This window comes from Staphylococcus sp. AS1337 (assembly GCF_051408735.1).
GTDB lineage: Bacteria > Bacillota > Bacilli > Staphylococcales > Staphylococcaceae > Staphylococcus > Staphylococcus xylosus_B.
Map to the genome: position 1 here is coordinate 115,343 of NZ_JBOIHZ010000003.1, position 57,671 is coordinate 173,013.

The following is a 57,671-nucleotide window of genomic DNA, read 5'->3' on the forward strand; positions in this document are numbered from 1 at the left end:
TACAAAGTGCAAGTGGAAGCCACTAGCAGCTATGCCATGAAATAATTGTGGGGAATAAAAGCCGACAATTGTACCTTCTATTTGTTCATGCGTGAATTCTGGCTGGCGCTTAGCAGATTCAATAAGTTTAGTATATGGTTTCTCTTGTTTTGGCATCATACGCACATGTACCATTTCAAATTTACCAGTTATTTTTACAGCGATAAAAATATTGTCGCTTAAAGCCTTTTGTTGTACTTTATTCAATAATGTTTCAGAATCAGTTATATTACGAACATCAAATTGAGCATCTGATTTGAATGGCGTAACCGTTGCAAAAGGTGTTAGCTCATCGCCCTTCAACTCCTCGAATTCTCCATATTCATTTGCGTGAAAAGCTCGATTATCTAATATAATCACTTCACCATCAGAACCTGTGAGTGTTCCTATACCTAAATCACCATGTTCTAAAATTTCATTAATTGTTGCAGTACCTTCCAATAAACCCGCCATTAACGTTCCTAAAGTACCATGTTGATATAACATTATTTTTACACTCCTAAAACTACTTTTCTCTATCAAAATCATTATTATATTACCCGCAACATAAAATTATACACTTATTAATATGATTAAAACAGTATCTTGCTTAGCTTTCCCAAGATAAAGAAAATGGGATAGAGATCAAAATTCAATTTTGATCTCTATCCCACTCTCTTATTAATTCAATACATTTCAAATAATTATTTATGTTGTTTGATCTTGAGAAACGCTAATATCTGGTTTTTCAACTAAATATTGACTTACTTCAGCAAAGAATGCTTTAAAGTGATCAGAATTGTTATGTGCTTCAACAGCTGCTTCATCTTTGTAACGTTCGATAAAGGCAAAAGTATTAGGTTCGTCTGTTTGTTCAAAATGTTTATAAAATAATGAACCTTCCTCAGTGCTAGCACCTTCAAGTAATGGTTTTACTAATTCTAAATAACCTTCTCTTTTAGCTGGGTCAATTTTCATTATTGCATTAATAGTAATCATATTTTTCTCCTCCTCATAAGTATAATTATTATACTAGGGGATAATCAAAAAGCACAAATAATTAAACTTTATAAATTTTCTTTTTCTATAATTAAAGGTTGATCGGGTTTTACAAAGAACCACATAATAATCGCAAACACTACTGGGATAATTACTAATTCTAATGTCATTGTCCAACCCACAATGTCAACCATCATACCTGCCAATAATGGACTTAATAATGCACCAATATTCCCCCACAGATTCATCCATCCGGATACAGAACCAGAGAAATTACGTCCTAAATCCGTCGCTGCTGCCCAACTCATTCCTGTGGCAATGCCAATACCTCCGAGACATAATGATAGCCAAAATACATTAACTACTAGATTGTCTGTTTGTAATGACATAAATAGTGAGATACAGAATACTAAGAAACCAATAATAGCAATTGATGCACGTGCCACAAAACGAGATTTACCACTTTGTAACAGTTTATCTGAAACTGCTCCTCCACAAAGTATAAGTAAGAACATTGCTATCCAAGGAGCTCCTGCTGCCCAAGCCATATCAGGATCAGTAAGTTTCACTTTATACTGTTCCGTAAGATATGTAGGTAACCAAATTAAAAATAACGAAACTACAAACTGTACTACAAAATATTGTGCTGCTATCGCATAAAAACTAAAGCGCGTGAAAAAGATATTCCATGGTGCATTCGATTTTTCTGTCTTTATAACATCTCTATTTTCAATAATATAATTTTTCTCTGCTTCATTTACCATCTTGTGTTGTTCTGGTAAATCTTTTGCAATTACCATCCATAATATAGCGATAACAAAACCTACCGCCCCAAATATATAAAATACCGCTTGCCAACCAAACATATTTACAATTGCTATCGTTACTACTGGAGCAATTACAGGCCCAAAGTATGAACCAGCAAGCAACGCACTAGACGCACGCCCTTTTTCACCTTTTGCAAACCAGTTTGTATTAAATACAGCATTAGAAGGATACATTGGCGCTTCTCCTACACCGAATAAGAAACGTACGGCGTAAAGCATACCATGATTTTTTACAATACCTGTTAAAACCGTAAAAGCGCTCCACCAAACAAGTGCAATAGTTAATAATTTTTTTGACCCAAATTTTTCAGCCAAAAATCCAGATGGCACTTGCATTAATGCATAGCCTAATGAGAAGAATGATGCTAATAAACCGAATTGTGTTTTATTTAAGTTTAAGTCTTCCATCATCGGTCCTGCAATTATAGATATATTGGAACGGTCCATATAAGCAATTACTCCGATAATAAAAAATGCTATTGCAAAATACCATCTAATATTTGTTCTTTTTTCTTTCATTTCTCTCCAACTTTCTCCCTTTAGTAACCAGTCATCATATGACCTATTGTTTTAAACGATATTACCACAATATGAAATCGCTTACAATAACTTTTTTACTTTTTACATGATTATATGAAACCAATCACAATATCATACTTGAGCCCTATGTATGTTCCGTAGACAATTTAGTATTTTAGATTATACTTGAAGATGTACAAAAAAATTAACAAAGTTTGATTTTAAAGGAGCCAATCATAGAGCTATGGAACAAATACTTACCGACTTTATTAGCACATGGGGCTATGCTGCCATTGCAATATTAATATTATTTGAAAATATATTACCTTTCATACCTTCTGAAATTATTTTAACTTTTGCAGGACTAATGTCTGTTAAATCAGGATTATCTATACTCATTCTTTTTACAATTTCAACGATTGCATCATTGATAGGTTTACTTGTCCTCTATTATATAAGTAGACTTGTTTCTGAAACGCGTTTATATCGTTTCGTTGATAAATATGGCAAATGGATTAAATTAAAAGGCAAAGATGTTGAACGTGCAAACGATTGGTTTAAAAAATATGGTGCCATTGCAGTGTTCATCTGTCGCTTTATACCAGTTTTACGTGTACTGATTACTATCCCAGCAGGAATCAATCGTATGAATGTTCTAGTTTTTACAATTCTTTCATTAATTGGTACAACCATTTGGAATTTCGCTTTAATTTATTTAGGTAAATTATTGAGTGGTAGTTGGGATGTATTAATGAATGGTTTACATACCTATTCGTATATTATGTATGTCGTTATTATTTTAGCGGTGATTTTTGTCTTTTATAGACTTTTCAAAAAAGACCGTGTCCAATAAGAATGCGTTTGCTTAGCCTAATAAATTAACAGGCCAATTTAACTCACTTGAAATTCAATAAAATAAAATTTACGCTCTTGTCGCAATAATAAAATCATTGTGATAAGAGCGTTTTTATACTTATATCTTCTATTTCCATAACGTTATCAATGTTTGACGTAAAAAAGGCTAACTTCCCCCTTTGAAGTTAGCCTTTCACGATCTATATAAAATTTCTCCCTTATTAAATAACACTATAATGTTGCGCTGAACAAGTGAATATCAGCCATAATTTAAACCCCTTTTTAAATTATGATTCACTCTTGTTCATCTTTATTTTTAACAATTCGACGTACATCAGCTAAATCAGTCGCTACATCAATTTGTGGTTCTTTAGTCAATTTACTGACTATGAATGTAACAATCAAACTTGTTAAAAAGCCAGGTATGATTTCATATAAATTAAAGAAATCGTTTATATCTCCTAGTGGTTTAACAAATGCAATCCATAGTATAACTACGATTGCACCCGACAACATACCGCTGATAGCGCCGGTACGACTTAAACCCTTCCAATATAACGACAAGAGCACTAGTGGTCCAAAGGCTGCACCAAAACCTGCCCAAGCATTACCTACAAGATTTAATATCGTATCATTAGGCGACCATGCAATACATATAGATATAATTGCAACTACTATAACTGATATACGCCCAACCAATACAAATTCTTTTTGATGTTCTTTAGCGGCTTCTTCACCACGAAACAACTTATAAAAGTCTTCTGTTAATGAGCTTGATGTCACTAACAATTGCGAAGAAATCGTGCTCATAATAGCAGCTAAAATGGCCGCAAGTAAAAACCCGCCAACAAGTGGATGGAACAATATTTGCCCCATTAAAATAAATAACGTTTCAGGATCTTTTAATTCAACCCCACTGCTATTAACAAAAGTGATACCTACCAGTCCAACACCCACTGCACCAAGTAAGCTAATCGCCATCCAACCTATACCAAAACGTCTTGCTGTCGGTAACTGTTTGATAGATTTAATAGACATAAAACGAACAATTATATGTGGTTGACCAAAATAACCTAACCCCCAAGCAAAGAAAGAAATAATACCTATAAACGTTGTTCCTTTAAATAAATCTAAATTTGTAGGTTTTAATTCTGCCGCTTGTGATATAGTATCTAGACCACTTAATTGCAGCATCGCTACTATCGGAACCATCACCATAGCAATAATCATAACAACCCCTTGGAAAAAATCTGTTAATGATACTGCTAAGTAACCTCCGAAGAACGTATATGCAATAACTATAATTGCCACTAATAACATACCAAAGTGATAATTCAATCCAAAGGCACTTTCAAACAAAACTCCTCCTGAAACCATTCCAGAGTGAGTGTAAAGAGTAAAGAATACAACGATAATCCCACCTGCAATTATTTTAATCAGATTTGATTTATCATCCACTCTATTTTTAAAGAAATCTGGTAGTGTAATTGCATCTCCAGCCTTTTCCGTATAAACACGAAGACGAGGTGCTACAACTACATAGTTTATGTATGCGCCAATTGTTAAGCCTATGGCTAACCATGCTGCAGATAATCCAGTTGAATACACTTCTCCTGGTAATCCCATAATCATCCAACCACTCATGTCAGACGCCCCTGCAGACAATGCCGTTACATATGGACCAATATTTCTTCCACCTAACATATATTCACTTACGTTGCTCGTAGATTGTTTAAATCCATAGTACCCTATGCCTAATAAAACAATAAAATAAACACTCAGCATAATATATGTTTGCCAATTTGGATCTACTTGACTCGATAACGATGTCCCCAATGTAAACATGAAACAAACTCCTCCCCTTATAATTTTGTTACATGCATATATTATACAAAAATAATTATTAAATTAAACAATAAATCGCAAATTTTTTGTTAATATATATATATATAGACCTAATAACAAGCTTTAAACACTGGTATAAAAAGGTTTTAGCGCCTACAAATTATAATTGTACAATTACACTTTTATGACAAAAATACCTCTATTAGCATTCATATAAATGTATGTTTATCACAACATTTATATAAATATCAAAAATACTATATTTGAGTAACATAAACAACTTTCACTTCAAATCCGCCTTTTAAATCTTCATATTAAAAATTTTTTTGACACTAAGTTATACACTCAATCCATATCTTCGAATTTAATTAAAATTCATAATATAATAAGTAGTAGACAAAAGATTGTATTTTAATGCTACAATAAGAAACATATAATGGAAGCGTTTTACTAATTTGTATTTTATACTTTAGAAATTTATTCAACTGGAGTGACATAAATAATGCATAATTCAACAGACAAGAGTGTAAAAGAAAGATTTTTAGATTTACTTTCTGAACAATTTGATACTAAAGAAGCGCTCGCAACTGAAATCATCAATTTAGAATCTATTTTGGAACTTCCAAAAGGGACAGAGCACTTTGTTAGTGATTTGCACGGAGAATTCCATGCCTTTCAACATGTTTTACGCAATGGTTCAGGGAATGTTCGTTCAAAGATTAATGACATTTTCCAAGATACGCTAACGCGTAAAGAAATTAATGAGTTTTCTGCTTTAGTTTATTATCCTGAAGAAAAATTACAACTCATAAAAAATAGTTTTAGTTCAAAATCAGAATTAAATGAATGGTATATCACGACCATTAACCGTCTAATTAAACTAATTACTTATGCATCATCAAAATATACACGTACAAAACTACGTAAATCTTTACCTGAAAATTATGTTTTTATTGTGGAAGAATTATTATATAAAAGTAATAAATATAATAATAAACACTCATACTATGAAACATTAATCAAACAAATTATAGAATTAGAACAATCAGATGATTTAATTATTGGACTATCTTTTACAGTACAACATCTAGTGGTGAATCACTTACATGTTGTAGGAGATATCTATGATCGTGGACCTGAACCAGATAAAATTATGGAAACACTCATAGATTATCCTTCTGTAGATATTCAATGGGGTAATCATGACGTACTATGGATTGGAGCATATGCTGGGTCTAAGGTTTGTCTTGCAAACTTACTTAGAATTTGTGCACGTTACGACAATTTGGATATTATTGAAGATGCATATGGCATCAATTTACGACCGTTATTAACACTTGCCGACAAATATTATGATGGTTCAAATCCAGCTTTCCGTCCTAAAAATGCTGAAGGTTTATCCGAGCTAGAGTTAGAACAAATCACTAAACTCCATCAAGCCATAGCTATTATTCAATTTAAATTAGAAGCACCAATTATCAAACGTCGCCCTACATTTGAAATGGAAGAACGTTTAGTATTAGAAAAAATTAACTATGAAAAAAATGAAGCAACACTTTACGGAAAAACATACCCATTAGAACACACTTGTTTTCAAACAGTTGATCCTAATGCCCCCAATAAATTAACTGATGAAGAAGCAGATGTAATCGATAAATTATTGTTATCAGTTCAACAATCCGAAAAACTAAAACGTCACATGACTTTCCTTATGCAAAAAGGAAAACTTTACTTACCTTACAATGGAAACTTACTTATCCATGGTTGTATTCCCGTCGATGAACAAGGCGAAATGGAATCAATGGTTATTGATGGAGTGAAATGTTATGGCAGAGATTTATTAGACCATTTCGAAGAATATGTACGAATAGCTTTTGACCATAAAGATATCGAAGATGATTTAGCTACAGATTTAGTTTGGTATTTATGGACTGGTAAATATTCTTCACTATTTGGCAAACGTGCAATGACTACATTTGAACGCTATTTCATCAAAGATAAAACAGCTCATAAAGAAACTAAAAATCCTTATTATTATTTACGTGAAGATGTAGATATGTGTAAAAAAATGCTAAAAGATTTCGGTTTAGATCCCGAACAAGGTCATATTATCAATGGTCATACACCAGTGAAAGAAATTGATGGGGAAGACCCCATAAAAGCTGATGGTAAGATGATTGTCATTGATGGCGGATTCTCAAAAGCTTATCAATCAACGACAGGTATTGCAGGATATACTCTGCTTTATAATTCATTTGGTATGCAGCTCGTGGCCCATCAACACTTTAACTCTAAAAAGCACGTATTGCTTAACGGCGCTGATGAACTCTCAATTCGCCGTGTCGTAGATAAAGAATTACAACGTAAAAAAATTCGTGATACAAATACTGGTCATGAAATTCAAGCGCAGATTGATATCTTAAAAGAATTAATGCATGATCGTTTTGTAAACTAGTGACACCCGCAAAGACAAATCTATAAAATAATCCGAGGCATAAAGCTATGTCTCGGATTTTCTATGAATATAAGAAGCATCTATGAAAACAAAAAACTATCGACAAAGATGAATCCTTTGTCGATAGTTTAGGCTGAGAACACATTCTCACTCTTTTTAACTTCTTATATATTTTGATGTAAGTAAGCGTCTTTTAAATAACCTATTACTCCTTCCTCAGCGTCAGAGATAAACTGATTACTACGCTTAAATGTTACTACACTATTATTATCTATATGATAGAGTACCATATCATTTTTAGTTAATTGATTTTGTTTTTTTGCTGGTATTTCTAAAATATTGTGTTCACATATAAAACGATTAAACCAACGGGACGTGAAATTCCAATCAAAAAGAATATGATTTCTAATCGGACCATCTACGTTACTACGATCATGTTCATCGCTAAACGATACTGGCATCATATCTACATGCTTCAAACCAAATTCTGGAACTAACTCATTAAAAGCTAAGCTATTAAATATAAAGGATTGTGTCATCAATATACATTTATTATATCGTGTCATATCTGCATATATTCGGTCATTGCTTGATAATAAGTTTCCATCAAAAACTTCAAAACCTAATTCTTTTGAACGTTGTGTTGTATTACTATATAAATTAAATGTCATAACCGGTATGTTATGGCTTCTTAATTTTGCTCCAAGATGAAAAGAAAATTCACTTTCCCCTACTATAATAATGCCAGGAGGTTCAGTACTAGAAATTCGCATAATCTTACTTAATGGTAAAAAGCTAAAGCCATATATGACAACGGTAATAAATACTAAGCCAAAAGTAACTGGCGTTATATATTCTGCCATCGGTGTCCCTTTTTCAATGAATAAACCACCGAAAAATTGCGCTACCGTTAATACAACTATACCTCTAGGTGCCATCATTGATACCATCGCTCTCTCTCGTTTAGATATCTCAGTGTTTACTGTAGATAAGAGGATAGAAATTGGTCTTACTAAGATAATCATAATGGCACAAAAAATAAATAGTTTCCAAGACATGACACTTTTTAATACTTCTAACGTTAATGAAGAAGTGATTAATATAAATACAGTGGAAATCATTATCGATGATGTATTTTCAATAAAATGATCTGATTCCTTAAAGATTAAATCGTGTCTCTTCATACGCGCCATCATTAGACCAAATATCGTAACTGCTAATAGGCCTGATTCCGGTAAAATCTCATCACATATTGAAAAAATTAATAAGATAAAGATTAATTGTATCGGCGGCATCAAATTTTGTGGAATAAGATCTTTTTTAATTAACCACATAAATAAGTACGAAGCACCAAACCCAATAGCAATTGCAATGAATAAACTTATAATAAATCTAGCTATTAACTGCAAATCAAATCCTTGTTCTATAATTTGAAAAATATAAAATGCACCTAAAGCAAGCATTGGTCCGATAGGGTCAAGTATAATACTTTCCCATCTTAGTATTGAATCAACACGCTTTTTAACTTTCGCTTGTTTTAATAATGGTTGAATCACAGTCGGCCCTGTGATTAAAAATAAGCCACCTAACACTAACGAAATAGATAGTGAAAAACCAATAATATAATGTAGTGTGACTGTCCCAAGTATCCAAGCAATAATTGCACCTATCGTGATAATTCGTATAACCGCTTTTGAAATCCCTTTAATTTCACGAAAATCTAAATTACTACTTCCCTCAAATAGGATAATTGCCACCGCTAATGAAACTAAGGGACTAAATACTTCTTCCCCCAAACTTTCTTGCGGATTAATCAAGCCAAATACTGGTCCTACAAGTAATCCAACTATGGCCATAACTACGATAGATGGCCATTTAATTCTATTCGCAAACCATTGACTAAAAATACCCAATGCCAAAAATATAACAATGAGTAATGTTAACGGTAAATTTAATAATGACACATGACTCACACTCTCCCGATTTTTATATTTATTACCCGGTATTTTTATGTAAATTAGCTACTAAATTAAAGCATAAAATAAAGCAATAAGAAGACATATTATCAAAAATTTTATATTAACGCACTAAAAATGTTTTCTTTTATTTATTGCTTAAGTCTTCTCTCAAAAGTTCACTCTATATACACAATTGTATTCAGTATATAAACTTTAGTGTTTAATTTTACCTTATTTTCATATAAAATGATTCACTGTGATACTTTTCTACAAAATTTTACAATCTAAAACAATGAAAGGATTTCAACTTCTATGACAAACTTGAAGGAAATTATTATTGTCGCTTTTGCATTTGTAGGTGTTGTTGTGGGTGCTGGATTTGCAACTGGACAAGAAATTTTTCAGTTTTTTACAAGTAATGGCAATTTTAGTGTTTATGGTGTGTTGATTACAGGATTCATCATTACAATTGGCGGTGTTTTTGTACTACAAACTGGTTATCGCTTACGCTCTCATAATCATACTGAACCAATTAAACACTATTTACCGCGTCCTATCGCAACAGTATTTGATATTATTTTGACTTTATTTTTATTTGCACTAGCTATGATAATGACCGCTGGTGGCGCATCAACAATTCACGAAAGTACAGGGATGCCTTATTTATTTAGTTCATTAATTTTAGTTCTTGTTATCTTACTAACACTATTCTTAAAATTTGATCGTCTTATTACCGTTTTAGGTATGGTTACACCATTTTTAGTAATTATTGTTACAATCATTGCTGTTTATTACTTTTCTACAGGTCAGTTAAACTTCAATGCTGCACATCATTATGCAAATAGTGATGGTCGCTCAGATCAATGGTGGTGGTTTGATGCAATTAATTACGGCAGTCTACAAATTGCCGCTGCTTTTAGCTTTTTAACAGTTATGGGGGGCCGTCTAAAATTTGAGAAATCAACAGTTTGGGGTGGTATATTAGGTGGTATTACTATTACTTTCTTACTCTTGATGCTCAACTTAGGTATGATCACTGAATTCACACAAATTACTGGTGTTGCATTACCTTCATTGTTATTAGCAAAACAGATTTCTCCAATTATTGGAATTTTTATGTCGGTTGTAATGGTATTGGTTATTTATAATACCGTCGTTGGGCTTATGTACGCTTTCGCATCTAGATTCACTACTCCTTATACTAAAGCCTATTATCGACTTATCATTGTGATGACAATTGTTACATTTGCTACAACATTTATTGGTTTTATCGAATTAATAGGCAAAGTATTTCCAGTTATGGGTGTATTTGGTTTCATTCTATTAATACCAATCTTGACAAAAGGAATATTGCGAAAATAGACACATTTAATTTTGCATAGTCACTTTTTGCTTAATACCATGCTATAAAACCTTATTAATATTTTTCAAAAAGATCCATCTATTTAAACACCAACTTTACAATATGTATTGTCATAATTATAATTATTATGACAAATTTATAATAAATTAATAGGATAGGAAAATATATGGGCACTATAAATTATATTTTTTATTTCTAAATTACTATTTTTTTATCACAATCATACATAAAGGAAGATGATTCTAATGCACGAAGGCATTAACTACAAAAAATTTATTTTTCCTATCGTTGCAGGTATCATTATCTGGCTATTCACACCACTTAGACCAGATGGTTTAGATCCTGCTGCTTGGCACATGTTTGCTATATTTGTAGCAACAATCATTGGTTGTATTACACAACCACTACCGATAGGTGCAATTGCTATGATAGGTTTCACATTAGCTGTGTTAACTAACACAGTTAAAATCGATACTGCTGTAGCTGGGTTTGGCAATAGTAGTATTTGGTTAATTGCAATGGCCTTTTTCATTTCTAGAGGCTTTGTGAAAACTGGTTTGGGACGACGTATTGCATTGCAATTCGTTAAATTGTTCGGTAAAAAAACGCTTGGTTTAGGTTATTCACTTATCGGTGTAGATTTAATCCTTGCACCTGCCACGCCAAGTAATACTGCTAGAGCAGGTGGTATTATGTTTCCTATTATCAATGCACTATCCCGTTCATTTGGTTCAAAACCAGAAGACGGTACGCAACGTAAAATGGGTGCTTTTCTTATCTTCACAGAATTTCATGGTAACTTAATTACTGCAGCTATGTTTTTAACTGCTATGGCTGGTAACCCACTTGCACAATCACTTGCAAAACATCAAGGTGTCGACATCACTTGGATGCACTGGTTCTTGGCAGCGTTAGTCCCAGGTATTATTTCGTTAATACTAGTACCACTTATAATTTACAAAATGTACCCACCAGAAATTAAAGAAACACCAAATGCCAAGTCATGGGCACAAAATGAACTTACTGATATGGGCATCATGGCTAAAAGTGAAAAATTCATGATTGCAATCTTTATTATTGCACTTGGTCTTTGGGTTCTAGGCAGTACGTTAAATATTAATGCCACTTTAACTGCCTTTATCGCATTATCGCTATTACTCATTACAGGTGTTCTCACTTGGAATGATGTCCTTAAAGAGACTGGTGCCTGGAATACATTAGTTTGGTTTTCAATCCTAGTGATGATGGCGAATCAACTCAATGAACTCGGCTTTATTCCTTGGTTAAGTGAATCGATATCAGGTAGTTTAGGCGGATTAAGTTGGCCAATCGTTTTAATTATTTTGATACTCTTTTATTTCTATTCACATTATTTATTTGCGAGTTCAACAGCGCACGTTAGTGCCATGTACTCAGCTTTACTCGGTGTAGCTATCGCTACGGGAGCACCACCATTATATAGTGCATTGATGTTAGGTTTCTTCGGGAATTTAATGGCTTCTACAACACACTATAGTAGCGGTCCAGCTCCCATCCTATATTCAGCTGGATATGTTTCACAAAATCGTTGGTGGACTATGAATGCAATACTTGCCTTCTTCTATTTTATAGTATGGTTAGGTGTTGGATCATTGTGGATGAAACTCATCGGCCTTATGTAATATATAACCCCAAGCTATGTTAAATACATTAAACATAGCTTGGGGATTTTTAATTAATTTATTTACTTATCCATAAATCTGTGGTCATTATGTCAGCATATCTTGTTAAAATTTTATTGAGTAAAAATTGATGTTTTTCTTCATCTTGGTCGGTTATAGCATCTGATAATATAGTCAGTTTATAATCCTTATCTGCCGCTTCAGTGGCCGTAGATAGTATAACACCACTAGTACTTACACCAGTTAAGACAAGATGTTCTACTTGTAACCCACGCAATAATACTTCTAAATTACTGCCTGTAAATGCACTTAACCTATGTTTTGTAACGAGTGGTTCATGTGCTTGGCGTCCTAATGCGTCAAGAATTTGTGTCTCTTCATCTACTTTATTCATCCGTATGCCGTTAGCTTTCATTTGTGCAAACATTTTATTATTAGGTGATACCTCTAAAAAGTCGCCTGTAAACGCAACGCGAATAAAAATAACCGGTATATTTTGCTGACGAGCAAAATTGATTGCTTGTTTATTAAAATGTATAACACTTTCTTTCTGTTTTAATCCATTCACTATTCCGTTTTGCATATCCATGACAATAAGCGCTTTGTTATTTCCCATTTATCAATTCCACCTTTTTTATTCTATTGGGTGTTCAACAAACATTATAAATGATTCTATAATTACTTACTCAAATTGAACTCATACAAAATAAGCCACCGAACATCATACTTCACTAATGTATGATATCGATGGCTTATTGTTTTATTGATCTAATAATGATTGTCCTGCTGCTACACCTGCTTGTGTTAATTCATGACTATTGACCCAAACTTGCTCTACTTGAGCACCACGACTTTCGAAGATATTAATTACATTTTCACTAGCTTCTACAGGAACAATTGGATCATATTGTCCCATTGAAAGCAATACATTCATGTTACTTAAATCTTTGTTATCAACAAGATCTACTGGATATAATGGCGCATACAATAAAGCTTTTTCAAAAGATGTGTCGGGGTGTAAAATCATACTGATTGCAATGTTTGAGCCGTTTGAAAACCCAACAGGTATTGCTTTTGATAAGTCAAAACTATAGCGTTGTGCCGCTTCTTTTAAAAATGAGATTAATCTATTAGTGCGATATTCTAAATCTTCTAAATCGTATTTTCCTTCTCCAAGTCTTTTGAAGAAACGATTCATACCATTTTCAGAAATTTCACCTCTGATACTGAGAACATTGTATTTAGGGTTAAGTGCTTGAGCTAAAGGTAATAAATCATTTTCGTCCCCACCAGTACCGTGTAATAAAATAAACGTTGGTGCGTTTGTTTCACCTTCTCTAAAAATATGTTCCATAAATTTTCATCTCCTTTTTCATTATTAATGTTAAACGCGTATCTGTGGTAATAAACGTAATAACTCTTCTCTTCTATCTTCATACTGTGACGGCAATACTAACTTTTGACCTAACTGCTCAAAAGGTTCGTCTATCGTAAACCCAGGACCTTCTGTTGCAAATTCAAAGATAATACCACCATGTTCTTTCATGTAAATTGCATTAAAATAGCTACGATCTTTAACTTCTGTTACGTGATAACCTTTATTACTCATATACGCTTGCCAATCAAGATGTGCTTGATTTGTAGGAACTGACCATGCAATGTGATGTACAACACCAACTCCCCAACGAACGTTTGTGTCAGCAATTTGTTTTTTCACTATAACATGATGACGCCACTCACCTTGTGTTTCAATATGAATATATGCTTCATCTTCGCCCGTTTTAACCAGACCCATATCAGTTGTTAAAGTTTTTACTGTCTCTTGTGGATTTGAAGATAATAGTGTGACACCATGAAAACCAATAATGGCTTGTTGGTCTCTTTGCACTTTATCATCTTCTACTAATGCTAGCGGCAAACCGTGTATATCTTCAAACTCTAACGTTTTAGATTCAAATAATTGCGTAGTCATCGTTTTTATTTGATTCATTTCTAAATGTTGTGTCCAAGCCTCTATAGATCCTTTTGGTACTCTGAAAGCAATACGTTCTACTTGGCCGTTCCCAATATGTCCTTTATGAGTATTTGGCCAGTTGAAGAAAGTAATGATTGTGCCATTATCTACTGAATCATTCGCAAAATATAAATGATAAGTCGAAGGATCATCATAATTTACTGTTTTCTTGATTAGTTTCAAGTTTAATATATCTCTATAAAATTTTATATTTTCTTCGGGATTACCTACAATTGCTGAAATATGATGGATATGTTGAATTACTTCCATATCGTTTCCTCCTAACTTTCTAATTGTTTAATTATTACATTTCAATATTGCTTGATTGTTATTAATTATGACTTAAATAGTTATCTTCTAGTGTCAAATGGACGTATTTCTGATTCAATATACTCACGTTGCGATTCTAAAAATGGTGGTAGCGCTAAACTTTCACCTAATGTTTCATAAGGCTCATCATCCATAAATCCAGGGCCATCTGTTGATACTTCTATTAAAATATGACCAATGCGTGCATATAGTGCCTCGAAGTAAAATCTATCGACTAAACCTGAATTACCTATACCCGCTGCTTTATATTTTTCTAACCACTGTTCAATTGCTTCATGATCTTTCAATCTAAATGATACGTGGTGTACTTCACCATAACCTTGTCTCGCTTCAGGACCTTCAGTATCTTTTCTTAAAATAACTTGGCCGCCGTTACCACCTTCGCCAACTTCTAAAATTGCTACATCTTCTTCTACAATAACTGCTTTCATACCATAAATTTCTTCTAAAACTTTTTTGAAGTCATCAAAATAACTTACAGTAATTTCAATTGGTCCTAAACCATAAATCGCTTTATCACTTGGTACTGGAGCATTTTTCCATGGTTTACCAGGTGCAACGCCTTCATTATCCTCATCAGATACAAGTTGATAACTTTGTCCGTCTTCTTCTTCAAATGGCAATACTTTTGTGCCAAATAATTCTTGTATACCTTCATGTTGCACTCCGAAATCATTAAAACGTTGTTCATAGTATTCAAGAGCCGCGTCATTAGGTACTCTGAATGATGGACGTGTAATTGAGTTTGTGCCAGGTGCCCCCTTAGGTACATTAGGAAAATCAAAGAATGTCATATCTGTACCTGGAGAACCTTCATCATCCGCAAAAAATGTGTGATAAGTGTATATGTCGTCTTGGTTAACTGTTTTCTTAACAAGTCTCATGCCTAAGACTTCAGTGAAAAATTTATAGTTTCTTTCAGCGTCATCTGTCATAGCTGTTACGTGGTGGATTCCCAATAATTGATTATTTGTCATAGTAAAACTCCTCTTTATAATTTTATCTCGATTTCGAAGTAATTTAATTTAAAATTTTAAGTGCTACTACTATTCTATAGGTTGAGCACTTAGTTTTTTTAAAGCTTGTTGCAATACAGTTATTTCGTCATTAGTTAAAACTGAAAATGTTGATTCTAATGTTGAAGCATGATCAGGAAAAATTTCATCCATTATTGCATAGCCTTTTTCAGTTAACGATGCGTTCGTCACACGTTTATCTTGTTCATCCCGTTGTCTACTGACGCATCCCTTTTCTTCAAGTTTATCCACAACATAGGTAATACTACTGCTTGCAATAAGTACTCTATTACCAATACGCTGTATCGGTTGGTCGCCTTTGTTATAAAGTAATTCCATAACTGCAAATTCAGTTACGTTTAAGCCATGCCTTTGGACATCCTTTCTAACAATCTTCATTAAATGATCTACCGTTCTATTTAAACCAACAAACGAATTTAAAGATTCTTTCGTACGATCCATAGGATTCACCAGCTTCCTGAATTTTATTTCGAATTCGAGATAAATTATAACCCCTCTTCTTTAACTAGTCAACATTTAAGTATAAAAATTATACTGATACATTCTGAACAACCTCTAGTAAGCTGTTCTGGCTCTAATTTTATAGTTAACTACAACAATTTACTATTAGAAAAAATAAAGTATGTCGTTTTCAGAAGGATTATTAGTGGTATGCATAGAGTGTGGAGGTGTCAAACATTGAATCAATTATTTATAAACAATGAATTTATCGAAAGTAAATCAACAGATACTATGGACGTTATCAATCCTGCAACTGGAGAAAAAATAGATACGATAACATTTGCAACTGAGTACGAAGTTAACGATGCAATTGTTAAATCAAAACAAGCCCAACTAGAATGGGAGCAAACACCAGAACCTACTCGCTCAGATCACGTTAAGTTACTAATACCCCTACTCGAAAAAAATAAAGATGAACTTGCAACATTATATGTTAAAGAACAAGGCAAAACCCTAGCATCTGCAAAAGGTGAAATAGATAAAGCAATACACTTTATTAATTATATGACAAGCTTAGGTATGAACAATAAAGGCGAAGTGTTACAAAACACTAGAGAGAACGAGACCATTTTACTAACTAAAAAACCGATTGGTGTTACTGCAGGAATCGTTCCATGGAACGCACCCATTATGGTATTAATGAGAAAGGTCATTCCCGCGTTAATCACAGGTTGTTCTGTAGTAATTAAACCGAGTGAAGCAACCTCATTAATAACACTGAAAATTGCAGAACTTATTCGTGAATCAACAATACCAGCAGGACTTGTCCAAATACTTCCTGGCACAGGCGAAACGGTTGGTACTCAATTAGCACAACACCCTGATATCCAACTTATTTCACTTACCGGTAGCATGAGAGCTGGTAAATCAGTATATGCTGAAAGCGCCAATACAGTTAAAAAAGTAAATTTAGAACTTGGTGGTAATGCTCCAACGCTAGTAACTCCAAACGCCAACTTAGACAAAGCCGTTGATTACATCGTTACTGCTAGAATCAATAATGCTGGACAAGTATGCACATGCCCTGAACGTATTTTTGTACACGAAGATGTTCACGAAGATTTTTTAAATAAATTAAAAACTAAAATGGAACAATTAACAGTAGGCGATCCTTTTGATGAACAAACTGATTACGGTGCAATTATTAACCAACAACAACTTGATAGTATTGATGAAAAAGTCCAAAATGCCATAAAAAATGGAGCTACTTTAGTTACAGGAGGGCATAAGATAGCACGTTCTGGTTTCTTCTATGAACCTACTATTTTAGATAATGTAAACATTGAAGATGAAGCTTTTAAAAATGAAATTTTCGGTCCTGTTCTACCTATCATAACTTATCAAGATTTTGATACTGCAATTGCACAAGCCAATGATACAAATGCTGGTTTATCATCCTTTATCTTCTCTGAAAATTTAAAAGAAATTATGTTAGCTACTGAAAAACTTAAATTTGGTGAAGTCTATGCAAACTGTGAAGCCGAAGAAGTAGTGAATGGATTCCATGCAGGTTGGAGAGAATCTGGTATTGGCGGTGCCGATGGTGTACACGGTTTAGAAGAATATTACAACACAACTGTTTCCTATATAAGATATGACTAAAACATGACATAGCAAATTTTAAAATAATTATTTTTTAATCAAAGAAAACTGTTGTATTAAACTATATTCTAGTAATTCAAAACCCTGAGACAGCTAATGTCTCAGGGTTTTGTTATTCTTATTCATTTAATGCTTTATCTAGTGATTTTATATTTCGATTCATTAAGGATTGATAAGTAATATTGCTATCATTACTTTCCTCTTTGGAAAGTGTTGCCATATTATGAAAACTTAATGGCGTTGCATTAGACTCTTTCTGTATTACATCAGTAACTTTAGATGAAATATTTTGTTCATAAAGTACATAAGGTTGTTTAGTTTGTTTGATATTGTTAACAATATTCATCAAGTCTCTTTGGCTAGGCTCTTCGTTATTCATACCACTTACACCTTCTTGTTTAAATCCATAACGATTAGCTAAATAACCAATAGAATCATGAGAAATCACTACAGTGTCACGCTTTGGATGCTCCGTAATTTCATTTAATCTTTGGTTAATATTGTCTAAATCGTTAACGACTTGTTTATAATTGTTCTCGTAATAAACTTTATGTTGAGGATCTTTTTTTACTAAATCATCCTTGATTGATTTCACCATTTTTTTATTAAGTACTGGGTCTAGCCAAACATGAGGGTCTTCACTACCTTCTTCATGGTGATGTCCTTCTTCTTCATGCTCGTGCTCATGTTCATGATTTACAACTAAATCATCATGTGTAAAGTTAGCTGCTAATGCTAATTTTAAATCTTTATTATTAATAGAACCTGCAATTTTTTTAGCAACTGGATCCATTTCTTGGTTAGAATAAATAAACAAATCACCTTTTGCAATATTGACCATTTCCTTTTGTGTTGGTTCAAAGGTATGCATATCGGCCCCTGGTGGATAGATGGATTCTACATCTACATATTTACCGCCTATTTGTTCAGTAAAACTTTGAAACGCAAATACTGTAGTATAAATTTTAAGTTTATTTTTTGAACTGACGTCTTTGTTTTCGTCTTTATTGATATTGCCACACGCACTCAACATTACAACAACTACACATGCCATAATGAGTATTATACTTTTCTTCAAAAAACGCCCCTCCAAATCGAAATTATTCCGTTAAAACTATAAACTTATTTTCATGATATTTCAATGGTTTTTACTTAATCTACTAATATTATTTCTTTATTCACTAGTCGTTTTGTTTAACAATCATTCAAATGTGATATTTAATATATATGACTTATAAATAGGAGAGATAGTATGGCTGAAATTAAACAAGGTTCAAACAAGTTTTATATCGGTGACGACCAAAATAATCCACAAGCACAAATAACTTTCCAGCCTCAAGGAGATAATCAAATCAATATTGACCACACTGGAGTTCCTAAAGAACTAGGTGGCCAAGGTATCGGTTCACAATTAGTAAAATCGGTAGTTGATTATGCTCGCGAAAACAACTTAAAAGTAGTTGCTACTTGCCCATTTGCTAAAAACGTGATTGAAAAAAATGATGAATACCAAGATGTATACGCTGGATAAAGCTAAAATTCCCATCAAACAGCATTAATATTTGATGGGTTCGACTTGCATTTATTTCATTTGTATACAAATAAAGGTGAAACTAAGCAGAAATAAATGACTTAGTTTCACTTTTTCCTTATGTTAAATATAATTTAAATCAATTATCAACACACTACTATCTTTAGAACAAAAAGTTAACCATTTTGAAGTAAATACATATTATGATATATGCCTTTTTGTGCAATTAATTGTTCATGAGTACCACGTTCGACTATTTCGCCTCGATTCAAAACAAAAATCTGATCCGCATCTTGAATTGTAGATAATCGATGAGCTATCGCTAATGTTGTGCGACCTTTTCGCATTTCATTTAATGATTGTTGTATCTGTTCTTCAGTCTCAGAATCAATATTGGCAGTTGCTTCATCTAAAATCAAAATTTTAGGGTCCGTAGCAATAGTTCTAGCAAATGCAATTAACTGCCTTTGACCACTTGAAAAAGCACCACCCTTTTCAATTACTTTGTGCTGATATTGTTCAGGTAATTGCTCAATAAAACGATTAGCATGGACAAATTCTGCCGCTGCCTTCACTTGTTCATACGTCATTGTAGGATGATATAATTTTATATTAGACGCTATAGATCCATAAAAGATAAATGCATCCTGTAATACTAAACCAATCTTTTCTTTTAATTCTGATTTAGGTATTGTCTTGAGAGAATGTCCATCTATTTTAATATCTCCTCGTTGATATTCATAAAACCTCATAAACAAATTGATGATTGAACTTTTACCCGATCCTGTGTGACCCACAAGTGCTATCATTTCTCCAGGATTTGCAGTAAAATTAATATCTTTTAATACATCAGTATTGCCATCATAACTAAAACTAATATTTTTAAACTCAATTTTCCCAGAGGTTATGTTATTTGATTCAATTTCATTTTGCTGCGGTTCATAAGTATCGTCATCGATTAGCGTAAAGACTCTACTCGCCGATACAAGCGCTTGTTGTAAAATATTTAAGTTTTGGCTAACTTGATTAATCGGTTCAAAAAAGCGCTCCATATATTGAATAAATGCAAAAACTACACCTGCTGTCACGCCAGTGGTAAAACTAATTATACCGAAATAAGCAAGAATCATTACAATAGCAAAGATTGAGATAGAACTAATAGCCGGCCTTAACAATAAGCTATCCAATTTCACAGTTTTCAACATATAATGATAATGTTCATCATTAATCTGGTTGAACTCTTTGTTTAATCGTCTTTCTTGATTAAAGGCTTGTATAATTTTTATACCTTCAATTGACTCTGCTAATTTTGAATTCAAATCTGATAAACGCTGCCTTGATTTTGAAAATAAATACGCTGAATGCTTACGATAAGTAGACAAAATAACAAAAATAATCGGTAAAAAGACAAGCGCTATTAAAGCTAATTTAACGTCTAATACAAACATCATGACATAACTAGATACCATCAAAAATAATGCCATAATAAAAGTTGAGAACACTCCCACAATCATGTCCACAATTGTTTCCGTATCATTTGTTAGTCGTGAGACAATACTACCACTTGGTACTTCATCAAAATACTTCATACCTAGTTTACCTAGTTTATTAAAAGCATCAATCCTCAATTGTTGAATCACTTTAAATGCTAAATATTGAAAGAGATATTGGCTAAAATAAAGTGTTAACGCACCAATTATTTGCACACTTAAGAAAATCACAATGAGCCAAATCATAGCATCTCTGGGGAAAACTTGTGGTGTTAAATAATCATCGATAAATATTTTCACCATATAAGGCGTCATCATGCTGGCAACAGTTGCTATAATCAATGTTAAGAATGCTAAGACAATAATCCACTTATAGGGTAATGTGTATTTAAATAACCTTATCAGCACACTTCCTTGGTCTTTAGCCGTTAAGTTAGCGTGTTCGTATTCAGTCATCTTCACCATCCCCTTTCGTAAGATTGTCTAAGTTGCGCGACAACTCGGCTTGTAATGCTTGTGCTTGATAAGTTTCACAATACCATCCTCGTTGTTGCATTAATGATTCATGATGACCACGTTCAATTATTTTCCCTTCGTCCATAACAATAATAAGGTCAGCATGTTTCACGGCACTCATACGATGCGCTGTTATGATATTAGTTTTATTCTTTCTCAAATGTTCTAAGTTCCCTAATATTACCTCTTCAGTTTGTGCATCTACAGCAGATAATGAATCATCTAAAATCAATACCTCAGGATTCAATAATAAAGCTCTCGCTATAGAAACCCGCTGCTTCTGCCCACCTGATAATGATACCCCCCGTTCACCTACAACTGTTTGGTAGCCATTAGTAAAATTCATAATATCATCATGGATATGACTTAATCTACTTACTTCATATATTTGCTCATCCTCAATATCCTCATTACTAAACGCAATATTATTTCGAATCGTAGTAGAAAACAAGAAATGTTCTTGCGGTACATAACCAAATTGTCCTCTTAACAATTCAATTTTATAGTCACGTAACGGATACGCACCATATGTTATATCTTGAGCATGTTGGGTATCAAACTCTCTCAACAATAGCCTTATCAATGTACTCTTACCCGAACCTGTACGGCCAACAATACCTACGGTGGTACCTTGTTTGATTGTAAAATAAATATCATATACTCCTTGATTATCATTCCCCGGGAAATTAAAATGTTCAATATTAAATTGAATATCACCTTGAGGACTTTTATCAATTTTATAATGAGTTTCGATGCCATTAGGTAAGTTTCCGATTTCTTCTATACGTTCATAAGAAGCTTTTGCTCTTTGTACAATGTTAAAAAATAACCCCAATGCCAATAACGGCCATACTAACATCCCTAGATACGTCGTAAACGTGATGAGTTGTCCTAAGGTTATCTCATTATGAAAGACCATTTGCGCCCCAAACGCGATAGATAAAAAGTAACTCATACCAATGACTAACGTAATTGTTGGATCAAATAATGCGTCTATTTTAGATACTTTAAGGTTTTTATCAACCACATCATCACTTAAATCTTTAAAGTCCGCTTGATCACTGGATTCGTAGCCAAAAGTTTTAGTAACTTTAATCCCTGCAACACTTTCTTGTGTTTTATCATTCAATTTACTAAATGCAGCTTGAGCTTTTTTAAATCCTTTACTTAAAAGAGCTCCATAAAAACTAGTTAATAACACCATAAATGGTAACGGTATCATGGCAATCAATGTGAGTTTCCAACTTACTGTTGTAGCCATCGTTATAATTACAGTGCCCCCTGTTATCAATGAATCCGCAATCATAAGGATTCCAGCGCCTGCTGCATTTTGTACGGCACGGATATCATTTGTAGCATGAGCCATTAAATCTCCTGTACGTCTATTTTGGAAGAATATAGCACTCATATCTGTATATTTTTTGAAAAGATATGTCCTTAATATTTGTCCCAGTTTTTGACTCGTTCCAAATATAGATAACCTCCATACATATCTAAGTACATAAGTTAATATGGCAACTACAACCAAGATAACTAAATAAACCATTAATAATTTAGATGTTAATTGATTTGTCGTCATTTGATCTATCGTACGCCCTATAATCTGTGGTGGCACAATTTCAATTAATGCAATTAGCAATAATGTCCCTAAACCAATGATATAACTAAGTTTCTGTTGTTTAAAAAACCATCCCAATTTCCAAAATACTTTCATCCCGTCACCCCCAATGATGTTTTTTATTCTATGTTCTCATATCTTACCACATGTAGATATATGTAAATAGAATGGATATATTACACAGTGGTATTATTTGAAATTTACTAAAAAATAGAAACCTAAAATCTAAGTCTTTACATAGATTTCAGATTTCCCTCTTCTATTAATTAGATTAAGTTGAAGGTGCATAATTTTATATTAAATATAATTTCATCGAAGCTAATTTGAATTTCTTCTTTGTTGTTCTTGAAATTCATAAAAAACTTGAAACAGCATAATAAGCATCGCCGGGTTATATGTTTTAGTTTCAACATATAAATCATGTTTCGAAACTAACTTGAACCGCTCTGATTTAGTTTGCATCAACTCGTTATTGCCATCAGATACTTTAACACTTCTTGAAAAGAATCCTGATTGGAATTTTAATATATCCCCTTTGTCACCCTCAAACTGCATAGAAGGCTTAAATCCCATCTTAGAGCGGAAGATTCCGATTTTCTGACCATTCTTTTCTACTTGCCAAACTGTTTTAAATGGTGTTTTAATCGCACCACTAATTGTTCTTTCTTGTAAAATTCGAAAAGTATCATGGCCGTCTGTGATTTCAAAATTTTGTTTACTGTTACCAAATAATGCCATCGCTTCCTGCCCCATAGAGGTATAAAATAATTGTAATTCAAAAGCTACTTCCTCGTTATCATCATATATATCGATTGTAGACTTTGATGCATTAAAAAAATTTTCTTTGAAATAATAGTGTGTCATGTTTAACACTCCTATCTATGTATTTTCTGTCATAACGTTATACCCCATTTCACACCATATATACTAATTAAAAAGTATTATCATTATAAGTTCATTCAATTGACTCGATATAATTTTTATACTAAAGTAATGCTTGTAATCATTAAAAATACAAGTAAGCAATAAGGAGTTTGACAATGTCTTTTCACGATAATCAATCCATTCAAGTCACTAATATCACTTTAAATGTTGCTGATTTAGCAAAAATGACAACTTTCTATACACAAATTTTAGGCTTATCTATAAAGTCAAAGTCTAATACAGGCGTTACTTTCAATATAGGGAACAACGGACATAGCTTAACTTTACAAGAAGTAAAAGAGGGTAGACGTCCCTCTATGAGAGAATCTGGGCTATTCCATATCGCCTTATTATTGCCTAATAGAGAAGATTTAGGTAGTTTTTTATATCATGCCGCAAGTTTAGGAGTACAAATTGGTGGTGGAGACCACCTTGTTAGTGAAGCGTTGTATTTCGGTGACCCTGAAGGTAATGGCATTGAGATTTATGTTGATCGACCTAAAGAAAATTGGCTATGGGAAGATAATAAAGTCAAGATGGATACACTTGCAGTAGATGTCGATGACTTAGTAGCACAACGTAGTAAAACTGGTTGGCAAGGCATGCCCGACAATGCGAAAATTGGCCACTTACATTTGAAAGCAGCCAATTTAGAGAAATCAAAAGATTTCTATTTAAACAAACTTGGGCTTGAGCATATCTCTGATTTTCCCCAAGCACTTTTCATGTCTACAAATCATTACCATCATCACGTCGCTATTAACACATGGCAATCCAATATCGTACGCCAAGACAATGATAGCAGCCTTGGTTTATCAAAAGTGTCGATTTACAAACCAAATACAGATAGAGAACAATTTGAGGGGCCAGAGGGTTTTGAAATCATTATACACAGCAACGAAAGCTTTGTATCCGATAAAATTTAAAGTGTTTTGGTAACAGATAAGGACTCAGTCTTTATAATTTGATATATAGTTCACCTCAAAACAAATAAGGAGTAGGACAGTAATTCAATTTCAAAATTACTGTCCTACTCCTTACTTTTTAATTATTCTAACCATTCAACGACATCAGTTTGTGGTTGACGTACTTTAGCTTTAGGATCAGTTTCTCTGTATCCAAAAGCTACCATAACAGAGGGGGCAAAGTTTTCAGAATCAGCAATACCTTTTTCTGATAAGTACGCTGTGACAGCATCTAAATCAAATCCTTCAATTGGACATGAATCTATATTAAGTAATGCCGCACTCGTCATCATATTACCGAGGGCAATATAAGTTTGCTTTCTCGCCCAATCTAGTAACGACTGTGGCGTATCATTTATATGAAAACTAGTTTGGAAATTATCAAATTTTTGTTCTGTAGCAGGAATACTCTCTTCACTATATTGTTTAATATTTCGTATCATATGTTGCACATATGGTGATTGTGAAGTCACATTTTTACGTGCTAAAATCAAAACAAAATGACTTGCCGTATCTAATTGACCTTGTGCTCCCCAACTAATTTCTTTAAGTTCATCTCTTATTTCACGGTTTTGAACTACTACAAATTTCCACGGCTCCAATCCTAATGAACTTGGAGACAATCTACCCGTTTCTAAGATGGTATTAAAATCACTATCTGAGATTTTTTTATTAGCATCAAAACGTTTTGTTGCATGTCTAAAATTAAAAGTATTTAGCAGCATTTGTTGCATTTGATCCATAACTTTTATACCCTACCTTTCAATTTAAGTACTTTTAAGTATAGTCAAATTCCATATCTTATTAAAACGATATGTTTATAAATTACGCATCAAGTTATAAAAACTTTATTTACCATTAATTTAGTGGCTGAAGTACTTGTTCCTCAATAGTTGTTAGCACACCCTGTTCATCATGAGACGGTGCAACATAATTAGCAATTTCAAATAATGTTTCATCTTCACTATTTGCCATGACGTAGCTATGTTTGGCTAATTGCAACATGTCTAAATCATTATTAGCATCACCAAAAGCCATCAAATCTTCTGAATCTAATTGCCAATGTTTTAAAAGTCTCTCTAAAGCACTACCTTTAGTCATTCCTGGTATAATTAAATCAATACTATCACGGCCGCTAGATACTAACTTTAAATTTTCACTGAATTTTGTACTTAAGTCTTCATCTAATGTAGGATGAGATTCTCTATTAATATTAAGCGCGATTTTTACATATTCATCTTCCGGTAAATCTTGAAAGTTATCTATCTCTTTTAGTTCGCGATAGTAGAAGTGAGCGTCTTTTTTAAATGCATCTGTGTTATCCTTTAAAATATAAGCACTGTTTAGACCACAAACAATTAAATTATCAATTTCACGTTCGACATTTAAATAGTCAATAATTTCTTGGTAAAACTCTCTATCAAACGCTTGATAGTCGTATAATATATCTCCTTCATAAATAACAGCACCATTTTCAGCTACAAAGAACATATCACGTTCACCAAATATCGATTTTAATTTTGCATATTGATTACCACTTGCTGCTATAAATTTAATATTTTGAGCTTTAAGTTGCTGAAATATCTTATCAAATCTATGCTCGTCATATGTCTTGTTTGAATTTAAAAATGTACCATCCATATCAACTGCGATTGCTTTTATCATATTGTCCCCTCAAATCTTTCAATTTATATGTACACCCTTTCATTATATCGACAATGCTCATTGTTTCAAAGTAAACCTATGCACTTCATATCTATTACTAACATAATTGAGAGTAAATTATTCAACTCATATTTTGTTGTATTTCTCTTTACGCATCATGCTTTGAACAGTTATACATTCAACTATTGTTAAACTACAATTTGAGCCTGCGACATCTCTTATGCCACAGGCTCACTAATTTTATATTTGTTTAATAAATTCTAAGTATGATTGTGTATTTTCTGCTAATTGACTCGGTGTAATCGTAAATGCGCTATATAATTTATGTGCACCTACATAATTTGCTTTTACGAAACGCGTTGTCGCAATCATAGGACTAATTAATTCATCTATTGTAAACTGGACGTTACCTTCAGGTGTATAAGCTTCTGGTACGGCCCCGATTGAAATTGCTAATCCAACTTGCTTTCCTTCTAACGCATTTCCTTGTGAGCCATACGCCCAGCCATAGGTAAATACTTCATCTAAATATTGTTTTAATAATGGTGGACAGCTATACCAATATAATGGATATTGAAAAATAATATGATCATGTGCTTCGAACAATTTTTGTTCCTTTTCAATATCAATCTGACCGTGTGGGTATTCTGGATAAATCTCATGAACGGTTACTAATTCCTCATGCTGAGATAATTCATCTCTCCATGCTTTATTAACAGTTGAATTGTTAATGTCTGGATGCGCAACTACAATTAATGTAGACATATGTTCATTCCTCGTTTCATTACTAATTTAATAGCTTTATATTAAACTTCCCTCGTTTAAAAAGAAACTGATATGCCTAAGAAAATAACTCATCCACCGTAACATTAAACTACTTTTCTTTTTTATCATGAACCTTCGCAATATAATTTGTACTTTCTTTAATATCATAAATTGTTAAACCTTTAATGTCTTTTTGTTCACCAGGTATAATAATACTAATAACGTAAGAACAAATAAATGCAACACCAAATGAAATAATAGATACAAAGAATGGTGAGTTGCCGCCTCCCATACCATTAAAGATATAAGCAAAAATAATTCCCAATATTAATCCTACTATAACACCAAATGTATTTGTTCTTCTTGTAAAGATACCTACAGCAAAAACTCCTGCTAATGGTACTCCCACAAGCCCTGTAATTAATAGAAATAGATCCCATAGATCATTTGAATCAGAAGCTATTAAATAAATAGACATGCCAAATCCAAATAATCCTGAAATAATAATGATCCATCTCGCAGTTCTTACTTCATCCTTTTCTTTACCTTTTCCAAAGAATCTATGTTTGATGTCTACCGATAAACAAGCTGATATTGAGTTTAAACTTGATGAAATTGTAGACTGTGCTGCAGCAAATATCGCTGCAATTAATAGGCCTGCAATAAATGGTGGCATTTCAGTAAGAATAAAATACGGGACGATTGAAGATGTATTAAATCCTTCAGGTAATGAGCTTTCATTATTATAGAAAGAATATAGCATTGTTCCCATACCATAAAATAAAGGTGCTGATATTAATGCTAATGCACCATTCATCCATAGTGATTTTTTCGTTTCTTTCATAGACTCAGATGCTTGATAACGTTGTACAACATCCTGACTCGCTGTGTACTGATGTAAATTATTGAAAATATTTCCAAGAAAAATAATTGGAATAGCGGCCGCTGCAGTGTTAAATTTCCAATTATCTACGCTAATAATCTTTTTATGTTCAAGTGCATCAGATACAACTGTTCCCATACCACCTTGAATATGCATGACGCCTAAGATAATTATAGCTGCTGCGCCACCTAATAGAATGACCCCCTGAATAAAATCACTCCATACAACGCCTTCAAAACCACCTAAGAATGTATATAGTATACATAAAATACCTACTAAACTTGCAACGACATATGGATTCATATCCGATACTGCTGTAATTGCAAGTGTCGGTAAATAAATAACGATAGCTACTCTTCCTAAATGAAAGAATACAAAAAGCAATGACCCAATAACACGGACGCTAGGTCCAAATCTCGCTTCTAAATATTCATATGCCGATGTCACTTTTAACTTTTTGAAGAATGGTACATAGAAATAAATAAGTAATGGGATAATTGCGACGATTGCTATATTACCTGCTATATATGACCAGTCCGTCAAAAACGCCTTTTCAGGTGTCGACATAAAAGTAATCGCACTTAATGTGGTAGCATAAATAGAAAAGCCTACTGCCCAAGACGGTAATCTACCACTTGCGGTAAAAAAACTATCTGTATTTTGACTCGCGCGTTTCGTAAAATAAGCCCCGATTAATAACATAACGACAAGGTAAGCAATAACTGCTACCCAGTTCCAAGCACCAAACCCTACTTGCTGCATTTACTTCAACCCCTAACGTGATGTCTTATAAGTTATAGTCTTTGATTAACTTTGCTAATTTACTTCTATTCGTCTCATTAAATGGCTTAAATGGTCGTTTCGGTAAACCACCATCTATATCACGTGTCGCTAAAATTTCTTTTAATGTAGAATATATCCCCATAGATAATATCGTTTCTATAATGTCATTAGTATCATGTTGAATTTGATAAGCTTCATCTATCTGACCGTTTTGTGCTTTTTCAAATATTTGTCTTGCACGTTTACCATTTACGTTATATGTAGAACCGATAGCTCCATCTACACCTGAAATCGCAGCCTGTACAAGCATTTCATCAAATCCAGAAAGTATTAATTTATCAGGAAAAGCTTTACGTATACGTTCTAATAAGAAGAAGTTTGGAGCAGTATACTTAACACCTATTACTTTTTCATGATTAAATAGTTCAGCAAATTGTTCAATAGAAATATTGACACCTGTAAGGTCAGGTATCGCATAAATAATCAAGTTATTTTGTGTCGCTTCAATTAGCTCAAAATAATAGTCTTTGATTTCTTCGAAGGTAAATGGATAATAAAATGGTGTCACTGCAGAAATAGCATCATAACCCAATTCTGTAGCGTATTCCCCTAATTCTATAGCTTCATTTAAATCTAAAGATCCTACCTGCGCAATCAATGTTACGTCGTCATTAACGGCTTCTTTCGCAACTTTAAATACTTGCTTCTTTTGTTCTTTGCTTAGTAAAAAGTTTTCCCCTGAACTGCCATTCACATATAAACCGTCTAAGCCTTCAGTTTCAATCGCATTCTTAGCAATTTGTTTTAGTCCTTCTTCTTTCACTTCACCATGTTCATCGAACGGAACTAATAATGCCGCATATAACCCTTTAAAATTCTCTTCCATGAATTTCCCTCCATCGTTTGTTTATATATTTTTATTAACTCTAAAACCCCTATTACACTAAGTTAAAGATATAAAGCTTTTCTATTTACAGTTCAAATTGTAACCGCTACCATTAACAGTATCAATAGTGTTTTGAAAAAAATCATCACTTATAATAAATATCGATGAAAATATTTTTCATAGTTATTATAACTACACTTTTAAATTAAAAAATGATACATATTAATGTAAATACTATGAATGGAGGTATGAATTATGACTAATTATAAAGTAGCAATTGATATTGGAGGCACTGATATTAAAGCGGCTGTACTAGATGAAAATTTAAAGTTCATAAATTATCAAAGAATACCTACACCAAATAACATCAATGAATTTATTGCTGATGCAATCTTTGAACTTGTGTCTCATTTTAAAGAAACTTATATGATACATCCTTTGCAAGTAGGGATTTCTAGTGCGGGTGTCATCAATGAAGAAAAAGGAACTGTAGTATACGCTGGTCCTACGATTCCAAACTTTATTGGTACAAACTTTCATAAATTACTTTCACCATTAAACGCAGAAGTAAAAGTATTTAATGATGTGAATGCTGCACTACTAGGAGAGCTGACTTTACATGATTATGAAGCAGATAATATTTTTTGCCTTACATTGGGGACAGGTATAGGAGGAGCTTTTTACAATAAAGTTGGTCACTTATACAATGGTGAGCGTAATAGAGCCAACGAAATCGGTTATTTATTATATAAAGCACAAGATAGGTTAACGTTTGAGCAACGCGCTTCAACTAATGCATTGAAGTTTCTAATGAAAACACATGCATTACCTTATTCAGATAATGTACCCAAACTTTTTGAATTAGCTGAGCAACAAGATGCATTAGCAATCTCCATTCTCGACCGGTGGAGTACACATGTCGCAGAAGGCATTGCACAAATTCAAATTATTTACGATCCAGGGTTAATTTTGATTGGTGGCGGTATATCTTCCCAAGGCACACAATTATTAAATTATATCACCCCTAAAATTGAAGAATTTTTACCTTCAAATTATGGTCACGCACCTGTACAAACAACCCAAACCCAAAATTACGCCTCGTTATATGGTGCAATATCTAGATTTTTATAATAATCGTTCTAAATTTGATTGTGGAAGCGAAACAAGTCTAAATATCATTTCGAATTAATATTATCGTTTCGCTTCCATAAATTTAATGAAAACTCATTAATGCAAAAGTCTTTTCAAGCTATATATAGTCCATTCATTACTTTACGGTACACTTATTAAAATTCTACATAGTTGAAAGCTATTCGTTTAATATGATTTTTTTGGTATGCTGATAGACGTTTTGCATATAATCATCATCCAATAACAAATAACTTACAATATCAATTAAGAAAAGCGTTGCTATTTGTGTATTAATAAACCTTGTATCATTAATTCTAGACTGGTCTGTCGTTATTAATACTAAATCTGCACATTGTGTTAACGCACTGCCCTCGTAATTTGTAATTGCCACAACAAATGCCCCGCGTTCATGAGCGACTTCTGCTGCTGCAATAAGTTCAGTAGTTTCCCCACTATTTGAAATAGCTACAAATGTATCAGAAGCCGTTAATAATGATGCAAAAATTTTCATTTGGTGTGCATCTGTTGATACATTCCCTTTTAATCCCATGCGCATCATACGATAATAAAATTCAGTTGCAGACAAGCCTGAACTCCCTAGTCCAGCATAAATAATTTGTCGGCTACGCATAATTTGATTTACTAACCTTTGAATTTTTTCATCAGAAATAAACTCGCCTGTCTGTTGAATAATATCTTGATGGTATTTATGAATACGTTGTATAAGTGGGCTATTTTCTATAACATTGTCTGTCATTTCTTGTTGCAAATTAAACTTTAAGTCTTGGAAGTTATCATAATCTAATTTATTACTAAAGCGCGTAATAGTGGCTGGTGACGTGCCTATAGCATACGCCAATGAATTAATCGTCGAAAAAGCATCATCAAATTGATTACTTTGAATGTATTCAACGATTTGCTTGTCTGTTTTCGTAAATAAGTGGCGATAGCGTTGCACACGATTTTCAAATTTCATTAGGATTCTCCCCTTCAAATATGAATATAATCTCAGTATATATGAAAATATTTTTCATAACAATTAAATGTATTGATTATTATTTTCTCAATGTTATATTAAAATTACAAATCTAAAGGAGTTTAATGATTTATTAAATTTATCAAAGTTATGGAGTGTATATTATGTTACCACAAGGATTAATCGTGTCATGCCAAGCATTACCTGATGAACCACTACACTCGTCATTTATCATGTCAAAAATGGCGTTAGCAGCTTATGAAGGCGGTGCTGTCGGTATCAGAGCAAATTCTAAAGAAGATATTATTGCGATTAAGCAAGAGATTGATCTACCAGTGATTGGTATCGTCAAACGAGACTATGATCATTCTGATGTATTCATTACTGCAACTAGCAAAGAAATCGATGAATTAATTGAAAGTAAATGTGAAGTCATTGCTTTAGATGCTACAAAACAAATACGTCCCAAAGAATCATTACAAACACTTGTATCCTATGTTAGAGAAAATGCCCCTCATATTAAACTTATGGCAGACATTTCAACACTAGATGAAGCAATTAATGCTGATAAACTTGGTTTTGATTATATTGGCACTACATTATATGGTTATACGTCATATACTAAAGGTCATATTTTATATGAAAACAACTTCCAATTTTTAAAAGATGTTTTAGCACATGTCGATACTAAAGTCATAGCTGAAGGCAATGTTGTCACTCCTGAAATGCTTAAAACTGTAACAGATTTAGGCGTACATTGCACTGTTGTTGGCGGTGCAATTACACGTCCTAAGGAAATTACCAAACGCTTTATTGATGCTTTAAACACATAAAATTAAAGTGGCTGAGACATTATTGATAAATGCCTCAGCCACTTTAATTTTATAAAAAGTTATTAATTATAAAACCATTGTTTCAATTCCATTATTATACTGCTTTAGCAATAAATATTTTACGATCTTCCCATTGATTCGTTTGTTCATTATAGTTGTCACATGTTATTAATGTAAGTTGTTGTTTTGTGGATTGTTGTTCTTCAAGTACTTCTATGTCTTCTGGTTTCACGTCAAAAATTTTAACAATTTTATACTCTTTTTTCTTATTTCCTGTTTTTAAATACACTTTACTTCCTACTTTTGCATCTGGTAAGTTTGAAAATTGATAATCTGAACCTCCTGTATAAGTATGTCCAGCAATCGCGATGTTTTGCTCTTCTAATGATTCATTCGCCTCAGCGAAACTGACGCCTCTATTAAGTTGTTCCGGTGTAGCAGGTCCTGGATAGACTGGCGTTTTAATATCTGCGTCTGGTACTGATAAATAACCGGCCATTTTTGTTTTATCTTTAGGAATTTCAACTTCTTGATTTTTCTTATTTACAGCATCTTTATCATAAGTTTCTATCTTTGTTTCATTATCTTTTTTAGTTAAATAATCATCGATATGTGGTTTAGTGAAAAGGTAAACTGCTGTCAAAATAAGTAATACCCCCACCACAGTAATCAGTCGATTAGACCATTTCTTCATTTTCTTCGTTTCTCCTTTTGAACAATTTCAAATTTAAAAAGTTATATCAACTATAGCACAATTCATTAATTATTTTCATTAATATAAAGTAATTAAAACTATGTTTTTGTATCTTCACGTTAATTTTCATGACAAAAAATTGCACCTTTTAGAAAATAAGTGTTAAATAAACCTAAGACATAATATAAAAGATTGTGGGGAATTTTTATGATAAGACAAGCAGTTAAATCAGATTTACCAAATATTTTAGACATTTACAATGATGCCATTTTAAATACCACCGCTGTTTATACCTATAGCCCACAAACGCTTGAATCACGTGAGGCTTGGTTTGAAAATAAATCAAAGAGTAACGAGCCTATTTTTGTTTATGCGGAACATGATGAAGCTATTGCCTTCGCATCTTATGGTTCATTTAGGGACTGGCCAGCTTACCAATATTCTATTGAACACTCAATTTACGTAAGTAAGTATCACAGAGGGAAAGGTATCGCTTCGAAATTATTACTGGAAATCATCCATCATGCACAAAGAAGCGGCTATAAAACTTTAGTTGCTGGTATCGATGCTACAAATGATTACAGTATTTATTTACATAAAAAATTCAATTTTACTCATTCTGGTACGATTCAACAAGTAGGTTATAAATTCGATAAATGGCTAGATCTTGCATTTTACCAATTAGATTTAAATACTTTTAATAAATAATATATAACTAAAATATGTTTTTCAAAAATCAATACCCCTATAAACTTTAACTAAAATTGGGAACGGGATGGACATCTAATTTCTTTATAAAAAATTTCGTTCTCTTGGTCTCAATTTGCTAATTTGTTTTGTTACTTAGACTTAGTGGTATTAATTATAATGTATTGATTAATTTTGAAGGAAGTGTTTATATGGCGGTATTTTCAAAAGATGAACGTGTTAAAATATTATCAGATATTATTGAAATTCAGTCTGTAAATGAAAAAGAACTCGATGTTGCTCATTATTTACAACAGCTTTTTAAAAAATATGATATTCATACAGAAATTCTAACGTTGGATGGTGAATCTTCTCGTGCTAACCTCATTGCAGAAATCGGAAACGGTAAACCTGTAGTCGGCGTTTCAGGACATATGGACGTCGTAACAACAGGTGATAGTGATAAGTGGCATTATGATCCTTTCAAATTAACTGAAGATGATCAAGGGAGATTACACGGTCGTGGTTCAGCAGACATGAAATCCGGACTTGTAGCGTTAGCAATTAGTTTAATCGAAATTAAAGAAGCAGGTCTATTGAAGCAGGGAACAATTCGCTTTATGGCTACAGCTGGCGAAGAGGTTACAAGTAATGGCGCCGCCTTGCTACATGAAAAAGGCTATATGAATGATATAGATGCATTGTTAATTGCAGAACCATCCCAAGATGGCATTGTTTATACACACAAAGGTACGATGGACATTCAAGTTACTTCTAAAGGAAAATCAGCACATAGTTCCATGCCAGAGTTAGGTTTTAATGCCATTAATCCTTTGGTTGATTTCATTCATGCTTTAAATAAAGAGTATAACAAAGTTGACGTAAGTAGTGAGTTACTAGGTACCCCTACTATGAATTCAACTATTATAAACGGTGGAGACCAAGTTAACTCTATTCCTGAATATGCTGAATCACTATTTAATATGCGTACAATTCCACAATTTGATAATAAAAAATTCGAAGAACTATTCAATCGTATCAAAGAAAAAATCGAAACAGAAAGTAACGGGGATATCACTATAAATCCTTATGTTAATCGTGACCCTGTTTACACTACAGGCGATAATTCATTTTTAAATTTAGCTAAGTCTTTAGGAGATGAATATTTCAACAGAAATTTAGAAGTTACTTCTTCTACTGCAACTACAGATGCTTCTTATTTAATGAAAGATAAAAGTGAAGACTTTTCATTTGTCATGTATGGCCCAGGTGAAACAGGACAGGCACACCAAGTGGACGAGTACGTCTATAAAGATGTATACCTTACGTTCATTGATTTATACATTCAACTATTAACAGATTATCTGAATCAAACTAAATAATATTTGAGTCCATATCTATTAGACTGAAACTACTTAGTCTTGTTGGGGGCGGGAACACGAATCATAATTTTGATTACGTCTTCCCGCCCCTAATTTTATAAAAGGCAGTTGTATTTTTAAGTACTTATATAACAACTTATGTCTTATCTTTTATTCATTTCTAACCATTTAACCATTTCATTTAAATTGTTAACTGTCATAGTTGGCGATTGCCCATTGTAGTCAAAATGTGATTTACTACGATTTACCCATACTGTGTCAAATCCAAAATTAGCTGCTCCTGAAACATCCCATGCATTTGAAGAAACAAATAAAATATCTTCACGTGTCATTTGATAATATTTCAATATTAAGGAATAGCTAGCAGGACTAGGCTTGTATTGCTTTATTTCATTAACACTAATAACAGTATCTATATACTTGTTAATTGCAGAATTATCGACTAAAGGCATTAACATATTGTCATTAGCGTTTGATAATACACCAACTTCTAAGTTTTTCGAATTCAACTCCGAAAGCACTTTTGGAATTTCTTTAAAATAGTCTAAATCTAAAAAAGCGTCAAAGAGTTGATTTACATCTTCTCTATTGTATTGAATTTCATGAACATCTAATACATAGCGCAGTGATTCTTTAGTCAATTCATCAAAAGGAATATATCTTTGCATCACTTGTCTTAAAAACATATGCTCTAACTGAGTTTTACGCCAAAGTTGCGAAATGGATTTTGCTTCCACTTCATTGAATTGACCCATATCGTTTTTTAGCGATTCCATATCAAATATTGTACCGTAAACATCAAAAATAATAGCTTTATACATATATAACCTCCCTTTCTTGATAAAAATCAGACTTACTTACTCTTTAGCACGTTTAGACTACATTGAAACAGTTTTAACTTAATTTCAATTAATATTTAATAATTAATTTTACCTTTTACATTTATTTTATAACTTTTTGCATCTACTAAACTCAAAATAGGAAAATAACTAATCCTTAGACTATTTATAAATTAACTGTAAAATTACAATAAATTAAGATTAATTCCTTATAAATGGGATATAGAAAAGTAAGGGAGGAGGCTGATTGTGATGAGAAAGTTATTTTTAGTTGATTTGTTAAACCTATTTCTTATTGCCCTAGGTTACATGTTACTAATCACATTAGTTTTATTTTCATTTGATTTATTTGAAATCGAAACAACCGGTTCGCTATTTTTAAATGCACTGAGTAGTGCCACAGTTGTCAGCCTGTTTAATACCGAGATATTTAACGGTTTGTTTACCTTATTTTTATTTATCTCTATATTAATATTTCTTTATAAAGCTTTAGATCTTTATAAACAAAACAGATAGCTTACTTTGACTAATACGTTACTAAATGATAATTGGTAAGCTAATCCAATTATATTCAAATATATTTATGTACTATTTAATTTTATATTGTAAGGTTTCGTTTTTAGTTATATAATATTAATATAGAATGTCGAATTTATATCATAACTAGTAACGTGCCGTTTATCATCATAGTTATATTCCATTCCCAGAATTAGACGTTATGCACCCATTTTAATATATGATATATCATAACATTCTACTCAAGTAGATTATTGCCTACTTGAAAAAATAAGATCTAAAGTTACCTTCAGGCAGTAACTTTAGATCTTATTCATATATAAATATTTTATTCTGGTTTACCATTTGGGTACACTAAAACTTTTAGTGAGCCACTTTTATTAGTTCTCGCTTGTTCCATAGCAGCTTTAGCTTCTTTTAAATCGTAAGTATCCGTAAACATTGAATTTAAATCTGACATTGTAGATGATAACATCTCAAGACCCATTTTATAAGTATTGGCATATCTAAAGATACCTACAATATTAATTTCATGATTAGCGATGAAAGGAATATTCAATTCATTATTTTCTTGTTGTGGAAGACCTACTATCGCTAATGTACCTCCATTATTTAGAGAAGATAATGCGTTTTGAAGTGCAATAGGGTTGCCAGCCGTTTCAAATGCGTAGTCTGCCCCTTTTTCTTGAGTTATTTCATTAATTCGCATTGTGACATCTTCATTTTTTATATTAATGGCATCTGTTGCACCTAATTTTAAGGCTTCATCTAAACGTATTTGTTCAAGATCTGAAACTATAATTTTTGTAGCACCAAATGCTTTTGCTGCTACGACTGCCATTAACCCAACTGGTCCCATACCCATTATTACAACTGTTGACCCTGGTTGAACATTAGCTCTTTTACAGGCTTGGACGCCCACTGAAAATGGTTCATTTAAAGTGGCCTCTTCATAAGATAAATCTTCTGGCATATGGAATAAGAATCCTTCTGGATGCTTAATATATTGACTAAAAGCACCATCAATAGGAGGTGTTGCTAAAAATTCAACATCTGGACATAAATTATATTTACCGGATTTACAGTATTCACATTCACCACAAGGTACACCAGGCTCAATTGCTACTCTATCACCGACTTTAAATTTAGTTACATCTGATCCTACATCCGCTACAATTCCAGAACATTCGTGTCCTAAAATCAATGGTTTTTCTACTATAAATTCACCGACTCTACCATGTTCATAATAGTGAACATCTGAACCACATACACCGACTGCCATAACTTTCACTAAAACGTCATTTGCTCCTAACTGAGGTACCGTAACTTCTTTAAGTTCCATATCAAATGGTTTATTCAATATTGAGATATTCATTGTTTCTGGAATATTTTTTGTCATAATAAAACTCCTTTACTTTCTAATTTATATTTAACAACTGCTGTGTTAATGTTTCCGTTTGTTGATATATTTGTTGATAGATTTTAAAATACTGTTCATACTTTTTATGGTTTTCTAGATTAGGTTTGTATGTTTCACCATATGAAATAAATACGTCGGCACAATCTTCCATCGTGTTAAACCATTTCATACCATATGCAGCTAACATTGCCGCCCCCATTCCCGGACCTTCCTCATATTTTAATGGCATAATATTTGCATTAAAAACATCTGCTTGAAGTTGTAACCAAAAGCTACTTTTTGCTCCACCACCTATAGAAACTATTTGTCTTTCATGACAACCATCTCGTGTCATCAATTTATAGGATTCGTAGAGTGAATACGTAATACCTTCAATGACAGCACGTACAAAATCATATTTTTGCGTATTATTATTAATACCTATAAAGCTTCCTCTAATAAAAGCATCACCGTGTGGCGTGCGTTCTCCTTGTAAATATGGTGCAAACAGCAAACCATTAGCACCTATTTGTGATTGATCAGCTTGCTCAACTACATTTTCAAAAGTCTCATCTTTAAAGAATGTATGCTTTAACCAATTTAAACTAGCACCAGCACTTAATGTTACTCCCATCTCATAAGACATATTAGGTTGTGCATGATTAAAGAAATGAATATTATGACCTGACGCATTATCATTATGATTCGTACATGTCAATATCACTCCCGATGTTCCAATACTACATAGTGTTTCGGCATCATTGATAATGCCTGCTCCTAATGCACCACAAGCATTATCAGCTCCTCCTGCAAATATCGCAATATCACTATCCAAATTCAGTTCTTTTTTGATTTCTGATTTAAGATAACCAACAAATTCGTGTGACGCCACGAGACGAGGAAATATGTTTCCCAATTCTAATGTTTCTCCCACTGATTTATCCCAGTCCTGAGTATCAGGATTTAATAATAAGGTACCTGCGGCATCACTGTATTCCATTGCTACATCACCAGTGAGTTCATATCTCACATAATCTTTTGGTAATAAAAACACTTCTAATCGACGCCAATTTTCTGGTTCATTCTCTTTCATCCATAATAATTTAGGTAGCGTAAATCCTTCCAGTATAGGATTACCTAATAATATTTCTCCATATTTTTCTTTGATTTCTCGACATTGTTTAGTTGTTCTAGTGTCATTCCAAAGGATAGCATTTCTTAGTGGTTTCAACTCTTTATCTAATGCTACCAGACCATGCATTTGACCTGAAAATGACACCCCCTTTATTTCTTTATCATACATAGCTTCCTGTTTAATCAGTAATTTTATACTTTCTTTTACCGACTCAACCCAATTTCCAGGGTCTTGTTCATTAAAGCCTGATTGTAGTTGTATTAATGGTAATGTAACACTTGTTTGACTAATAACTTGTCCTTGTTTATTTACTGCTAGTGTCTTAACTGCGCTTGTACCTAAATCTACACCTAATACAACTTCCTCCATTACAATCATTCCTTTCTTATAATTTTTGAAGTTGACTATTTAATTCAGTTGTTTTTGCTTCATCAATACCAGGTTGATATACTTTTATGAAATAAGTTATTATAGCACCTATGAAATAACAAATAGCAAATGCCCAAACAACACCTACTTCATTAAATATAGGTAAGAATAAGGTTGCTAAAGCTGGAGCTACAAAGTTACTTAAACCAGCTGCTAAATTATGTGATGAGAGTGTTGCACCAATATGTTCTGGTTCTAAAGCAGTAAAAATAGCGAAAATTGGAACAAAAGCTGATTGAGTTATTCCAAATAATATTGCACATAAAATCGCTATTGCAAATACATCTCCGCTTAATATAGGTAAATAATAGAAAAGGAGTGTCGTTATGCCACATCCAATACAACCAAATAACATGACTTGACGTTTCCAACCAATTTTATCTGCGATAATACCCCAAATCACATCACCAATAATACAAGTTACATGCATTGCTCCCCATGTCCATAACCATTGTTGCATTGTAAAACCAATCTTATCTGTGAACATAACAGGAAATATAACTACTAAACCAAATAATGACAATTGATTTATTACCCTCACAATGAACACTTTTATAATTTCAGGATTTTTATAAACAATTGCAACTTCCTTTAATACTTTTATATATCTTTCTTTAACTGTTTTTTCAGCATTAGGTTTAACATTTCTCTTACCTACAATATAAAATGCTAATAACCCACCAATAAATATCCATATAACAGATAACCACAATGTTCCCATAAATCCAATCTGTGGAATTGTAAAACTAGGTAAATATGTACCTATAACCCCCATACCTACAGAAAACATTGCCCAGAACCAACCAATAGCTGTTGCTAAACGAGATTTATCAGTAATATATGTTACCCATACTAAAAATCCATATAGGAATAAGGGATAACCTAAACCTCTAATACCATACATTACTAACATCATATTATAGTTTTCCATTCCCATACCAAAAACTAAAAATAATATATGAAAAACTAACCATATTACAGTCCCTAATAGCATTATTTTTCTTGGTCCATAAACATCAGATAACACTGCTGCTAACCATGATCCTACTACTACCATAACGCCATAAACAGTAAATACCATGGATGCTTGTCCACCAGAAAATCCTAAATCAACGATATTTTTCGATAAAAAAGCTTGTTCAATACCATCTCCAGTCATAAATATAAAAATGGCAATCAGCGCCCCAAATATAATTTTAGGTATTCCCATCCATGTCTTTTGTTTATCGATATTACTTATTACATTATTCAATTTATTTCCCCCTTTAGTTAATAAATTTAAAACTTAAACGTTTAAGTTTTAGAAAAAACAACTCTAATTGCAGACTTTAAAATCACCTAAACTCACATGACTCACGAATGACTAATCTCGTAGAAAGTTTTATTGATTCATTTTTTTCTCCTCTAATCATTCTATATATCATCTTACCTGCTTCTTTCCCCATTGTTTTAACTGGTTGAGATACAACTGTTAATTTAGGATCATAAATCTCATTCCAATAACTATCATCAAATCCAACGATAATCACATCTTTTGTTATTACTTTTCCACCTTCTTTAATAGCTTGTAAAGCTCCAAGTAATAACAAATGATTTGTTGCAACAATTGCCTTAATATTTTTACCTATTAAAGTTTTCGTAGCTTCATAACCACTTTTGATTTGAGCATCTGTCCCTAACTGTTGGTCACTATAGAAAATGAGATTGTGATTAACCTCGATGTTGTTGTCCGATAACGCGCGTGCATATCCCTTCCTTCTCTCTGTTGTTGTGCTAATGTTTGGATTGGCAAGTAATAAACCGATGTCTCTAGACTTACTATTTATTAATCTTTGAGTTGCTGTATAAGCCGCATCTTCATTATTAACTGTTATAGAAGGCAATTGCATTGATTCTAACTCTCTGTCTAGTGTCATAATTGGGGTATTCAACCATTCTTTTTTCAATTTGAACTTGGAGTTAACAGGAACTAAAATAATAGCGCTTACATTTTGAGCTATAAAACTTTCAATCAACGCTTTTTGTTTATTTTCATTTTCTTCAGATGAAACCACTGCCACATGTAACTGATGTTTTTGACATTCATCACTTATCTCAGTAAGTAATTCTGTAAAAAAAGGATTTTGATCGGGTACTATAAAAGCTATCATATTAGATTGTCCTGTTTTTAAACTTCTCGCAAATTGATTTGGTTCGTAATTCAGATCTTCTATAGCTCCCAATACTTTTTCTTTTGTTTTATCGCTTAACTCACTACTTTTATAATTTAAAACATTCGATACAGTTGCAATTGACACGCCTGCCCTTTTTGCCACATCATGAAGCGTTGGTTTATTTCTCACCATTTCCACCACCTTAAACGTTTAAGTTTTAACCGAAATGATACAAATCAATAAATACATTATAGATTCTCTTTATATTTTTTGCAAGCGCTATCATTAATTTATTTAATTAACTAGCTCCTTTTTTGGAATTTAGTAAATAAAAAAACAGCTTCATTTATATTTTTATGATTTATATTCAGATAATTCTACACTTCAACTATATTTTATTACTTTAACCCATCATTTTATTAATATCTTTTAATCCCTGCCCTTTTTATAGCGCAGAGTTGTACAATAGGCATACTACTACAAGGTAAAAGACTCATATCTAGATAAAGGTGATATTTTTTGATTAGTACGCTATCTATTAGGAATCATTATACATCTGAATTAACAAGATGCATCAATGAAATTGTTATACTGCTCCCATTAAATAAACCCTGCAAAATCAATTTAAATGGAATAACTATTACAATTACTGATGGCATAATTGTTAATAATGCAGATTTATATCAAATGTTAGATGTTCAAGAGCTATTAGAGTTAAAAATTCCTTTACCACTTTTTATTGAAAAAGATACCAATATTTCAAAATCATATTTTGATTTTAACCGTATTCACTTTGTAGAACAATTTAGGAACTTAGTTCTAGAAAGTATACACCAGCCCATCCAAGATGAGTTCAGTATGAACATGTATATATCTAGTATTATTGAATTCTTATTAAGAGAAGCGCGAGTAGTGTTAAATAGTATCTATATACCTTATTTAAATACTAAACACCCATTAGTAGGTCGTATTACGAAATACATTCACGAAAATATATGTGATACATTGAATACAAAACATTTATCTCAAACATTTTATATATCACAATCATATATATCTATACTATTTACTAATAATATCAATATAAATTTTAAATATTATACGACTTCATTAAGAATTGCTTTATCCCTATATGACCTTATTCAAAATAATAAAAGTATCTATGAAGTCGCTATTAAATATCAATTTTTAAATGTAACAACTTATTCCAAACATTTTAAATATTACATCCAAATGCCACCTAAAAAGTATATTTTCTTATTTAAAAATGGGTATTATAAATCACCATATAAAATAGTCTTGAATGACGTAACTTCAAAAATTTATTTGGATAAAGTTCAACCACCAACTAAGCACACAAATAACTCTGATTATTCATTAAATCTTTCAAAACTGTCGTTCAATAATTGCTTTAAACCCATGACTACTCTTATTCAATTAGATGACATATATACCTTGAATCATTTTTATGAATCTCATATGGTGCACAATGATACTACGACGATGTTTTCAAAAATAAACTTTTGTGTATTAGATACACATTTGAAGCAATTAAATGCATTAAGTGCTCAACAAATCATAAATACAATTAAACAGTTAATGCTAAAGGGTCATCAGTTGACTATTAAAATAACTCACCTATCTTTACGTCAAACTCAGAAGTTTTCGGTTGCTAAATTACTAGCTGAACTAGTAAACGATTTAAATCAAATAACATTACAATTCGATTTTTCTTATTATACTTACAATGAACTTTTAAATTTCATTGAAAAAGTTCGCCTCAAGTACCCACTTATTAAAATTGGTACGACTATAGATTCTATAATTAAAAGTAAAAATACTTTATCGCAAATGTTACATAATATTACTTCAATTAATGCAGATTTTTACTACATTGATTTAGATTTGAATAGTTTTTATAGTCTTATGGCTCATAAGATAGCTAAGTCACCAAAAGATCATAACTTAAAACAAGTACTCTTAATATTTATTAGCCAATTAGGTGATGAGTATGCAAAAAAAATAATTTTAACCCATTTGACTCATAATTCTTTACAAGATTACTACAACACATCTAGCCAGCAGACACATATTTTATTAACGCATTTTTTAGTTGAATTAAATCAAAGGATTTGTGGTTTTGGTTACCCATACTATACAGACGATAATAATAGAATCATGCTGTTTAATAAATATCATTGCCCGATGCCTATTGTTCATATATATAGCTTTCTCAAAGTTTTTTTCAAACAACAGGTTGCCTTACTTCCAAACGCAATTATATGTAAAACAAATTGGCATTATCATATTTTATTATTTAGCAACGTAGAAAAAGCATCTTTTATAGTTAAAATAAACCACCATTTCATCAAATCATTTCCAGTGTTTTCAAGGCTTTTAAATAAAGATCATGGAATGATTACAAATTTGATACCTTCAAATATAGATCAAAAACTTTTCGGGTTAAGCTATATCGAACAAATCAATAGCGCTAATTATCCATTATCGAAATTGAGTTTACATTACTTTAAAGAACCTTTGATTTACAAACTATCTCAATCGTCTCTCCAATACATTATGATCGCCATGAGTTAATAACAAAAAAGGCCAAAACAAACTTACATTTGTTTTGGCCTTTTTTAATTTCAACAATTACTGCAATATTTAAATTTCAAAAAAGTTCTGTAACTCGTTTAAATGTTCATTATCCATTTGGTATTGGTCTTTAACACATCCATTTTCAAGATGTAATACTTCATCTGCACATGACATCAATAATTCATAATCATGTGTAATGACTAATATTGTGTGTCCTTGATTGGCTAAACAATTAAGGGTTCCACTTATCTCACGCATACGTTGTCCATCTAACCCACTAGAGGGTTCATCAAAAATGAGAACCTCTCGTTTAGTTTCTACAGCACTCGCAATAGCTAAGCGTTGTTTTTCTCCACCTGAAAGTGACAAAGGATGCCTATCAACATGTTCTGATATTCCATACTGTTGTAATCGCGATTGAATCGATGCATCATCTAATTTGTTATTACTTAAACGTAGTTCCTCAGCAACACTTTCAGCAAATAATTGATTATTCACATCTTGAAAAACCATATATACACGGTCTAATCTTTGATTACGTTTTAATATTACGCTATTCATATCAACGTGTCCTTTAAATTTACGCTCTACACCTGTTAGACAACGAGCAAATGTCGATTTTCCAGAACCGTTACGACCTATAATAGCTGTTACTTTACCTTTGGTTAATTCGACTTTAGGAATATTAAGTGCATATGGTTGCTTGGATTTATAGTTAAAAATAAAATTATGCAATGTTAATTTTTCTTCACTATTGTTGTAATTTAAAGCTTTAGGTTTCATCTCATCTAAATGTATTGACCTTAATCCTAGAAACGTTAAATTGTCATGTGTTAATGCATTGAATGAGCGATTGTCGTACATCTCGTCGATTTCACCATGCTTCATCACTACAAAACGATCGACAACATCTACCAAATAGTGCAAACGATGTTCAGCAATTATGATCGTTTTACCTTCACTCTTCCACTGTTCTAACAACTGTCGCAATTTAGTAATTGTAGTAAAGTCTAAATTAGATGAAGGCTCATCTAAAATGATAATTTCATGTCCACTTACTTGTATTGCAGTACAAGCGATAAGTTGTTTCTCTCCGCCGGACAAGTTAAATATATCTCTATCTAATAAATGATTCATATTCAATACTTCAACACTATGATTAATATTAGTTTTGATACGTTGTGGATTAACACCATAGTTTTCCGGCTCAAATGCTAATTCACTTGTTGTATTCAAACAAAAAAATTGTGAATGAGGATTTTGAAAAACTGAACCACTCAACTCGGAAATCTCATAAATAGATTGCTGACGTATATCCTTTCCATTGACTTGAACAGTCCCCTCAATATTGCCATGATATAGATGAGGTACAGTACCATTTAAAATGCGTGTCACTGTAGTTTTTCCACAGCCTGACGCACCCGTTAAACAAATAACCTCACCACTGTCAATAGTAAGATTAATATTATTTAACACTTTTTCTCCATTTTCATAATTAAACGACATATGCTCAATTCGAATCATATTTCAACCTCACACTATATAATAAGTTACCCATAAAATCAGTACCATGCTAATAAATAACCAATCTAACCAACGCATTTTTAGCAATACGATAGATGTTCTTTTATGTGTTAAATTCAAACCACGTGTGATCGATGCAATAGTCAATTCATTACCAATTTTCACGACGCTATTTAACAACGGCACAACGCGGTATTCGAAATACTGCAGTGGCTTTTTAAACGCAAAACGCAATGAAATACCCCTCATCTTCATTACATCTTTAATCGATGCTGATTCTGACTTGATAGTTGGTAAAAATCTAAACATTACAGCGATAGGAATCGTAATCTTTCTCGGTGTTTTCAGGTGTTCTAGACCTGCAATAAGAACTTCAACTTGAGTTGTCTTAAAAATATAATATCCCATTACAAGTGATGGTAAAAAACGTGTAATCACGCCTGAAGAGACAAAGATGAATAAAGTAGCTAACTGACTATGATCAAATGTAACAAACGCTTCGCCATACCATGCGCTAATTGTAACAATAATGCATAGACATCCAATCAAATATTTACCAATGAGTAAAATCAAAATAGAGGGTATTAACATTACAAGTAAACGTAAGAAAATTTCATTTCCCGTTACACCACCAGTTAATGAAATAAGTGAAATAATAATCATGATTCCAAGCTTTACTCTAGGGTCTAAATTAAATATATGGCTTTGATTTATTATTTTGTTATTCATACTAAATCATACCTGCACGCTTAAAATGCTTCTTCAATATACCTTTAGCGATGTAAGTACCTATCAGCGCTCCAATAACAGTCGTAACGATTATGATAGGAATCATCTCTATTGAAAATAATGCAGCTACCGTAGCTTCATAATCTGAACCGTATTTCTCTTGTATAAACGCTAGATATGACTGTCTCATAAAATAAAATGGTAATAAATTGCCTATTGGCCAAAATGAGAAAATAATATAACCTATACCATTTAATTTCCAGCTTTTATAATCACCTATTGCCATAATAGCGTCTGCTAATATAATAATAGGTACACTTAAAAGCAATGCCATCCAAGGATGACCCATAATTGCTAATATCAAACTTACCACAATACCACAAAGCGATAGTGCCCCAAATTTTTGTGTTTTCGTAATAAGTAACATAATCGGTATACCACCAACCAAACCTATCATAGCAGGCAGTAATAGCATAAATATTGGTATAATGCCTAAAATACCTGGCGGGGCTATAAATATAAAATATATCGCCGTAAATATTCCTATATTTATTAAATCTTTAACATCTATTTTGCCTTTTTTCATCAGTAACTCCCTCTTCACATAAAACTAAAATTGGAATGAATCAGAAAGTTATATTTAAATAACCTATCTTATCGTCCCACGCCGTGACTAGAAAAAGAATACAAGAGCTAACTCATTTGCCGTATCGCATATGAAACTAAGATATTAATATACATCTTAACTTATGCTTTATATTCCTATTAAAAATACATTTATTTCAAAGATACTATAATTGAAAATTATTATCAATGGCATCGGTTTATAGCACACTAATAGTTTATAAATTATACAATAGATTATTGAACTCTCTAAAGCATCATACTTATATGGATGCATTAATATAGTCGTCATCCTATATCATCACTATCAAATTAAAATTAAAGGGCAGGATAGAAACCAAATTTGAAAATTGATTTCGTATTCCCACCCACAAGTTAGCTCACTATAACTATAAATATTTAAGCCCCAAGTATTTATAGTTATATCGTTGCTTTTTTATTATTATATACTGGTTAATACCTTAAATTAAAATATGGCGATTCCAAAGTGAAATTCTTTTTAAGATTTTTAGATTTAATCTTATCGTTGAGCGCTATATTATAAGTCATTTTCTCTTTAGATTGATGAGCAGTCAGGTAACCATACGTAAATGTATCTGGCAGTAATACAGTTGTTAAACCTTCAGACAAAATATAGTTAAATTCTAAACTACTAAGTTGAATCGTTTTACTATCTTTTATCGTAACTTCAATCATATCGTCTAATTTATTTTGAGTTACATAAAATGATAGATTGTCAAAATCTTTTGTGAAGTACGGTGTAAAACGATAATAATTGTCATTCAGTGAAGCAATTGTACTCGTTTCTTTTCCATATGAATACTTTAAGCGTTTACCGCCAATGCGTTTTTCAACACTCATATTATCTACGCGCATTTCTAAAAATGCATCCCAAACCTTTTCTTTAATTAAATATGGCATAATGTCCTTCATAGAAGCATTAAATTTAAAACGTGTTTGATCATTAATAGCTAAAGGTATATAAATCAATTCTTTTTTATTACGTGATACTAACTTCAGTTGTATCATAGAAGCTACATGATTAGGGTTGATAATTGAACTTAAAAATTCTAATTCCAATTCAAAACCTTGTTCATTAAATTTAAAATGGGTCATTCTTATATCCGGTTTCATTAATTTATTGAATATAAAGTATGGTTCTTCACGATCAAACTGAATTTGTAATACACCTTGTTGCGCTCTAAAATTATAAAATTGGCCATTATTAAAGCTTTCTTCAACAATTTGATAATGTTTCATATCTTTTTTGCGTGCATAATATAACAATGGTTTTAATGAATCTCTGACTATATCATCTACTTCGGTTGGTACTTTTTGTATAAAGTCTCCTAACGCATCCATCCAAGCTTCTTTTTTATCATCTGCTATTTTAAGTGAAAAATTATTTGTTCTTGAAAATGAAAAATGGCGATCTAAAAAATATCCTAATATATCATGTCTATTGTCTAAAGGGCTATTCAGAATTTCTTCTGTAATTAATCCCATAACTTTATAAAAATCTTTAGGAGACACATATGCCGAGCTCATATGTTCTCCTTCTCGCTTAGTCGCATAGTAGTATGGTTTATCTGCTAATACAGCGATTTTCTTTGCGTTAACGTATGCTTTCATTGTAAACAGTTGATCCTCTGCACTACGTAAATCTTCTGGGAACTCAATATGATTATCACGTAGTAATGATGTACGATAAAACTTAGTGGGACTTAATGTATAAATAATACGTGAATTAGCTAATGTGACATCATCATTGGTTTCTTTAAACATAGATTTAGGAACGCCACGACCATTTACACCTTCCATTTTAACTAGAACCACATCAGCCTGATTACCTTCAACAAATTTTGATACATCTTTCAATGTATCTGGATGAATGTAATCGTCTGAATCTACAAAGAAGACATACTCTCCTTTAGCTAAGTTTAGAGCTGTATTCCTAGGTTTTCCAGGGCCACCCGAATTGGCTTCAAGTTGTTTTACAGTTAAATTCAATTTGTTTTTATAAGATTCTACTATCTCCAAAGTATGATCTGTAGAACAATCATCTATCAGTATAACTTCAAAGTCCTTCTTATCGTATTTTTGATTCTGCAAACTGTTCAATAGTTCTCCTATATACTTTTCAGAATTGTAACTTGGTACTATGATTGAAAATTCCATTGATATATCCACCTTATAAAAATGAGCTGAAATACTAATAACACATAGTTAGTTTAATGATACATAACCTTATGAATAAATTCATTATCTTACTTTTAGTTTATTAGTTATGGTTTCAGCTCATCACAATTTTTTATTTTCAGTTTTTCTTAGCTTCCAAATACGTTTCTTACTAAACGTTCACTCGAACGACCATCTTGATATTTAAAGTGCTTATCTAAGAATGGTTCTACTTTGTCTACTTCAAAGTCTTCGTTATCTAGTGCTGTTATTAAATCACTAAATGACTCTACAATTTTCCCTGGCACAAACGTTTCATATGGCTCATAAAAATCACGTGATGTAATATAATCCTCAAGGTCAAATGCATAAAAAATCATTGGTCGTTTAAATACCGCAAATTCATAAACAAGTGATGAATAATCACTAATTAAAATATCCGTAACAAATAAAATATCATTAACTTCTCTAAAATCAGAAACATCCACAAAGTATTGCTCATATTCTCTAGGAATATTTAGTCTATTCTTCACAAATGGATGCATTTTAAATAAAACTACTGCATTATTTTCACGACAATATCTCGCAAATCTAGCAAAATCAATTTTAAAGAATGGATAATGTGCCGTATGATGTCCATTACCTCTAAATGTAGGTGCAAATAAAATCACTTTTTTATCTTTAATGATTGGCAGTGCCTCCTCCATTTCGGCTGTAACTTGTTGTTCATACGCCTCATCAAATAAGATATCTGTTCTAGGGACACCAGTCGGAATTATATTTTGTTCTTTAATACCAAAGGCTTCACCATAAAATGGTATATCTGTTTCTGAAGAAACAAAGGCCTTAGTATAATTTCTATGATTTACAGAATTAAAGAAAGGACCACCTTTTTTTCCAGCTCGACTATAACCAACAGTTTTGAAAGCACCAACTGCATGCCATACTTGAATAATTTCCTGACTTTTTCTGAATTTTACTGTGTAAAGTAATGGATGAAAATCATCCACAAATATATAATCTGCTTTACCTAATAAATACGGAAATTTAAATTTGTCTATAAAGTTACGACGTGCCGAAATATTAGATTTAAACAAGGCATGTATCTTATATTTGTCGTCTAAATTTTGGCGTAACATCTCATTATAAACATATTCAAAGTTACCTGACATTTCAGCTCTTGAATCAGATGTGAATAGTACAGTATTCCCCTTTTTCAAATGGAAAAATTTTGTCATATTAAATATCATTTGGAAGACAAAATTACGTACATTATATGAATAACGATTATACTTTAATTTCAAATCTGCAATCTTTTGTTTTAGAGGATTTAACTTAGGTATTGGAGCTTTAAACAAGATATCTAGTACAAACTCATTAACTTCACTGGATATCATCGGCCTCACAACATACTCTGTTTTATTAGAGTTGCCACCTTTTTTAAACGTGTACATAAAATGTTCTAATAGAAAATTATTCTTACCATTTTGAGTAGCTATCTCATGATACTGTTCCAGCTCATCTTCCTCTAACGTATATTGACTAGGTTCTAACAATGATGAATTAATATTAGCTATATAATCAAAGTCACCTTTATATACAATTAAGTATTCACCTGAAGGTAGATAATTTCCGTCATCTAATATAGCCACATTAAAGCGTGCTACGAATTGATTTCCATTAATTGTCACATCGTTTGCTTTCAATTCTTTGGTCTCAGTTAAATTACGTAGAACAAAATGTTTCTTGTTCAATTCGATATCCTCAACATGACCAGAAATAAATAATTGAATACGTTCCCAATAAATATTATCAATTATTATTTTAGATTTACTCAATTTAAAAAACCTCTCTCTATCCTGTTCATAATATTATTCCAAATATTATTACTAATTGCTTATTTTTAAAAGTTTACATCGTCCATTTAATGACAGTCTTGCCCCACGAAGTGGATAAATCTTTTTCAAATGCATTGACTGCATCATTAATGGTTTTAACATCAAATTCGTTACCTTTGAGTAGCGCTAATTTTTCCACAACATCTGGATGATCTTTATAGAATTTCGCAATATCTTTAAAGTCTTGCGCACCACTTCTACTGCTTCCAAACATTGTTAAACCTTTCTCTAACACTAATCTTGTGTTAACTTCAACAGGATATTCGCTTACACCTAACAAACTAACTGTGCCTTCAGGTGAAATCAAATCAATGATTTGGTTTACTGCAGACTGGCTACCTTTCCCACCTACACACTCAAATGCATGATCAAAAGTAACTCCTTCAGGTACTTCATGTATATGGTATATTTCATCTGCGAAAGAAAAATGACTTAATTTATAATCTGTTTTTCCAAAGATATAAATTGCTGCATTGGGATATAGTTTATTTAATAAAATTGCAGTAATATATCCTAAATTGCCATCGCCCCAAATACCAAAACTATTTTTATTTGCATTTGATTTACGCTCAAACCTTTGAATCGCATGCCAACTCACGCTTACCAATTCAGAGTATGCAATTGTACTTAAATCTTCGATACTATCGTCGATTTCTACGACACGGTCATGATCCATAAAAACATAATCTTGCATAAAACCATCATAACCACTAGATCTAAATTTACTACTAGGTAAATAGTTTTCTGCTATGACTTCATCTGTTTCTACGGGTGTATTCGGTACCATAATAACTCTTGTACCAGTCTTAAATATGCCTTTGTTATCATAAACAACTTCACCAACACCTTCATGAACTAGAGACATCGGTAATTTTTTCTTTAATACTTGTTCATTTCTGCTACCAATATAATATCTTTGATCTGCCGCACAAATTGATAAGTATAATGGTCTTACAACAACTTTATCACTTTTAATATTTTCATTATTATATGTTACTTCGAATTGTCTTGGTGCAACCAATTGATAAACTTGATTAATCACTCAACATCCCACCTTTGATGATAGAGTTCGCTACTTTAAGATCATAAGGTGTCGTGATTTTAATATTATATAATTCTCCCATCACTAACTTTACTTTTTTATTAGCTACCACAAGAATTTTACAGGCATCTGTCATTATTTCTTTCTCTTCTACAGATAACGCATTATAGCTATTCCTCAATAAATTCACATTAAATGATTGTGGTGTTTGGCCTTGATACATTTCACTTCTGACTGGGATAGACTGTATTTGTTCTCCATCGCTTGAAGTGATAATAGTGTCAGTTGCAGGTATTACAGTATCGACAGCACCATGTGCTAATACACTTTTAATATTTTCTTTGATGATTCGGTGCGTTAAAAATGGTCTAACCGCATCATGTGTAACGATTACATCTTCATCAGTTATAGGATGTGCTTTTTCAGCTTCATTTATAATATTCATAATCGTTTCATTACGGTCTGAACCACCTTGTACCACTTCGATTCTATCATCATTAATTTGATGCTTACGCAACGTATCCTTCGTATGCGAAATCCACTTTTGTGGTGTCGCAATAAATATTTTGTCAAATTCATTTGTGAGCAAGAACTTTTCAACCGTATGAACTAATATAGGTTTACCATCTAAATCTAAAAATTGTTTCGGCAGTGGTACGTTTCCCATTCTAGAACCGATACCTCCTGCTAATATACCAGCATATATCATATGTTTTCCTCCTATTCACTTTTAAATCTTATAATTTATTTTTTAATTTTAACTTTAAATGTTTTTGACTTTCCACCATTCGATAAATATTTTAAAGATTTTACTTTTTATGTTATAGAGATAAACATTATTTCTTAAGCACAATATACCAATTTTTATCATTCATTTCTAGTTATAACTGTTTGTATGTTTTTAATAGCATCACATTACCTCGTTCGATATATATTATTATTATATTCAACTCAAAATTAATTAAAATAGAGCGCATTCATTTAATATAATAGTCAATTTACACTAAAAAAGCGTTATTCAACCTTAATTTTTCAGAATATATTTACAATTCTAAATTTTCTTAGTATATTCGACTTATTAGCTATTATTAACGTGACTTTTTCACCATGAGTATAAAGACTACTTTTACGATTTTTAGGATGTATGTAAACTGACGATACATAGCTCACAATAACTTTATACATGTCGATACATCCTACGCTAAATTATGGGAGGCGCATCAATTATGAACAAATCAGAACAACTTATTAATGAAGATAGTAAATACTTTGCCAAGCCAGGAAGAATTAAATATTACCCATTAGCTATCTCACATGGCTATGGTGCAACGCTCGTAGACGTTGAAGGTAAAACCTATATTGACCTGCTATCTAGTGCAAGTTCTCAAAATGTTGGTCATGCACCTAAACAGGTTACTGATGCTATCAAAGCACAAGTTGATCAATTCATACATTACACGCCTGCATACATGTATCATGAACCTTTAGTCAAATTAGCTAAAAAGATATGTGAAATTGCACCAGGTTCATATGAGAAGCGTGCACTTTTTGGGCTTTCGGGATCAGATGCAAATGACGGTATCGTCAAATTAGCTCGCGCTTATACAGGAAGACCTTATATCATTAGTTTTATCAATGCTTATCATGGTTCTACATACGGATCACTTTCTATGTCTGCCATTAGCTTAAATATGCGTAAACATTATGGTCCAATGCTACCAGGTTTCTATCACATTCCTTTTCCAGATAATTATCGAGGTATGTTTGAGCAACAAAATCCAAATACAGTTGAAGAATATCTTGCTCCTCTTAAAGAAATGTTCGAAAAGTACGTACCAGCCGATGAAGTAGCTTGTATCATGATTGAAACCATCCAAGGCGACGGTGGTTTACTTGAACCCGTAGATGGTTACTTTGAAGCCTTACAAGACTTATGCCGAACACACGGTATATTGTTGGCTGTGGACGATATTCAGCAAGGGTTAGGACGAACAGGTTGTTGGAGTTCCGTATCGCATTATAATATTGAACCTGATCTTATTACATTTGGTAAATCACTAGCAGGTGGTCTGCCAATGTCCGCCATTGTTGGGCGTTCAGAAATCATGGACTATTTAGACGCCCCTGCTCATTTATTTACTACTGGTGCTAATCCAGTAAGTTGTGAAGCTGCGTTAGCTACAATTGCTATGATTGAAGATCAAGGACTATTGCAGGCTAGTACTGATAAAGGATATTACGTTCGTGAACGCCTGAACCAATGGCCTGAAAAATATAAATCTGTCGGAAATGTCAGAGGTAAAGGGCTCTCTATTGGTATCGATATTGTGTCAGATAAAATTAAAAAAGTGCGCAATCCTGAAGCAGCTTTAAAGATTTGTAATCGTTGTTTTGACAATGGTGTCGTTATCATTGCTGTTGCTGGAAATGTACTGCGTTTTCAACCACCATTAGTCATAACTTATGATCAGTTAGATACTGCTTTAAATGTGCTAGAAGCTGCAATTCAAGACTTTGAAACAGGTCAATTAGAAAACTACGATATAGCTGGCCAAGGTTGGTAATACAACTTACTTAATCATTTAGTAAAAAACGGGTAGATATCTCAAACCGATATCTATCCGTTTTCTTTTGTTGTTGAAGCTATATAAGATTTCTACCTTACCCCTTTATTTACTATCTATTACCGACATCGTGTCCAATTTCAACAGTTTTATTATTTTTGTTGTAAAGTGCGGCTTGGACACTACCAAAGTTAGGATCGTTACGTTTTTCTTCAATCTGAAAACCTAAACTTTTGAATATATCTATATCTTGTTTACTTGTAGCATTTTCATAAAAAATTTGTCCCCCATCATTATAAAAGCGTGGCTTATCTATCGATTCTTGTAGGGTACCATCACCTCTTAAATAATCTACCAACACTTCATTCAATGTGGTCGGTATCTTGTTACCACCTGGTGTTCCTATACCCATGTAATAATCCGGTCCTACTACAATGCTTGGTGCTGTAAATGATCTTGGCTCTTTATGCTTTCCACCATAGTTCGGACTTGCCGGGTTTGATGAAAAGTTACTTAATGAATTATTCATATAGAATCCCTCTTTCATAAATTTACCGGAACCAAAGAAACTTGCTAAAGTATTAGTAGTACTTGTTAACTTACCGTCTTTATCTATAACTACAAAATGTGTAGTACTCGTATTGTCTACATTATTTGTATTGAAATTACTATTAAAATTAACCTCGTTTAATTTTCCTAATATATAATCTTGAGATAAGTATTCATCGTAGTCTTCATCTTGACCATTAATAATATCTCTATTTCTATACATCAATGCCCTAGACTTTAACATACCTGTAATATAATCTAATCGGTTATCAGGAGTTGTATCATTACCCGTTGCTTCATCAATTTCTAAACCTTGTAGCATTAACGTCCCACCTAACGGATTAGATGCAGAATATACTTTATTATTTAGGTAATCTGTACTTACCGGTTCTTTTTTCTCTGTTTTGTAACTTGCAAAATCTTTTTCATTAACTTCATCATCTACTTGCTTAGAAACACTTTTACCTACTTTCTCATAAAAGTATTCCGGCCCATGGTCTCTAATGCCTTTAATCGTTTTAGCTAAAGCTGGTTGTTTTACAACGTCACCTTCTCTTTTCGTCTGACCACTATCAAAAAATGGGGAGTCCCGGTCAATATCTGAGCCATAAAGTTTTAAACTACGTTCCAGTTCTGAATCCACTTCAAAACCATCCTCAGCTAATGGTATAACATAGTCTAGTATTTTCTCTTCCTCCATTTTGCCCCCTTCGTTATGTGCATCATGTAAACCACGTACAAAGCCAGGTGTACCTATCTCGTCCTTTTGTTTAAAGTTAAAAGAGGAAATGTCTTTGTATTGCCATTGCTTTGGTGCAACATTTTCTTGGCCATCATAAGCTAACATTGCGCCACCACCACCTAAACCAGATGAATGGGGCTCTGTTATTGCAAGTGCATAAGAAACACCTACAGATGCATCTATAGCGTTACCGCCGTCTTGCAATATTTTTTCCCCAACTCGCGTTGCGATTGGATTGTTTGAAGCAACACCGTAATTTTTGTCGGAAAGATCCTGGGCATGATCTGCTATTTTATTCTCATATAATTCATCTTTATTATAATTATCTTTTTTAGTTATCATAAAAAAGCCAAAAGATATGATAATTGTAAGGAGTAATATTACGATGAGCGTTTTTTTATTATAAATACTCATACTTAAGCTCCTTTAGAAAGATATTGGTGATGAGAAGTTTTCAATTCATTTAGTTCATATTGATCTAATCCTTCGTTCGCTCTCGCGAAAACAATTAATAGTAAAACAACCAATACAACTGAAACAACTGTTATACTTACCCAATGTTTTTTAATGTTCATAAACGTAACCTCCATTCTCTTTTTTTAAATTTATGTCTTTACCTTCAATATTATTAAGTAACTTGATTTCTTCTACTTTACTTGGGTTAGATTTAGTAATTTGTCCACCTTGTGACTTAATTGGCGTCACTGTAAACTGAGACTGGTCACCGTTCCAATTTTGTTGCACTGCTAAACCTTGTTTGTTTTTAGATAAAAAATCTTCTGATGTTACATTGCCTAAACTGTAAAAGATACTGGTGTCTTTGTATTTTTCTATTTCTTGTACTACCGAATTATGACCAATTATCACATCGGCACCCGCATCAGCTAACGAATGCGCGTATTCTCTTTGTCTAGTAGTAACTGATCGTTCATCTGTGATACCCCAATCAACGTTAACAACTACATAATCATTGTTTTCTTTAAGTTTTTTAATTAATGGGATATAAATGTTTGGCTCCAAACTAACTGATGTCGTATTT

Annotated in this window: 50 protein-coding genes (2 of these 50 running past the window's edge); 14 read left to right on the forward strand and 36 right to left on the reverse strand. The window is 32.4% G+C overall.

Annotated features, from left to right (window positions below):
- The 3 genes from budA to ACSUE0_RS06090 form a co-directional block, all read right to left on the reverse strand.
- On the reverse strand, positions 1 to 525 hold the 5' portion of the coding sequence (budA, locus tag ACSUE0_RS06080) for an acetolactate decarboxylase (RefSeq protein ID WP_119614279.1). The gene continues 174 nt to the left of window position 1, outside the view; the window shows 525 of its 699 coding nt (coding positions 1-525); it begins with the start codon at positions 523 to 525; its stop codon lies off the left edge, out of view.
- Between the two features lie 201 nt (positions 526 to 726).
- Positions 727 to 1,017, reverse strand: coding sequence for a putative quinol monooxygenase (locus tag ACSUE0_RS06085; RefSeq protein ID WP_107554305.1), 291 nt, complete (start codon positions 1,015 to 1,017; stop codon positions 727 to 729).
- A gap of 68 nt (positions 1,018 to 1,085) precedes the next feature.
- Positions 1,086 to 2,363 carry an MFS transporter gene (locus ACSUE0_RS06090; RefSeq protein WP_119614280.1) on the reverse strand — a complete coding sequence of 426 codons (1,278 nt, stop codon included), beginning with the start codon at positions 2,361 to 2,363 and terminating at the stop codon, positions 1,086 to 1,088.
- A gap of 244 nt (positions 2,364 to 2,607) precedes the next feature.
- On the opposite strand from ACSUE0_RS06090, the gene ACSUE0_RS06095 reads away from it, so the two are divergent.
- Positions 2,608 to 3,216 carry a DedA family protein gene (locus ACSUE0_RS06095; RefSeq protein WP_119614281.1) on the forward strand — a complete coding sequence of 203 codons (609 nt, stop codon included), beginning with the start codon at positions 2,608 to 2,610 and terminating at the stop codon, positions 3,214 to 3,216.
- Positions 3,217 to 3,512: 296 nt separating this feature from the next.
- On the opposite strand, the gene putP is transcribed toward ACSUE0_RS06095, so the two are convergent.
- Positions 3,513 to 5,063 (reverse strand): sodium/proline symporter PutP, encoded by a 1,551-nt coding sequence (putP, locus tag ACSUE0_RS06100; protein WP_119614282.1) that lies wholly within the window; start codon positions 5,061 to 5,063, stop codon positions 3,513 to 3,515.
- Between the two features lie 502 nt (positions 5,064 to 5,565).
- Here putP and ACSUE0_RS06105 point away from each other — a divergent pair.
- The gene (locus ACSUE0_RS06105) at positions 5,566 to 7,518 is read left to right on the forward strand and encodes a fructose-1,6-bisphosphatase (RefSeq protein ID WP_436956538.1); all 1,953 of its coding nucleotides are present in this window, start codon (positions 5,566 to 5,568) and stop codon (positions 7,516 to 7,518) included.
- 164 nt (positions 7,519 to 7,682) lie between these two features.
- Here ACSUE0_RS06105 and ACSUE0_RS06110 read toward each other — a convergent pair whose 3' ends face one another.
- Positions 7,683 to 9,482, reverse strand: a complete 1,800-nt coding sequence (locus tag ACSUE0_RS06110) for a cation:proton antiporter (RefSeq protein ID WP_436956540.1) — start codon at positions 9,480 to 9,482, stop codon at positions 7,683 to 7,685.
- Between the two features lie 306 nt (positions 9,483 to 9,788).
- Between ACSUE0_RS06110 and ACSUE0_RS06115 the strand changes: the two genes are divergently transcribed.
- Both ACSUE0_RS06115 and ACSUE0_RS06120 read left to right on the forward strand, forming a co-directional pair.
- Complete coding sequence (locus ACSUE0_RS06115) at positions 9,789 to 10,838, forward strand: YkvI family membrane protein (protein WP_119613323.1); 1,050 nt, start codon at positions 9,789 to 9,791, stop codon at positions 10,836 to 10,838.
- A 246-nt stretch (positions 10,839 to 11,084) separates the two neighbouring features.
- Positions 11,085 to 12,500: an anion permease gene (locus ACSUE0_RS06120; RefSeq protein ID WP_436956542.1), complete on the forward strand. Its 1,416-nt coding sequence runs from the start codon at positions 11,085 to 11,087 to the stop codon at positions 12,498 to 12,500.
- Positions 12,501 to 12,558: 58 nt separating this feature from the next.
- On the opposite strand, the gene ACSUE0_RS06125 is transcribed toward ACSUE0_RS06120, so the two are convergent.
- The 5 genes from ACSUE0_RS06125 to ACSUE0_RS06145 all read right to left on the reverse strand — a co-directional run bounded on the left by ACSUE0_RS06125 (position 12,559) and on the right by ACSUE0_RS06145 (position 16,322).
- Positions 12,559 to 13,116, reverse strand: a complete 558-nt coding sequence (locus ACSUE0_RS06125) for a cysteine hydrolase family protein (protein WP_119613321.1) — start codon at positions 13,114 to 13,116, stop codon at positions 12,559 to 12,561.
- 144 nt (positions 13,117 to 13,260) lie between these two features.
- Positions 13,261 to 13,854 (reverse strand): methylhydroquinone degradation carboxylesterase MhqD, encoded by a 594-nt coding sequence (gene mhqD / locus ACSUE0_RS06130; protein ID WP_119613320.1) that lies wholly within the window; start codon positions 13,852 to 13,854, stop codon positions 13,261 to 13,263.
- 30 nt (positions 13,855 to 13,884) lie between these two features.
- Positions 13,885 to 14,784 (reverse strand): VOC family protein, encoded by a 900-nt coding sequence (locus ACSUE0_RS06135; protein ID WP_119613319.1) that lies wholly within the window; start codon positions 14,782 to 14,784, stop codon positions 13,885 to 13,887.
- Between the two features lie 80 nt (positions 14,785 to 14,864).
- Positions 14,865 to 15,821 (reverse strand): ring-cleaving dioxygenase MhqE, encoded by a 957-nt coding sequence (gene mhqE / locus ACSUE0_RS06140; protein WP_436956545.1) that lies wholly within the window; start codon positions 15,819 to 15,821, stop codon positions 14,865 to 14,867.
- 69 nt (positions 15,822 to 15,890) lie between these two features.
- Entirely contained in the window at positions 15,891 to 16,322 is a 432-nt protein-coding gene (locus tag ACSUE0_RS06145) for a MarR family winged helix-turn-helix transcriptional regulator (protein WP_119613317.1), read from the reverse strand.
- A gap of 210 nt (positions 16,323 to 16,532) precedes the next feature.
- Between ACSUE0_RS06145 and aldA the strand changes: the two genes are divergently transcribed.
- A complete protein-coding gene (gene aldA, locus ACSUE0_RS06150; protein ID WP_119613316.1) occupies positions 16,533 to 17,984 on the forward strand; it encodes an aldehyde dehydrogenase in 1,452 nt (483 codons plus the stop codon).
- Positions 17,985 to 18,102: 118 nt separating this feature from the next.
- On the opposite strand, the gene ACSUE0_RS06155 is transcribed toward aldA, so the two are convergent.
- Positions 18,103 to 19,062 (reverse strand): metal ABC transporter solute-binding protein, Zn/Mn family, encoded by a 960-nt coding sequence (locus ACSUE0_RS06155; RefSeq protein WP_119613315.1) that lies wholly within the window; start codon positions 19,060 to 19,062, stop codon positions 18,103 to 18,105.
- A 174-nt stretch (positions 19,063 to 19,236) separates the two neighbouring features.
- On the opposite strand from ACSUE0_RS06155, the gene ACSUE0_RS06160 reads away from it, so the two are divergent.
- Positions 19,237 to 19,515 carry a GNAT family N-acetyltransferase gene (locus ACSUE0_RS06160; protein ID WP_119613314.1) on the forward strand — a complete coding sequence of 93 codons (279 nt, stop codon included), beginning with the start codon at positions 19,237 to 19,239 and terminating at the stop codon, positions 19,513 to 19,515.
- A 176-nt stretch (positions 19,516 to 19,691) separates the two neighbouring features.
- Here ACSUE0_RS06160 and ACSUE0_RS06165 read toward each other — a convergent pair whose 3' ends face one another.
- The 3 genes from ACSUE0_RS06165 to ACSUE0_RS06175 all read right to left on the reverse strand — a co-directional run bounded on the left by ACSUE0_RS06165 (position 19,692) and on the right by ACSUE0_RS06175 (position 24,003).
- Complete coding sequence (locus tag ACSUE0_RS06165; protein ID WP_436956548.1) at positions 19,692 to 21,461, reverse strand: ABC transporter ATP-binding protein; 1,770 nt, start codon at positions 21,459 to 21,461, stop codon at positions 19,692 to 19,694.
- The gene (locus tag ACSUE0_RS06170; protein WP_436956550.1) at positions 21,454 to 23,235 is read right to left on the reverse strand and encodes an ABC transporter ATP-binding protein; all 1,782 of its coding nucleotides are present in this window, start codon (positions 23,233 to 23,235) and stop codon (positions 21,454 to 21,456) included. Before ACSUE0_RS06170 ends, ACSUE0_RS06165 begins: the two co-directional genes overlap by 8 nt.
- A gap of 222 nt (positions 23,236 to 23,457) precedes the next feature.
- Positions 23,458 to 24,003, reverse strand: a complete 546-nt coding sequence (locus ACSUE0_RS06175; RefSeq protein ID WP_436956552.1) for a tubby C-terminal domain-like protein — start codon at positions 24,001 to 24,003, stop codon at positions 23,458 to 23,460.
- 176 nt (positions 24,004 to 24,179) lie between these two features.
- On the opposite strand from ACSUE0_RS06175, the gene ACSUE0_RS06180 reads away from it, so the two are divergent.
- The gene (locus ACSUE0_RS06180; protein ID WP_436956554.1) at positions 24,180 to 24,989 is read left to right on the forward strand and encodes a VOC family protein; all 810 of its coding nucleotides are present in this window, start codon (positions 24,180 to 24,182) and stop codon (positions 24,987 to 24,989) included.
- Positions 24,990 to 25,111: 122 nt separating this feature from the next.
- Here the strand turns inward: ACSUE0_RS06180 and ACSUE0_RS06185 are convergent, their stop codons facing one another.
- The 5 genes from ACSUE0_RS06185 to ACSUE0_RS06205 all read right to left on the reverse strand — a co-directional run bounded on the left by ACSUE0_RS06185 (position 25,112) and on the right by ACSUE0_RS06205 (position 30,010).
- Positions 25,112 to 25,771 carry an NAD(P)H-dependent oxidoreductase gene (locus ACSUE0_RS06185; RefSeq protein WP_119613309.1) on the reverse strand — a complete coding sequence of 220 codons (660 nt, stop codon included), beginning with the start codon at positions 25,769 to 25,771 and terminating at the stop codon, positions 25,112 to 25,114.
- A gap of 115 nt (positions 25,772 to 25,886) precedes the next feature.
- Positions 25,887 to 26,693: a Cof-type HAD-IIB family hydrolase gene (locus tag ACSUE0_RS06190; protein WP_436956557.1), complete on the reverse strand. Its 807-nt coding sequence runs from the start codon at positions 26,691 to 26,693 to the stop codon at positions 25,887 to 25,889.
- Positions 26,694 to 26,933: 240 nt separating this feature from the next.
- The gene (locus ACSUE0_RS06195; RefSeq protein WP_119613307.1) at positions 26,934 to 27,458 is read right to left on the reverse strand and encodes an NAD(P)H-dependent oxidoreductase; all 525 of its coding nucleotides are present in this window, start codon (positions 27,456 to 27,458) and stop codon (positions 26,934 to 26,936) included.
- Positions 27,459 to 27,567: 109 nt separating this feature from the next.
- On the reverse strand, positions 27,568 to 29,103 hold the full coding sequence (locus ACSUE0_RS06200) for a sodium:solute symporter (protein ID WP_119613306.1): 1,536 nt from the start codon (positions 29,101 to 29,103) through the stop codon (positions 27,568 to 27,570).
- Between the two features lie 25 nt (positions 29,104 to 29,128).
- Entirely contained in the window at positions 29,129 to 30,010 is an 882-nt protein-coding gene (locus ACSUE0_RS06205) for an N-acetylneuraminate lyase (RefSeq protein ID WP_436956560.1), read from the reverse strand.
- 255 nt (positions 30,011 to 30,265) lie between these two features.
- Here ACSUE0_RS06205 and ACSUE0_RS06210 point away from each other — a divergent pair, with 255 nt between their 5' ends.
- Positions 30,266 to 31,141, forward strand: a complete 876-nt coding sequence (locus ACSUE0_RS06210) for an ROK family protein (RefSeq protein ID WP_436956562.1) — start codon at positions 30,266 to 30,268, stop codon at positions 31,139 to 31,141.
- 178 nt (positions 31,142 to 31,319) lie between these two features.
- Here the strand turns inward: ACSUE0_RS06210 and ACSUE0_RS06215 are convergent, their stop codons facing one another.
- Positions 31,320 to 32,117 carry a MurR/RpiR family transcriptional regulator gene (locus tag ACSUE0_RS06215; RefSeq protein WP_119613303.1) on the reverse strand — a complete coding sequence of 266 codons (798 nt, stop codon included), beginning with the start codon at positions 32,115 to 32,117 and terminating at the stop codon, positions 31,320 to 31,322.
- A gap of 164 nt (positions 32,118 to 32,281) precedes the next feature.
- Between ACSUE0_RS06215 and ACSUE0_RS06220 the strand changes: the two genes are divergently transcribed.
- On the forward strand, positions 32,282 to 32,950 hold the full coding sequence (locus ACSUE0_RS06220) for an N-acetylmannosamine-6-phosphate 2-epimerase (protein ID WP_119613302.1): 669 nt from the start codon (positions 32,282 to 32,284) through the stop codon (positions 32,948 to 32,950).
- Positions 32,951 to 33,044: 94 nt separating this feature from the next.
- On the opposite strand, the gene srtA is transcribed toward ACSUE0_RS06220, so the two are convergent.
- Positions 33,045 to 33,644 carry a class A sortase SrtA gene (gene srtA, locus ACSUE0_RS06225; RefSeq protein WP_436956565.1) on the reverse strand — a complete coding sequence of 200 codons (600 nt, stop codon included), beginning with the start codon at positions 33,642 to 33,644 and terminating at the stop codon, positions 33,045 to 33,047.
- A 207-nt stretch (positions 33,645 to 33,851) separates the two neighbouring features.
- Here srtA and ACSUE0_RS06230 point away from each other — a divergent pair, with 207 nt between their 5' ends.
- Positions 33,852 to 34,352 (forward strand): N-acetyltransferase family protein, encoded by a 501-nt coding sequence (locus ACSUE0_RS06230; protein WP_436956567.1) that lies wholly within the window; start codon positions 33,852 to 33,854, stop codon positions 34,350 to 34,352.
- 191 nt (positions 34,353 to 34,543) lie between these two features.
- Positions 34,544 to 35,713 carry an ArgE/DapE family deacylase gene (locus ACSUE0_RS06235; protein WP_436956569.1) on the forward strand — a complete coding sequence of 390 codons (1,170 nt, stop codon included), beginning with the start codon at positions 34,544 to 34,546 and terminating at the stop codon, positions 35,711 to 35,713.
- A gap of 143 nt (positions 35,714 to 35,856) precedes the next feature.
- Here ACSUE0_RS06235 and ACSUE0_RS06240 read toward each other — a convergent pair whose 3' ends face one another.
- Positions 35,857 to 36,534 (reverse strand): haloacid dehalogenase type II, encoded by a 678-nt coding sequence (locus tag ACSUE0_RS06240; RefSeq protein ID WP_119613298.1) that lies wholly within the window; start codon positions 36,532 to 36,534, stop codon positions 35,857 to 35,859.
- A gap of 270 nt (positions 36,535 to 36,804) precedes the next feature.
- On the opposite strand from ACSUE0_RS06240, the gene ACSUE0_RS06245 reads away from it, so the two are divergent.
- The gene (locus tag ACSUE0_RS06245; protein ID WP_119613297.1) at positions 36,805 to 37,068 is read left to right on the forward strand and encodes a hypothetical protein; all 264 of its coding nucleotides are present in this window, start codon (positions 36,805 to 36,807) and stop codon (positions 37,066 to 37,068) included.
- 328 nt (positions 37,069 to 37,396) lie between these two features.
- On the opposite strand, the gene ACSUE0_RS06250 is transcribed toward ACSUE0_RS06245, so the two are convergent.
- The 4 genes from ACSUE0_RS06250 to ACSUE0_RS06265 all read right to left on the reverse strand — a co-directional run bounded on the left by ACSUE0_RS06250 (position 37,397) and on the right by ACSUE0_RS06265 (position 42,376).
- Positions 37,397 to 38,467 (reverse strand): NAD(P)-dependent alcohol dehydrogenase, encoded by a 1,071-nt coding sequence (locus ACSUE0_RS06250; RefSeq protein ID WP_436956572.1) that lies wholly within the window; start codon positions 38,465 to 38,467, stop codon positions 37,397 to 37,399.
- A gap of 19 nt (positions 38,468 to 38,486) precedes the next feature.
- The gene (xylB, locus tag ACSUE0_RS06255) at positions 38,487 to 39,971 is read right to left on the reverse strand and encodes a xylulokinase (protein WP_436956574.1); all 1,485 of its coding nucleotides are present in this window, start codon (positions 39,969 to 39,971) and stop codon (positions 38,487 to 38,489) included.
- Between the two features lie 16 nt (positions 39,972 to 39,987).
- Positions 39,988 to 41,283, reverse strand: coding sequence for an MFS transporter (locus ACSUE0_RS06260; RefSeq protein WP_259338012.1), 1,296 nt, complete (start codon positions 41,281 to 41,283; stop codon positions 39,988 to 39,990).
- Between the two features lie 82 nt (positions 41,284 to 41,365).
- Positions 41,366 to 42,376, reverse strand: a complete 1,011-nt coding sequence (locus tag ACSUE0_RS06265; RefSeq protein ID WP_436956576.1) for a LacI family DNA-binding transcriptional regulator — start codon at positions 42,374 to 42,376, stop codon at positions 41,366 to 41,368.
- A gap of 327 nt (positions 42,377 to 42,703) precedes the next feature.
- Between ACSUE0_RS06265 and ACSUE0_RS06270 the strand changes: the two genes are divergently transcribed.
- Positions 42,704 to 44,779, forward strand: coding sequence for a helix-turn-helix domain-containing protein (locus ACSUE0_RS06270; RefSeq protein ID WP_436956578.1), 2,076 nt, complete (start codon positions 42,704 to 42,706; stop codon positions 44,777 to 44,779).
- A 69-nt stretch (positions 44,780 to 44,848) separates the two neighbouring features.
- Here the strand turns inward: ACSUE0_RS06270 and ACSUE0_RS06275 are convergent, their stop codons facing one another.
- The 7 genes from ACSUE0_RS06275 to ACSUE0_RS06305 all read right to left on the reverse strand — a co-directional run bounded on the left by ACSUE0_RS06275 (position 44,849) and on the right by ACSUE0_RS06305 (position 53,486).
- Positions 44,849 to 46,306: an ABC transporter ATP-binding protein gene (locus ACSUE0_RS06275; protein WP_436956580.1), complete on the reverse strand. Its 1,458-nt coding sequence runs from the start codon at positions 46,304 to 46,306 to the stop codon at positions 44,849 to 44,851.
- A 9-nt stretch (positions 46,307 to 46,315) separates the two neighbouring features.
- A complete protein-coding gene (locus tag ACSUE0_RS06280) occupies positions 46,316 to 47,035 on the reverse strand; it encodes an energy-coupling factor transporter transmembrane component T (RefSeq protein ID WP_119613291.1) in 720 nt (239 codons plus the stop codon).
- A gap of 1 nt (position 47,036) precedes the next feature.
- On the reverse strand, positions 47,037 to 47,621 hold the full coding sequence (locus ACSUE0_RS06285) for an MptD family putative ECF transporter S component (RefSeq protein ID WP_119613290.1): 585 nt from the start codon (positions 47,619 to 47,621) through the stop codon (positions 47,037 to 47,039).
- Positions 47,622 to 48,112: 491 nt separating this feature from the next.
- On the reverse strand, positions 48,113 to 49,837 hold the full coding sequence (locus ACSUE0_RS06290) for a glycosyltransferase family 2 protein (RefSeq protein WP_119613289.1): 1,725 nt from the start codon (positions 49,835 to 49,837) through the stop codon (positions 48,113 to 48,115).
- A gap of 149 nt (positions 49,838 to 49,986) precedes the next feature.
- Positions 49,987 to 51,675 carry a teichoic acid ribitol-phosphate polymerase TarL gene (gene tarL, locus ACSUE0_RS06295; protein WP_436956583.1) on the reverse strand — a complete coding sequence of 563 codons (1,689 nt, stop codon included), beginning with the start codon at positions 51,673 to 51,675 and terminating at the stop codon, positions 49,987 to 49,989.
- Positions 51,676 to 51,748: 73 nt separating this feature from the next.
- On the reverse strand, positions 51,749 to 52,777 hold the full coding sequence (locus ACSUE0_RS06300; protein WP_436956585.1) for an alcohol dehydrogenase catalytic domain-containing protein: 1,029 nt from the start codon (positions 52,775 to 52,777) through the stop codon (positions 51,749 to 51,751).
- Entirely contained in the window at positions 52,770 to 53,486 is a 717-nt protein-coding gene (locus ACSUE0_RS06305) for a D-ribitol-5-phosphate cytidylyltransferase (protein WP_119613287.1), read from the reverse strand. The genes ACSUE0_RS06300 and ACSUE0_RS06305 overlap by 8 nt, the downstream gene beginning before the upstream one ends.
- 517 nt (positions 53,487 to 54,003) lie before the next feature.
- On the opposite strand from ACSUE0_RS06305, the gene ACSUE0_RS06310 reads away from it, so the two are divergent.
- Complete coding sequence (locus tag ACSUE0_RS06310) at positions 54,004 to 55,341, forward strand: aspartate aminotransferase family protein (protein ID WP_119613286.1); 1,338 nt, start codon at positions 54,004 to 54,006, stop codon at positions 55,339 to 55,341.
- 112 nt (positions 55,342 to 55,453) lie between these two features.
- Here the strand turns inward: ACSUE0_RS06310 and ACSUE0_RS06315 are convergent, their stop codons facing one another.
- The 3 genes in view from ACSUE0_RS06315 to ACSUE0_RS06325 are tightly spaced (at most 2 nt apart) and all read right to left on the reverse strand, a layout consistent with a single transcriptional unit that may run on beyond the window.
- Complete coding sequence (locus ACSUE0_RS06315; RefSeq protein WP_119613285.1) at positions 55,454 to 57,046, reverse strand: gamma-glutamyltransferase; 1,593 nt, start codon at positions 57,044 to 57,046, stop codon at positions 55,454 to 55,456.
- A gap of 2 nt (positions 57,047 to 57,048) precedes the next feature.
- A complete protein-coding gene (locus ACSUE0_RS06320) occupies positions 57,049 to 57,207 on the reverse strand; it encodes a hypothetical protein (protein WP_167750726.1) in 159 nt (52 codons plus the stop codon).
- Positions 57,197 to 57,671, reverse strand: partial view of a CapA family protein gene (locus ACSUE0_RS06325; RefSeq protein WP_119613284.1) — the final stretch only. 596 nt of this gene lie beyond the right edge of the window; only the last 475 of its 1,071 coding nucleotides appear in the window; the start codon falls outside the window, past its right edge; it ends in the stop codon at positions 57,197 to 57,199. The genes ACSUE0_RS06320 and ACSUE0_RS06325 overlap by 11 nt, the downstream gene beginning before the upstream one ends.

Coding starts and splice junctions, on each gene's coding strand:
- ACSUE0_RS06085 (WP_107554305.1), bottom strand. CDS start 1,017: ATGATTACTATTAATGCAATAATGAAAATTGACCCAGCTAAAAGAGAA.
- ACSUE0_RS06090 (WP_119614280.1), bottom strand. CDS start 2,363: ATGAAAGAAAAAAGAACAAATATTAGATGGTATTTTGCAATAGCATTT.
- ACSUE0_RS06095 (WP_119614281.1), top strand. CDS start 2,608: ATGGAACAAATACTTACCGACTTTATTAGCACATGGGGCTATGCTGCC.
- putP (WP_119614282.1), bottom strand. CDS start 5,063: ATGTTTACATTGGGGACATCGTTATCGAGTCAAGTAGATCCAAATTGG.
- ACSUE0_RS06105 (WP_436956538.1), top strand. CDS start 5,566: ATGCATAATTCAACAGACAAGAGTGTAAAAGAAAGATTTTTAGATTTA.
- ACSUE0_RS06115 (WP_119613323.1), top strand. CDS start 9,789: ATGACAAACTTGAAGGAAATTATTATTGTCGCTTTTGCATTTGTAGGT.
- ACSUE0_RS06120 (WP_436956542.1), top strand. CDS start 11,085: ATGCACGAAGGCATTAACTACAAAAAATTTATTTTTCCTATCGTTGCA.
- ACSUE0_RS06125 (WP_119613321.1), bottom strand. CDS start 13,116: ATGGGAAATAACAAAGCGCTTATTGTCATGGATATGCAAAACGGAATA.
- mhqD (WP_119613320.1), bottom strand. CDS start 13,854: ATGGAACATATTTTTAGAGAAGGTGAAACAAACGCACCAACGTTTATT.
- ACSUE0_RS06135 (WP_119613319.1), bottom strand. CDS start 14,784: ATGGAAGTAATTCAACATATCCATCATATTTCAGCAATTGTAGGTAAT.
- mhqE (WP_436956545.1), bottom strand. CDS start 15,821: ATGACAAATAATCAATTATTGGGAATCCACCACGTAACAGCTATGACA.
- ACSUE0_RS06145 (WP_119613317.1), bottom strand. CDS start 16,322: ATGGATCGTACGAAAGAATCTTTAAATTCGTTTGTTGGTTTAAATAGA.
- aldA (WP_119613316.1), top strand. CDS start 16,533: ATGCATAGAGTGTGGAGGTGTCAAACATTGAATCAATTATTTATAAAC.
- ACSUE0_RS06160 (WP_119613314.1), top strand. CDS start 19,237: ATGGCTGAAATTAAACAAGGTTCAAACAAGTTTTATATCGGTGACGAC.
- ACSUE0_RS06165 (WP_436956548.1), bottom strand. CDS start 21,461: ATGACTGAATACGAACACGCTAACTTAACGGCTAAAGACCAAGGAAGT.
- ACSUE0_RS06170 (WP_436956550.1), bottom strand. CDS start 23,235: ATGAAAGTATTTTGGAAATTGGGATGGTTTTTTAAACAACAGAAACTT.
- ACSUE0_RS06175 (WP_436956552.1), bottom strand. CDS start 24,003: ATGACACACTATTATTTCAAAGAAAATTTTTTTAATGCATCAAAGTCT.
- ACSUE0_RS06180 (WP_436956554.1), top strand. CDS start 24,180: ATGTCTTTTCACGATAATCAATCCATTCAAGTCACTAATATCACTTTA.
- ACSUE0_RS06185 (WP_119613309.1), bottom strand. CDS start 25,771: ATGGATCAAATGCAACAAATGCTGCTAAATACTTTTAATTTTAGACAT.
- ACSUE0_RS06190 (WP_436956557.1), bottom strand. CDS start 26,693: ATGATAAAAGCAATCGCAGTTGATATGGATGGTACATTTTTAAATTCA.
- ACSUE0_RS06195 (WP_119613307.1), bottom strand. CDS start 27,458: ATGTCTACATTAATTGTAGTTGCGCATCCAGACATTAACAATTCAACT.
- ACSUE0_RS06200 (WP_119613306.1), bottom strand. CDS start 29,103: ATGCAGCAAGTAGGGTTTGGTGCTTGGAACTGGGTAGCAGTTATTGCT.
- ACSUE0_RS06205 (WP_436956560.1), bottom strand. CDS start 30,010: ATGGAAGAGAATTTTAAAGGGTTATATGCGGCATTATTAGTTCCGTTC.
- ACSUE0_RS06210 (WP_436956562.1), top strand. CDS start 30,266: ATGACTAATTATAAAGTAGCAATTGATATTGGAGGCACTGATATTAAA.
- ACSUE0_RS06215 (WP_119613303.1), bottom strand. CDS start 32,117: ATGAAATTTGAAAATCGTGTGCAACGCTATCGCCACTTATTTACGAAA.
- ACSUE0_RS06220 (WP_119613302.1), top strand. CDS start 32,282: ATGTTACCACAAGGATTAATCGTGTCATGCCAAGCATTACCTGATGAA.
- srtA (WP_436956565.1), bottom strand. CDS start 33,644: ATGAAGAAATGGTCTAATCGACTGATTACTGTGGTGGGGGTATTACTT.
- ACSUE0_RS06230 (WP_436956567.1), top strand. CDS start 33,852: ATGATAAGACAAGCAGTTAAATCAGATTTACCAAATATTTTAGACATT.
- ACSUE0_RS06235 (WP_436956569.1), top strand. CDS start 34,544: ATGGCGGTATTTTCAAAAGATGAACGTGTTAAAATATTATCAGATATT.
- ACSUE0_RS06240 (WP_119613298.1), bottom strand. CDS start 36,534: ATGTATAAAGCTATTATTTTTGATGTTTACGGTACAATATTTGATATG.
- ACSUE0_RS06245 (WP_119613297.1), top strand. CDS start 36,805: ATGAGAAAGTTATTTTTAGTTGATTTGTTAAACCTATTTCTTATTGCC.
- ACSUE0_RS06250 (WP_436956572.1), bottom strand. CDS start 38,467: ATGACAAAAAATATTCCAGAAACAATGAATATCTCAATATTGAATAAA.
- xylB (WP_436956574.1), bottom strand. CDS start 39,971: ATGGAGGAAGTTGTATTAGGTGTAGATTTAGGTACAAGCGCAGTTAAG.
- ACSUE0_RS06265 (WP_436956576.1), bottom strand. CDS start 42,376: ATGGTGAGAAATAAACCAACGCTTCATGATGTGGCAAAAAGGGCAGGC.
- ACSUE0_RS06275 (WP_436956580.1), bottom strand. CDS start 46,306: ATGATTCGAATTGAGCATATGTCGTTTAATTATGAAAATGGAGAAAAA.
- ACSUE0_RS06280 (WP_119613291.1), bottom strand. CDS start 47,035: ATGAATAACAAAATAATAAATCAAAGCCATATATTTAATTTAGACCCT.
- ACSUE0_RS06285 (WP_119613290.1), bottom strand. CDS start 47,621: ATGAAAAAAGGCAAAATAGATGTTAAAGATTTAATAAATATAGGAATA.
- ACSUE0_RS06290 (WP_119613289.1), bottom strand. CDS start 49,837: ATGGAATTTTCAATCATAGTACCAAGTTACAATTCTGAAAAGTATATA.
- ACSUE0_RS06305 (WP_119613287.1), bottom strand. CDS start 53,486: ATGATATATGCTGGTATATTAGCAGGAGGTATCGGTTCTAGAATGGGA.
- ACSUE0_RS06310 (WP_119613286.1), top strand. CDS start 54,004: ATGAACAAATCAGAACAACTTATTAATGAAGATAGTAAATACTTTGCC.
- ACSUE0_RS06315 (WP_119613285.1), bottom strand. CDS start 57,046: ATGAGTATTTATAATAAAAAAACGCTCATCGTAATATTACTCCTTACA.
- ACSUE0_RS06320 (WP_167750726.1), bottom strand. CDS start 57,207: ATGAACATTAAAAAACATTGGGTAAGTATAACAGTTGTTTCAGTTGTA.